The 57671-nt window shown below is 64.8% G+C and carries 51 protein-coding genes and 6 pseudogenes (1 of these 57 only partly in view); 34 read left to right on the forward strand and 23 right to left on the reverse strand.

Annotation, left to right across the window (positions count from 1 at the left end):
* From OG963_RS43410 to OG963_RS43425, 4 genes are all read right to left on the reverse strand, one after another.
* Positions 1 to 575, reverse strand: the 5' portion of a protein-coding gene (locus tag OG963_RS43410; protein WP_331750019.1) for an aminoglycoside phosphotransferase family protein. The gene continues 322 nt to the left of window position 1, outside the view; the window shows 575 of its 897 coding nt (coding positions 1–575); its start codon is at positions 573 to 575; the stop codon falls past the left edge of the window.
* 437 nt (positions 576 to 1012) lie between these two features.
* On the reverse strand, positions 1013 to 1738 hold the full coding sequence (locus tag OG963_RS43415; protein ID WP_331750022.1) for a nucleotidyltransferase domain-containing protein: 726 nt from the start codon (positions 1736 to 1738) through the stop codon (positions 1013 to 1015).
* A 63-nt stretch (positions 1739 to 1801) separates the two neighbouring features.
* On the reverse strand, positions 1802 to 2440 hold the full coding sequence (locus OG963_RS43420; RefSeq protein WP_302004021.1) for an HAD family phosphatase: 639 nt from the start codon (positions 2438 to 2440) through the stop codon (positions 1802 to 1804).
* 225 nt (positions 2441 to 2665) lie between these two features.
* Positions 2666 to 3352: an AAA family ATPase gene (locus OG963_RS43425; RefSeq protein WP_371800390.1), complete on the reverse strand. Its 687-nt coding sequence runs from the start codon at positions 3350 to 3352 to the stop codon at positions 2666 to 2668.
* A 93-nt stretch (positions 3353 to 3445) separates the two neighbouring features.
* Here OG963_RS43425 and OG963_RS43430 point away from each other — a divergent pair, with 93 nt between their 5' ends.
* From OG963_RS43430 to OG963_RS43440, 3 genes are all read left to right on the forward strand, one after another.
* Positions 3446 to 3841: a hypothetical protein gene (locus OG963_RS43430; RefSeq protein ID WP_371800391.1), complete on the forward strand. Its 396-nt coding sequence runs from the start codon at positions 3446 to 3448 to the stop codon at positions 3839 to 3841.
* Between the two features lie 9 nt (positions 3842 to 3850).
* Positions 3851 to 4405: an XRE family transcriptional regulator gene (locus OG963_RS43435; RefSeq protein WP_331750034.1), complete on the forward strand. Its 555-nt coding sequence runs from the start codon at positions 3851 to 3853 to the stop codon at positions 4403 to 4405.
* Between the two features lie 176 nt (positions 4406 to 4581).
* Positions 4582 to 5733, forward strand: a complete 1152-nt coding sequence (locus OG963_RS43440; RefSeq protein WP_331750037.1) for an SMI1/KNR4 family protein — start codon at positions 4582 to 4584, stop codon at positions 5731 to 5733.
* 208 nt (positions 5734 to 5941) lie between these two features.
* On the opposite strand, the gene OG963_RS43445 is transcribed toward OG963_RS43440, so the two are convergent.
* The 7 genes and pseudogenes from OG963_RS43445 to OG963_RS43475 all read right to left on the reverse strand — a co-directional run.
* Complete coding sequence (locus OG963_RS43445; protein ID WP_331750040.1) at positions 5942 to 6355, reverse strand: hypothetical protein; 414 nt, start codon at positions 6353 to 6355, stop codon at positions 5942 to 5944.
* A gap of 303 nt (positions 6356 to 6658) precedes the next feature.
* Positions 6659 to 7993, reverse strand: coding sequence for a sigma-70 family RNA polymerase sigma factor (locus OG963_RS43450; RefSeq protein WP_331750043.1), 1335 nt, complete (start codon positions 7991 to 7993; stop codon positions 6659 to 6661).
* Positions 7966 to 8385 (reverse strand): YciI family protein, encoded by a 420-nt coding sequence (locus tag OG963_RS43455; protein ID WP_331750045.1) that lies wholly within the window; start codon positions 8383 to 8385, stop codon positions 7966 to 7968. The genes OG963_RS43450 and OG963_RS43455 overlap by 28 nt, the downstream gene beginning before the upstream one ends.
* A gap of 444 nt (positions 8386 to 8829) precedes the next feature.
* Positions 8830 to 9795, reverse strand: coding sequence for a hypothetical protein (locus tag OG963_RS43460; protein ID WP_331750048.1), 966 nt, complete (start codon positions 9793 to 9795; stop codon positions 8830 to 8832).
* Positions 9792 to 10199, reverse strand: a complete 408-nt coding sequence (locus OG963_RS43465; RefSeq protein ID WP_371800392.1) for a hypothetical protein — start codon at positions 10197 to 10199, stop codon at positions 9792 to 9794. Before OG963_RS43465 ends, OG963_RS43460 begins: the two co-directional genes overlap by 4 nt.
* A 323-nt stretch (positions 10200 to 10522) precedes the next feature.
* A complete protein-coding gene (locus OG963_RS43470; protein ID WP_331750053.1) occupies positions 10523 to 10996 on the reverse strand; it encodes a hypothetical protein in 474 nt (157 codons plus the stop codon).
* Positions 10997 to 11734: 738 nt separating this feature from the next.
* A pseudogene (locus tag OG963_RS43475) lies at positions 11735 to 11862 on the reverse strand (IS5/IS1182 family transposase); the annotation flags it as partial.
* A 339-nt stretch (positions 11863 to 12201) separates the two neighbouring features.
* Between OG963_RS43475 and OG963_RS43480 the strand changes: the two are divergent.
* Entirely contained in the window at positions 12202 to 13494 is a 1293-nt protein-coding gene (locus tag OG963_RS43480; protein WP_331750054.1) for an MFS transporter, read from the forward strand.
* A 193-nt stretch (positions 13495 to 13687) separates the two neighbouring features.
* Here the strand turns inward: OG963_RS43480 and OG963_RS43485 are convergent.
* Positions 13688 to 14514, reverse strand: a protein-coding gene (locus OG963_RS43485) for an IS5 family transposase (protein WP_371800393.1) whose coding sequence is annotated in 2 segments (ribosomal slippage) — positions 13688 to 14175 and positions 14175 to 14514 — 828 coding nt in all. Because the reading frame shifts where the segments join, the coding sequence is not laid out codon by codon here.
* Between the two features lie 226 nt (positions 14515 to 14740).
* Here OG963_RS43485 and OG963_RS43490 point away from each other — a divergent pair.
* The 10 genes from OG963_RS43490 (at position 14741) to OG963_RS43535 (ending at position 26184) form a co-directional block, all read left to right on the forward strand.
* Complete coding sequence (locus OG963_RS43490; protein ID WP_371800394.1) at positions 14741 to 16036, forward strand: MFS transporter; 1296 nt, start codon at positions 14741 to 14743, stop codon at positions 16034 to 16036.
* Positions 16037 to 16346: 310 nt separating this feature from the next.
* Positions 16347 to 16529, forward strand: a complete 183-nt coding sequence (locus OG963_RS43495; RefSeq protein WP_331750062.1) for a hypothetical protein — start codon at positions 16347 to 16349, stop codon at positions 16527 to 16529.
* A gap of 243 nt (positions 16530 to 16772) precedes the next feature.
* Positions 16773 to 17750 (forward strand): hypothetical protein, encoded by a 978-nt coding sequence (locus OG963_RS43500; protein WP_331750064.1) that lies wholly within the window; start codon positions 16773 to 16775, stop codon positions 17748 to 17750.
* A gap of 547 nt (positions 17751 to 18297) precedes the next feature.
* Positions 18298 to 18612 (forward strand): hypothetical protein, encoded by a 315-nt coding sequence (locus OG963_RS43505; protein ID WP_331750066.1) that lies wholly within the window; start codon positions 18298 to 18300, stop codon positions 18610 to 18612.
* Positions 18609 to 19124, forward strand: a complete 516-nt coding sequence (locus tag OG963_RS43510; RefSeq protein WP_331750068.1) for a flavin reductase family protein — start codon at positions 18609 to 18611, stop codon at positions 19122 to 19124. The genes OG963_RS43505 and OG963_RS43510 overlap by 4 nt, the downstream gene beginning before the upstream one ends.
* Before the next feature lie 726 nt (positions 19125 to 19850).
* Positions 19851 to 20348, forward strand: a complete 498-nt coding sequence (locus OG963_RS43515) for an MEKHLA domain-containing protein (protein WP_371800395.1) — start codon at positions 19851 to 19853, stop codon at positions 20346 to 20348.
* Between the two features lie 110 nt (positions 20349 to 20458).
* Positions 20459 to 21940: a ketol-acid reductoisomerase gene (locus tag OG963_RS43520; protein WP_331750074.1), complete on the forward strand. Its 1482-nt coding sequence runs from the start codon at positions 20459 to 20461 to the stop codon at positions 21938 to 21940.
* Positions 21941 to 22273: 333 nt separating this feature from the next.
* A complete protein-coding gene (locus OG963_RS43525) occupies positions 22274 to 22606 on the forward strand; it encodes an Lsr2 family protein (protein WP_319740663.1) in 333 nt (110 codons plus the stop codon).
* Between the two features lie 843 nt (positions 22607 to 23449).
* Positions 23450 to 25747, forward strand: coding sequence for a SpoIIE family protein phosphatase (locus tag OG963_RS43530; RefSeq protein WP_371800396.1), 2298 nt, complete (start codon positions 23450 to 23452; stop codon positions 25745 to 25747).
* 260 nt (positions 25748 to 26007) lie between these two features.
* Positions 26008 to 26184 carry a DUF6193 family natural product biosynthesis protein gene (locus OG963_RS43535; RefSeq protein ID WP_331750080.1) on the forward strand — a complete coding sequence of 59 codons (177 nt, stop codon included), beginning with the start codon at positions 26008 to 26010 and terminating at the stop codon, positions 26182 to 26184.
* Positions 26185 to 26347: 163 nt separating this feature from the next.
* Here the strand turns inward: OG963_RS43535 and OG963_RS43540 are convergent, their stop codons facing one another.
* From OG963_RS43540 to OG963_RS43550, 3 genes and pseudogenes are all read right to left on the reverse strand, one after another.
* Positions 26348 to 26608, reverse strand: coding sequence for a transposase (locus OG963_RS43540; RefSeq protein ID WP_371800397.1), 261 nt, complete (start codon positions 26606 to 26608; stop codon positions 26348 to 26350).
* A gap of 35 nt (positions 26609 to 26643) precedes the next feature.
* Positions 26644 to 27084: pseudogene (locus OG963_RS43545) on the reverse strand (transposase); the annotation flags it as partial.
* Positions 27085 to 27257: 173 nt separating this feature from the next.
* On the reverse strand, positions 27258 to 27896 hold the full coding sequence (locus tag OG963_RS43550) for an XRE family transcriptional regulator (RefSeq protein WP_331750088.1): 639 nt from the start codon (positions 27894 to 27896) through the stop codon (positions 27258 to 27260).
* Positions 27897 to 28119: 223 nt separating this feature from the next.
* On the opposite strand from OG963_RS43550, the gene OG963_RS43555 reads away from it, so the two are divergent.
* From OG963_RS43555 to OG963_RS43565, 3 genes are all read left to right on the forward strand, one after another.
* Positions 28120 to 28989: a GNAT family N-acetyltransferase gene (locus tag OG963_RS43555; protein WP_331750091.1), complete on the forward strand. Its 870-nt coding sequence runs from the start codon at positions 28120 to 28122 to the stop codon at positions 28987 to 28989.
* A gap of 191 nt (positions 28990 to 29180) precedes the next feature.
* Positions 29181 to 29378: a hypothetical protein gene (locus OG963_RS43560; protein WP_371800398.1), complete on the forward strand. Its 198-nt coding sequence runs from the start codon at positions 29181 to 29183 to the stop codon at positions 29376 to 29378.
* Positions 29379 to 29664: 286 nt separating this feature from the next.
* Positions 29665 to 30081 (forward strand): hypothetical protein, encoded by a 417-nt coding sequence (locus OG963_RS43565; RefSeq protein WP_371800399.1) that lies wholly within the window; start codon positions 29665 to 29667, stop codon positions 30079 to 30081.
* Between the two features lie 615 nt (positions 30082 to 30696).
* Here the strand turns inward: OG963_RS43565 and OG963_RS43570 are convergent.
* From OG963_RS43570 to OG963_RS43580, 3 genes are all read right to left on the reverse strand, one after another.
* Positions 30697 to 31131, reverse strand: a complete 435-nt coding sequence (locus tag OG963_RS43570) for a cupin domain-containing protein (protein ID WP_319740671.1) — start codon at positions 31129 to 31131, stop codon at positions 30697 to 30699.
* 175 nt (positions 31132 to 31306) lie between these two features.
* Positions 31307 to 32935, reverse strand: a complete 1629-nt coding sequence (mctP, locus tag OG963_RS43575) for a monocarboxylate uptake permease MctP (protein WP_319740672.1) — start codon at positions 32933 to 32935, stop codon at positions 31307 to 31309.
* Positions 32932 to 33189, reverse strand: a complete 258-nt coding sequence (locus OG963_RS43580) for a DUF3311 domain-containing protein (protein ID WP_331750317.1) — start codon at positions 33187 to 33189, stop codon at positions 32932 to 32934. The genes mctP and OG963_RS43580 overlap by 4 nt, the downstream gene beginning before the upstream one ends.
* A 675-nt stretch (positions 33190 to 33864) precedes the next feature.
* On the opposite strand from OG963_RS43580, the pseudogene OG963_RS43585 reads away from it, so the two are divergent.
* Positions 33865 to 34453, forward strand: a pseudogene (locus OG963_RS43585) (transposase family protein).
* Positions 34454 to 34492: 39 nt separating this feature from the next.
* Positions 34493 to 34813: a DUF2283 domain-containing protein gene (locus OG963_RS43590; protein WP_331750099.1), complete on the forward strand. Its 321-nt coding sequence runs from the start codon at positions 34493 to 34495 to the stop codon at positions 34811 to 34813.
* Between the two features lie 762 nt (positions 34814 to 35575).
* Here OG963_RS43590 and OG963_RS43595 read toward each other — a convergent pair.
* Positions 35576 to 35731 (reverse strand): hypothetical protein, encoded by a 156-nt coding sequence (locus tag OG963_RS43595; protein WP_331750102.1) that lies wholly within the window; start codon positions 35729 to 35731, stop codon positions 35576 to 35578.
* A 1045-nt stretch (positions 35732 to 36776) separates the two neighbouring features.
* Here OG963_RS43595 and OG963_RS43600 point away from each other — a divergent pair.
* The 7 genes and pseudogenes from OG963_RS43600 to OG963_RS43630 all read left to right on the forward strand — a co-directional run bounded on the left by OG963_RS43600 (position 36777) and on the right by OG963_RS43630 (position 46225).
* On the forward strand, positions 36777 to 38306 hold the full coding sequence (locus tag OG963_RS43600) for a phage/plasmid primase, P4 family (RefSeq protein ID WP_331750107.1): 1530 nt from the start codon (positions 36777 to 36779) through the stop codon (positions 38304 to 38306).
* A gap of 166 nt (positions 38307 to 38472) precedes the next feature.
* Positions 38473 to 38856 (forward strand): DUF6009 family protein, encoded by a 384-nt coding sequence (locus OG963_RS43605; protein ID WP_331750110.1) that lies wholly within the window; start codon positions 38473 to 38475, stop codon positions 38854 to 38856.
* 837 nt (positions 38857 to 39693) lie between these two features.
* A pseudogene (locus OG963_RS43610) lies at positions 39694 to 39819 on the forward strand (IS5/IS1182 family transposase); the annotation flags it as partial.
* 183 nt (positions 39820 to 40002) lie between these two features.
* Complete coding sequence (locus OG963_RS43615; RefSeq protein ID WP_331750113.1) at positions 40003 to 40767, forward strand: TnsA-like heteromeric transposase endonuclease subunit; 765 nt, start codon at positions 40003 to 40005, stop codon at positions 40765 to 40767.
* A complete protein-coding gene (locus tag OG963_RS43620) occupies positions 40767 to 43055 on the forward strand; it encodes a transposase (RefSeq protein WP_331750115.1) in 2289 nt (762 codons plus the stop codon). The genes OG963_RS43615 and OG963_RS43620 overlap by 1 nt, the downstream gene beginning before the upstream one ends.
* Positions 43052 to 44332, forward strand: a complete 1281-nt coding sequence (locus tag OG963_RS43625) for a TniB family NTP-binding protein (RefSeq protein ID WP_331750117.1) — start codon at positions 43052 to 43054, stop codon at positions 44330 to 44332. The genes OG963_RS43620 and OG963_RS43625 overlap by 4 nt, the downstream gene beginning before the upstream one ends.
* A 15-nt stretch (positions 44333 to 44347) precedes the next feature.
* Positions 44348 to 46225, forward strand: coding sequence for a TniQ family protein (locus OG963_RS43630; protein WP_331750120.1), 1878 nt, complete (start codon positions 44348 to 44350; stop codon positions 46223 to 46225).
* Positions 46226 to 46267: 42 nt separating this feature from the next.
* Here OG963_RS43630 and OG963_RS43635 read toward each other — a convergent pair.
* A protein-coding gene (locus OG963_RS43635; protein WP_331750122.1) for an IS5 family transposase occupies positions 46268 to 47082 on the reverse strand; the annotation gives its coding sequence in 2 pieces (ribosomal slippage) (positions 46268 to 46740 and positions 46740 to 47082; 816 coding nt in all).
* Between the two features lie 104 nt (positions 47083 to 47186).
* On the opposite strand from OG963_RS43635, the pseudogene OG963_RS43640 reads away from it, so the two are divergent.
* Positions 47187 to 47348: pseudogene (locus OG963_RS43640) on the forward strand (IS5/IS1182 family transposase); the annotation flags it as partial.
* 32 nt (positions 47349 to 47380) lie between these two features.
* Here the strand turns inward: OG963_RS43640 and OG963_RS43645 are convergent.
* Entirely contained in the window at positions 47381 to 48277 is an 897-nt protein-coding gene (locus OG963_RS43645) for an alpha/beta hydrolase (protein WP_331750124.1), read from the reverse strand.
* A gap of 122 nt (positions 48278 to 48399) precedes the next feature.
* On the opposite strand from OG963_RS43645, the gene OG963_RS43650 reads away from it, so the two are divergent.
* Positions 48400 to 48795: a hypothetical protein gene (locus OG963_RS43650; RefSeq protein WP_331750126.1), complete on the forward strand. Its 396-nt coding sequence runs from the start codon at positions 48400 to 48402 to the stop codon at positions 48793 to 48795.
* Between the two features lie 860 nt (positions 48796 to 49655).
* Here OG963_RS43650 and OG963_RS43655 read toward each other — a convergent pair.
* Positions 49656 to 51134 (reverse strand): catalase, encoded by a 1479-nt coding sequence (locus tag OG963_RS43655; RefSeq protein WP_331750130.1) that lies wholly within the window; start codon positions 51132 to 51134, stop codon positions 49656 to 49658.
* A gap of 592 nt (positions 51135 to 51726) precedes the next feature.
* Here OG963_RS43655 and OG963_RS43660 point away from each other — a divergent pair.
* The 3 genes from OG963_RS43660 to OG963_RS43670 all read left to right on the forward strand — a co-directional run bounded on the left by OG963_RS43660 (position 51727) and on the right by OG963_RS43670 (position 53041).
* Entirely contained in the window at positions 51727 to 52335 is a 609-nt protein-coding gene (locus OG963_RS43660; protein ID WP_331750133.1) for a YceI family protein, read from the forward strand.
* Between the two features lie 272 nt (positions 52336 to 52607).
* Positions 52608 to 52832, forward strand: coding sequence for a recombinase family protein (locus OG963_RS43665; RefSeq protein ID WP_371800400.1), 225 nt, complete (start codon positions 52608 to 52610; stop codon positions 52830 to 52832).
* 23 nt (positions 52833 to 52855) lie between these two features.
* Positions 52856 to 53041: a hypothetical protein gene (locus OG963_RS43670; RefSeq protein WP_371800401.1), complete on the forward strand. Its 186-nt coding sequence runs from the start codon at positions 52856 to 52858 to the stop codon at positions 53039 to 53041.
* A gap of 1127 nt (positions 53042 to 54168) precedes the next feature.
* Here OG963_RS43670 and OG963_RS43675 read toward each other — a convergent pair.
* Positions 54169 to 54579: a RidA family protein gene (locus tag OG963_RS43675; protein WP_331750139.1), complete on the reverse strand. Its 411-nt coding sequence runs from the start codon at positions 54577 to 54579 to the stop codon at positions 54169 to 54171.
* Between the two features lie 328 nt (positions 54580 to 54907).
* Here OG963_RS43675 and OG963_RS43680 point away from each other — a divergent pair, with 328 nt between their 5' ends.
* From OG963_RS43680 to msrA, 3 genes and pseudogenes are all read left to right on the forward strand, one after another.
* Positions 54908 to 55726, forward strand: coding sequence for an alpha/beta hydrolase (locus OG963_RS43680; protein WP_331750143.1), 819 nt, complete (start codon positions 54908 to 54910; stop codon positions 55724 to 55726).
* A gap of 842 nt (positions 55727 to 56568) precedes the next feature.
* Positions 56569 to 56767: pseudogene (locus OG963_RS43685) on the forward strand (peptide-methionine (R)-S-oxide reductase); the annotation flags it as partial.
* A 105-nt stretch (positions 56768 to 56872) separates the two neighbouring features.
* The gene (gene msrA, locus OG963_RS43690) at positions 56873 to 57385 is read left to right on the forward strand and encodes a peptide-methionine (S)-S-oxide reductase MsrA (RefSeq protein WP_331750145.1); all 513 of its coding nucleotides are present in this window, start codon (positions 56873 to 56875) and stop codon (positions 57383 to 57385) included.
* Positions 57386 to 57671 lie beyond the last annotated feature (286 nt).

A 57671-nucleotide genomic window follows, 5' to 3' on the forward strand; every position in this document is an offset into this window, starting at 1 on the left:
CCATGCACCCACACCGGCGGGCCCTCCCACGCCTGGGCCACAACCGCGTCGTCCCAGACGGCCCGGACGTCGGCAGCGATGTCGTCGGGGGCAACGGCCTGGAAGAAGTTCTCGAAGCCGTCCGTGCAGTCCCTGGGATGCGCACCGCGGTCCGTAGCGATCGGCGCCTCGGCGGGCGCCTCCACATGGAGCGCCCGGAGGAAGCCCGCCAGCGTGTCGGCCGCGTGGGCGCCGCGACTGATCGAGCCGTGGTCCAGCGGCTCGCCGGGAACCCACGTCATCACGGTCCAGTGCTTGGGGAAGCGCTCGGACGGTTCGCCGAACCGCACCGGAGTCGGCACCGGGAGCGGCAGGCGCGGGGCCAGCACGGGGAGCCACCGCCGCTCCTTGAGCTGGAGCTCCGGGGTGGGGTCCATGCGCTGCATGCGCACGGCCAGCTCGTCCCCGAGGCGCCACATTTGGTTGCCCCAGCCGCCCGCCACTTCGCGGATGGCCAGCCCTGCAAGGTCTGGATGTTGCTCCTGCAGCAGGTCGCGAACCAGGTCTGTAGTGATCTCGATCTCGGTGTCGGTCATGCGAAGTCACAGTACTGAGGCGGCAGGCGGAACGGCTCTCGCTCTCCGGAACACCTCGCTGTGATGCCTCTGGCATCACCGATTCGGTTTCAGAGAGCTACAGATCAGAGGCTTTGGGACGGACCGGCCCCAAGTTCAGAGAAGTGACCAGCCCGAACGAGATCGCCCCGCTCCAGATCGTCGACGGCATGCCTACCTCCAGGACCCCCCTGGGTCGGTTAGGCGGTGGTCCAGCCGCAGCCGGAAGAGACATCCGGGCCACCACCCGTACACCGATCCTTACGCCGGACCGGGACCCCCGCACCTGGGCCAGTCGGATGCGTCCGACGTCACCCGGCCCACCGACCTCGGCATGCCGACCTTCACGCATGTCGCGGGACAATGCTCAGAGCGCATTTCTTCGGCGTCCGCCCAGTGCGCGAAATGTGGCTCGCGGATCAGGTGCGCCAGGGGAGTGCGTATCCTTCGCGCAGCGGTCCGCCGAGCAGGTCGAGAACTTGCACGGCTGCAGCGGCCAATGGTTCGGGGTCAGCGTGATCGGCGACGGTTTGATGGCCTTCCAGTAGAGCCTTGCCACGTACCGGGTCCGCACTCAGCAGTCGGCGGGGCAGCCACTTGCCAATGCCTGTCCACGCACCGTGGTGGGCTGTGAGCAGGTGTGCCGCCTCGCGCAGGGTGAAGTCGGCGAGGGAAAGCTGTTCATACCGATTGGTTGGCGGGGTGTCGACCAGGTCGTCCATGTAACAGGTGAGGCCGTAGCGACTTCGTTCCCTTTCCGTCGGCGTGAGGGGAGGAGGACCGTCCGCGAGCACCGCGCGGGCCTGTTCGCACGTTTGAGACAGATGACCGTGCGGGTCCAACAAGGGCAGGCCCTGGTCATAGATGAAAAGGAGCGTGCCTCGGCGGCGTGCCCTGTCCCACTCGAAGAATTCCGGCACGTCCGCAAGGGTGGTCAGAAACAGCTCGGCCAGACGGCCCTCATGACGTATCACCTCACGGCGGCTGGTGTCCGAGTCCGGCAGCAGGACCGCCACATCGAGATCACTGCTCGAAGTAGCGCGACCCTGGGCAACCGAGCCCCCCAGCACAGCACCCAGAGCATGCGGGAAGCGCGTAGTGACCAACCGAAGAGCCTGGGCGGCAAAAGTGCCTTGATCATCCATGGGCGCTCATCGTGCCATCCCCAGAGGAAGCCGACCAATAGAAACAGGTCGGCCAGGCCGACATCATCCGAGCGGGACAGGCCCTCCAACCCGGGGACCAGCGTCCAGATGAGCTGCGATGCGCGTAATCGTCCGGGCATTGTCCTGGAACAGATGCGCCTGCATGCCCGCCGCCTGAGCAGCCTCAACATTTACTGCGAGATCGTCGATGAACAGACAGCTCTCCGGCCGCACCTCCAAGCTGGCGCATACGGTCTCGAAGGCACGCGGGTCCGGCTTCTCGATGCCGATCTCGTGCGAGTACACGATTTGCTCGACCAGTTCGTCGAAGTGATACAGCGCGGTCTCCCGTTCCCGGGCACCGACGAAGCTGTTGCTTAGGATGCCCAGCCTGCAGCTTCCTCGCAGCCCACGCACGTAAGCGATGAGCTCCTCGTTAGGCGTTCCCAGGTACTCCGCCCAGAGATCAGCCATGAAGGCTTCAACCTGGGGCGCGTCGAGCCCCAAGCGTGCTGCCACCTGCTCGTGAACCTCTCGTTCACTGATACTCCCGACGCTCCCGGCTTGCCACACGTCGCGCATCCGCTCATGCACAGTGCCGAACGGCAACCCCAGCCGCTCTTCCCACCGCTGCACACACCCCGTTTCCGGCGTGATCTCCAGCACGCCACCGATATCGAGAATGACGCAGGTCGCCGTCACTCGAACTCCCCCTCTTCGTCCAGCCCGGCTGGCGAGCGCACACCGCTCGCTCGTGTGATCTACGGAGACACTGTCGCCCTTCCCTCTGGGGCAAGGTCAAGCGATCTTGAAACCTTGTGGCAGCCCTGTTGCGAGCCGCCGACACGACTCGGCTGCATGGGCAGGTGCCTGCAAAACTCGTGACGAACCGCGGAGTCCTCGGCCGGACGACGACGTCAGAACTCGTCAACAAACGCTGTCGCAAGAAGTGATCGAAACCACCAGGTTGAGCTGAACACCGCCGTCCTTTGCGACGGAAGCGGAGGACAGCCGGAGACCGAGCTTGATCTCATCCCGGGTCAGGAACGGCACACCGAGGCGGCGCGCCGTTGCGCAGGCAACGGTGGTCTTTCCGGCCCCCGGGGGTCCGCATACGGCGACCTCCAACGGCCGTTCCCGCCTCAACATTCGCCGATCTTGCCGAAGCTTGACCGTGCTGTCTACGAGCCGATGATGGTCAGCGGAAGAGCCCTCAGCGACCGCGAAGCGTGCGGCTGCGGCGGTCGGTGCCGGTACGAGCCGTTGAACTCCACCGCGACCGACCGGCCTTGTGCTGCTGGTAAGACCGGCTGGCTGACCACGCGGTCGCAGTCGAGGACCGCGGGGCGGGACGATGAATACCGGGTCGTCCGCTGCCGGGCGGTAGATCTCGGTGCGGTACTCGGGCCGGATCGCTGCCAACAACTTCTCCAGCAGCCCGGCCCGCCCTCGGCCGGGGTTCGGAGCGGTGGCGCTCACAACCGCACCTCCCGTCCGGTGAACCAGCCCGCTTCCTCCAGGGTGCGGCGGTGGCCACCGCCAACGCGCCGTGCGGTACGCGCCGGCCGCCTGGGCAGCGGTTCCCAGGCCCAATGCCTCAAAGAGTGCGGACATCCGCTGGGGCTACGGCAACGACGAGTGTACGCACAATGAGCGGAAAAAGTACGTACAACGTACGTTCCTTGCTATGCTGGCGAGGGAGGTGCCATGTCCGATTTGTTTGATGCGGTCGACGCTCATCTGCGTCCCCGCTGCCCCCTCCTGCTGAACGACCGGACCGCGCCCCCGCGGCACGGAGCCGGTTCGCGGAGGCAGAGCGCCCCGCCCTCGGCCGGGAACCTGACCTTCGGCGAGGACGCACTGATCCCGATCGCACTGCTCTCCGACTGCGCTGTCTACCTGTCCGACGGGCCGAGCCCGTTGGACGTGCTGCCGCGCACCGCGGACGGAAACCCGGCCCCGGGCACGTTCCGGCTCGGTGTCTCACCAGGGATGGTCAAGCACGAGGGCACCCAGGACCTGCTCTGGGCCGTCGCGATGCTCGACGAAGGACACAACCCGGCCCGGCACATCAAGGGCGACATCGAAGACAGCGGGGAGTAGGACCACCTGATGGGCATCCTCGGAGACAGTCTCGACAGGGCCGCGGCGAGCACGGCCACCCGCCCGATCCCCAAGACCGCAGGCGCACAGATGCGGTTCCTGGTCAAGCAGTTCAAAGGCACCAGAGCCGTTGCCGACCTCCTGGGCATCACCCAGCGCACGGTCGAACGCTACGTCAAGGACCAGATCAAGAGACCGCGCCCGGATCTTGCGGCCCGGCTCACAGGTGAGGTCCGCAACCGCTGGCAGCCACGGGTGAAGGAGAAAGCGAAGAAGAACGCCGCCACCTCCACCGGCATCGTCGTGGAAACCAGGGCGCGGTTCGGATTCACCGCCGCACCGGGCACCACGGACGACGGACGTATCCGGCTGATCACCCAGCACCTCCCGCCCCAGTACGCGGCCCGCCTCTTCGACGCACAGACCGCCGGCGCCTCCGAACATCAGCTCCAGGCTGTGATCGCCGAAGGACTCCAGGAGCAGTACTTCAAGGACCGCGGCCGCCGTGCCGACGGACTCGTGGTGGAGTTCACCGACATCGACTACGTCGAACTCGACTTCTGAAAGGGGCCAATGACGTGTGACTGATTGCCAACCTGAGACTGAGCGCTTCGCTTGGCGAGTGAGCACTCGAGTTGGCGGGGCTGCGTGTCAGACCTGGCGGGCGCCGACGGGTGCCCCGCTACCGTGGCCGGTGGGCGGCGATCAAGCTGTCAGTCTCTGTCTCTAGGGTCAGCGCCATGACAAATGACCTGGTCCAGCATTCATGGAACCGCATCGACGAGTGGCTGCGCGAGCACGCGCCTCGCACCTTCGCCACGCTCGGACCGCCCGCGGGACACGAGGAGATAGCGGCAGCGGAGGAGGAACTGGGCGTCACCTTCCCTCCCGACCTGGTTGCGTCACTGCTCCGGCACAACGGAGCGCTGGACGGAGCGGAAGCTTTCCGGTTCAGCACGCACGACCGGCTGCTCGGAGTGAGCGAGATCGTCGCGGAAACCCGGTTCATGCGCAGCATCGCCGAGGACCTGGACGAGGAGGAGGCCCAGTACTACTGGAACCACGCCTACTTGAAGTTCGGTTCCTACGGGGCAACGGCTGACGGTCTCACGATCGACTGCCGCCGTGGGCAGGACTCCTACGGTGCGATCGGACGGTTCTTCGACGAGACCGGCACCGATTTCGGGCGGGTCGACTCACTGGGCGGGTATCTGGCAGAGCTGGCCGACCAGCTCGAGAGCGGCCAGGACGCGGGCGCCGTCACGTTCAACGGCCGACTGTTCTGGGAGTGGGCCCGGTCTCCCCGCCCGGAGTGGGGCAGTGCCGACGAGCCCCTTCCCGGGCCGGATGAGCAGCTGCCGGAACTGAACCTGTCCTGCAGCCCCACCGAACTCCTCCCCGTGGGCCTCCTGGACGGCCTTGAGGAACTCGGTGCGCTGATCGCGGTCCTGCCGCGTGAGCAGGTGGCCAAGGCCGCGCGGAAGCAGCTGCGCAGATTGGCCGTCGAAACGGGCCTGAACAAGTACCCGGAGATCAAGTCAGCCCTGGATGCGTTGGAACGGGGCGAAGTCCCACCACGGCCGGAACAGGCCAGCCCGCTGGCCCTGCGACTGCGCACGGTGCTCGTCCAGGCGAACACCCACCTCGACGACCATCGCAAGTGGGCCGCGGAGAAGATGGCGCACGGGATCTGGGGCTCGCCCTACAGGTCCGTGTGCGAGAGCGCGGGCATCCGCAGCCACCTCACGGTCGACTGGCGTGCAGATCTGCACGCGGACCTGGGCAACCCGCCACTGCCACCGATACCGGACGATCACTTCTGGGGGACCCTACGCAACCCCGCCATCGACTCCAGCCGGTACGCAGTTCGATACACACAAGATCAGGGCTGATCCCAGAGGAGGCTCCGGTTCCGCGTGAGCGCTTCATCTGGTGGGGTCCGCCAGATGAAGCGCTCAGTCACAACTGCAGCACGCCGAGGAGGCCTACGTCGCGTTCACGGCCGCCGTGAGCGCACGCATTGCTCAGAGCGCCGTTGCGTGAGCCTGCACTACGAAGTGGTCTTCGCCGTATCCCCACTCAGGGTGAGTAGCGGTCGGGTCACCGCAGTGGTTCGAGAATCTTGCGGGCTTCACTGCTTACGGCGCTATCCGCATCCGATGCCAGCGCTGAACACAGTGCCGCGAGTCGTTCCCCGTCCTCCTTGGACTGACCGCAGACATTGAGGATTGCAGCATCAAGGTGATCGCCAGTGTCGTCATCCGCGCTGGCGAGCGCGGCCAGCACCATGCGCAGACCAAGCACGTCCCAGCGTCCGAGCAGAGCCTCCGCCGTCTCTTGAGTGACGAAAGTGTCGCGACCATCCAACAACAGCCGGTGCAGGACCTCAGCCACTTCGGGAACCTCCGCGACGGCTGCCAGACGCCGGCCTGAGGCCGCTCTAACGGACCATGACGCCGAAGTAGACCCCTGAACAAATGGGGTCAGCTCGTCATCAAACTCGGCGCGGGTCATGCTTCTCACTCTGGCATACCCCCTTGCACCCGCACTATCGGCCATCACGCAATAGCGGTCAAAGCCGCGAAAATTCCCAGGCATGCTCTTCGCTCCCCAGTTGAGTGCATGTGCATCGGCCGCTCCTCGCGGCCCGAAGGGGGCTGGCGGACGGGCGACTCCGGAGATCTGACTCTCCGTCGCAGCTCAGCGTGGGGCTGTTGAGGCAGCGAGCCCATGGCTGGCTTTGGACCCGCCACCACCACACTGTCGATCGCCCCGGCTGGCCGGCTGGGGCGAGGCGGCCAGCCGGGCAAGTGGGCCTCACTCCAACGCTGCCGCCTTGTGCAGCAGCACCGTCCGCTCGCGGGCGTTGCGGCACAACCGGGCGGCGAGCTCCAGCTCGGCCCGGGCCTCGGTGGTCCGGCCGAGCCGGACCAGCAGTTCGCCGCGCACGCTCGGGAGCAGGTACGACCCCGACAGGCGGCCGGAGGCGACCAGTTCGTCGACCATGGACAGCGCCTGCTGCGGTCCGCTCGCCATCGCGACGGCCACAGCCCGGTTGAGCTCGACGATAGGGGAGGGAGCCAGGCGGCTGAGGGCCTCATACAGGAGCACGACCCGCTCCCAGTCGGTCTCCTGCACCGAGGGCGCCGTCGCATGGCAGGCGGCAATCGCAGCCTGCAGACCGTACGGTCCAAGGCCCGGCCCGGCAGCCGAGGCCCGGCCGAGCGCAGCCAGGCCTCGACGGATCGCCGACCGATCCCACCGGCGCCGGTCCTGATCCTCCAGGAGCACCGCCTCCCCATCGGGCCCGGTGCGTGCCGGAAAGCGCGCGGCGGTGAGCTCGAACAGCGCGAGCAGCCCGCACACCTCCGGCTCACCGGCCAGCAGTGCGACCAGCATCCGGGCCAACCGAAGAGCCTCATAGGCGAGATCGGGACGCAGCAGGCGGTCGCCGGTTGTCGCCGTCGAGCCCTCTGTGAAGATCACGTACAGGACGCTCAGGACCCCGCCGAGCCGCCCTGGCCGCTCCTCGGACGGCGGCAGCTCGAACGGCACTCGCGCCGCGGCGATCGTCTTCTTCGCCCGGGTGATCCGGGCCTGGACGGTCGCAGTGGGCACGAGGAACGCCCGGGCGATCTCCTCGCTGGACAGGCCGCCCACCACACGCAGCGTGAGCGCCACCCGGGCCTCGGGCGAGAGCACCGGATGGCAGGCCGTGAACATCAGCGCGAGGACATCGTCGTCGACCCGGTCTGGATCCCATGGCAGGTCGTCCGACCGGTCCGGCGCGGCGGTCACCGCGCCCGAGCTGAACTCACCTTCAGCCAGCTGGCCCGCAAGTGTGGCGTACCGCTCGTCGAGTGCCGACTTGCGGCGGAAGCCGTCGATGGCCCGCCGCCGGGCAGTCGCCAGCAACCAGCCCACCGGGCTGGTCGGCGCACCGTCGCGGGACCAGGTGACCAGTGCCTCCGCCAGCGCCTCCTGCGCGACATCCTCGGCGAGCGCGAAGTCTCCGGTGTAGCGGGCCAGCGCACCGACGATCCGTGCCGATTCGATCCGCCAGACCGCCTCGACGGCCCGCCGCGCCGAGGCGTCGCTCGGCGGGCCGCCATCGGCCGCGGGCGTCAGATCTGGCCGGTCCGCTCGCGCCACGCCCGCTCCTTGATGATCCACTCGTTGTCCTGCGGGAACTCGTCGATGCCCGGAACACGGCGGACCTCGCACTTCGAGCCAGGGAAGGCCGGGAGCCGCTTGGCCCACTCGACCGCCTCCTCCTTCGAAGCCACGTCGATCACGTAAAAGCCGCCGAACAGCTCCTTCGTCTCACCGTAGGGGCCGTCGGTGACCACCGGGGTCTCCGCGCTGAAGTCGACCACCACACCCTGGGAAGGGTCGTCCAAACCCTCGGCAGCGACCAGCACGCCTGCCCGGATCATCTCCTCGTTGAAGCGACCCACCGTCTCGAGCATCTCCTCAAAGGGAGTCTCCATCATCTTCGCGACGGATTCGTCCGTGCCTCGCATGATCAGCATGTACTTCGCCATCTTCCGTCTCCTTGGTTTGAGGTCGCCTCTCGACCCTCTCTATCTCAGGTCGAACGGCGCAGTCGCCGATCGACATGGCAGACTCACATGGACCATTTTCTTTTCGACGGACGCCTTCGTCTCACGCCGGGGCGAGCACGTCCTCGATCGTGGCCCGAAGCTCCGCGCCCTCGGGGGCCGGCTGCACCCTTGGACCCGGCAGCACGGCAGCAACGGAGGACGAGAGAAAGTGGCGTGCGGAGTGTGGGGAATCGAGGCGAGCAGGCCTGTCCATCTCTGAGCACGGGGTGGGAACTATCAACGAGCGTGATCAACTGTGCGCAAATCACCCGTACTCGAGGTCTTCCAGGCGCAACAAGCTACCGCTGAGCTTCAAGTAGCGGCGGTCGGGCGTGACGTAGCGGCGGACCAAGTCCAGCAGTTGGTCGCCCTCGCCAGCGACCATCAGTGCCCCCGCTTGCGTAGCCGCGCCAGCCGGATCAGGGCCTCCCTGCCTCCGATGTCGGCGGCCCGCTGGGCGACTCGTTCCGCGCCGTCAAGATCCCCGGCTTCCTCAAGCCGCCACGCCAGCCGCACCAGGGCGTTGATGTTTCCGGTATTCGCGGCCCGCTGGGCAACTCGTTCAGCGCCGTCAAGATCCCCAGCCTCCCCGCGCCGCCACGCCAGCTCCACCAGGGGGCCCGTGTCTCCGGCGTCGGCGGCCCGCTGGGCAAGTGGTTCCGCGCCGTCGAGATCCCCGGCCCGCTGGCGCTGCTGCGCCAGCTCCACCAAGGCGCCCATGTCTCCGACCTCGATGGCCCGCTGGTACAGCTGCTCCGCGCCGGCGAGATCCCCAGCCCGCCCACGCCGCCACGCCAGCTCCACCAAGGCGCCCGTGCCTCCGTCGTCGGCGGCCCGCTGGTACAAGGCTGCCGCCATGCGGTAATGGCCCCGCCGATCGGCCGCTTCTGCCAGGGCCTCCAGGTCTGCTGCGCTGGCTGCGTGGTCCCTGGCCGCGGTCCAGAAAGAGTCCGGCGGGAAGGCGTAGCGGCGGATGGTGCGCGCGTGGTGGTCAAGGTAGTCGCTCAGGCGATAGATGTCTGGGAGCGGGCCCATGCCATCCGGGTTAGCGACGGGTTCCAGGGCTGCGACCACGCCCCTGACCCTTTCCCGTGCATAGTCGAGAGCCTGGGCAAACCAGGTGTCAGGGTCCGCGGCGGCGCGCTGTTGCTCAGTCAGGTAGCCAGGGGCAGCGGCCTTGAGAAGTGCGGCCGGCAGGGGAGAGGTGTGGCCGAGGCGGCGGGCGTCCATCGCCGTGGAGATGACGGCGTGGCCGTAGGGGCTGTGACTGGCGGCCTGTTGGTAATGGTCAACCAACTGTGGGCCCGCCGCGAGGGTCTGGGTGATCCTCCCGCCGGTGCTCGTGCTCACGGCCGTGGCCAGCGAGCGGTCGCGGTGGTGAAGGACGCCGGGACGTCGACCGGTTTGACCTGGTTGAGCAGGGCGCGGGCGTTCGGGTGCGCGTCCTTGCCGGGCTCCGGGGTAGCGGTCAGGGTGCGGTGGTACTCCGGCCACAGCGTGCCCAGGATCACGACCGGTCCGGTTTGCTCCAGCCGGCTGTGCAATGCGGCGGTGGCCTCCTCTGCGTCGGTCCCGGTGAGGAAAATCTGGGCTTCGTTGAGCCACAGGACGGTGCGCGGGGCGAGGGCGTTGGCATCGAGCAGGGCGAGAAGCCTCCTGGCGTTCTTCGGGAAGACCAGCTGCCAGTCCTTCAGACAGACGCGGATGGCTTCGAAGGCGGTGCGGGTCTTGCCCGTGCAGGACTCTCCGCGCACGAGCACCAGCGTCCCCTGATCGGCGGAGGCCGCCTTGACCAGCTGGTCGCGCAGCTTCCGATCGTGGTCGCGTTCGATGTAGCCCGGGAGTACGAAAGCGCCGTCGTCATCCGGTCGGGTGGTGCCATGGATGGCGGGGTGGACGCCGAGCTGCTGCGCCGTCCACGACGCGACAGGCCGAGGACGATCGATCTGGGCAACGTTCCGCTTCTCGGAAAGATGCTGGTGGAGCTGCCCGATGCTGTAGGCGACGACCCCGCCATGTGTGGCCTGGATGGAGGCGGACGGACCGGGGCGCTGGGCTGCGGCGGTGCCGGGTCCGCTCAGCCCTGGGGCGGTCCCGGCTGCGTAGGGTTTCCCAGGGTCACGTCACCCATGTTCCAGGCGGCTGCGGACCCGTGGTCGGCACGGATGTCTACGTTCCCGCCGACGGCCTGTCCGCCCTGGCTGGCTGACATCCCGCCGCGGGGGTTGCACTGGTCAAGCAGGGCGCTCAGTTGCTCGGCGGCCTGGGATCGCTCGGTGTCGTCGAGGCTTTCCAGCAGGGTCTCGATACGGGCCTGCCACGCAGCCCCCTGGTGGATGCGCACCCGCCCGAGTTCGGCCGGCGCGGCGGCGTCCAGGTCTCCTACGGTCTGGTCGAGGCGCTCCAGTTCGGCGTTCTCGCGCTGCGGGTTTCCTCGGCCGAGCCAACGGGCCAGCCGCTGGCGGAGCCCTGTCCAGGCGTCGGTGCTTGCTGCCTGCACCACCGCGGTGCCCCCCGCCGCGGCCATCGCGGCCATTGCCTCCGACAGCATCCTTGCCCCTTCCCTTGAGAGATCAGATCCGCCCTGGGCCACGCGCCTACCAGGTGACTTCCCCAGGTCACTCCATCAGACGCATGCCGCCGTTGTCCCTGGTTCCGTCAAGCGAACGCCCTCGGCCGCGGTGCGGGTCCTGGGACGGTGACTGCCGTGGGATTCAGCCGTACGCCCATTTCGAGGTTCACTTCCCCTTACGCGTGTCCAGGACACCGGTGACAACCCGTACCGCCTCGGGGCCGCCGTCCCGTGCGACTGGACGCGATTCCAGCGCCTCGCACTCACCGGCCTGGCCCGCCACGACGCGGACGGCAACCTTGCCCTGCGCCGGGCGCTCGCCCTGGTTCGCTGCCGCCCGTTCACCGGCATCGACCCCCCAGCGCTACGCGTGGGCGGAGCCCGCGATCCAGGAGATGGTCTCGGCGATCGTGGATGTCGCGCACGAACTCTCCAGCCGCCGTTGCGAAGCCGGCGGCTGCACCGGCGCCCTGTGGTGGTCGGCCCGTCAGGGCCTGCTTGGCGCCGAGGAGAGGGAGATGCTGCACCGGCAGGTCTTCCTCGCCCACCATGCTGCCGGCGACATCGACGCCCTGCGTGCAGCCGCCGCCCGGCTCGCGCGCATCAACGAGCAACTGGGCGGCGGCGTCGACATGGAAGCACAGACTGCTGAACTCCTGCGTAACCTGCTCCCTCGCACCGTCACCGGGCCAGGTGAGGGGCGCCGAAACAACGGGCGATGCCTCGCAGCGCAGCTCGGTCTTCTACAGGCGACAGCCCGGATACCGATGCCGCCTAGCCGGACAAGCCGGCAACAGCGGGGCCACCCGTTCCCACAGGTCATCAGGCGTCCGCTCGGCAGACACCCAAAAGATCCTGCCGAGACAACACCCAACTGCCAAGTCCCACAACGAACTTCACTGCAAAAGCCACGAGTCAAGCCTCAGGCGGCGGACATCAAGTCCGGCAAATTGTGCCCGCTGAATCAAAAAGCTGGCACCGTAGTTCAATGCTCTCTTGCTCTCTTCTCGTTCAAATGGTGAACGTCACCGTTCCGGATCGAGAAAGGACAATCGCCATGGCCAAGTCCGACTGGTAGGTGAACTAGCAACGGCACCCGATGCAGCCCCCACCTCAAGGGGGGCACGGGTGGACATTCGGGTGCCGTTGCGCCGCGCAGTGCCAACACGTGGGGCCCGGCCAGGATGTTGTATCTGCGCGTTTCAGAACCCGCCAAATCTCGAGCGGGCGCTAAGCGAAAGAGCAACGTAACCTTCGTGCACAGTAGAGTCACACCGCTATCCCTTTTCTCCTCGACCGAGTTCCGAGCCACCTGGCTGGCCGAACTGGTCTCGTACTTCGGAGACCAGCTCGCCCGGGTCGCGCTGGCGATCCTGGTGTTCGCCCGCACGGACTCGGCGGCCCTGACCGGCCTGACCTACGCGCTCACTTACGTTCCGAGTGTCCTCGGCGCGCTCACGCTCTCCCACACGGCGGACCGCCGACCCCGCCGAAGTGTCATCATCGCCGTGGATGCCTCCCGGGCCGCAGTCGTGGGCTCCATGGCGATTCCAGGCGCTCCACTCTGGACTCTCTGTCTACTTGTATCGGTCATGTCCTATCTGGGTGGACCATACAAAGCGGCACAGCTCGCCCTACTGCGCGAAATATTGACCGCCGAGCAATATCCGATCGGAATGTCTGTCCGTCAAGTGACTACACAGGCAGCTCAGATTTTTGGCTTCGCCTTCGGGGGCATAATATCGTCCCTTATTTCTCCTCAGCTATGTCTCGCTTTCGACGCTGTGACGTTCTTCATGTCCTGTGGGCTCTACTGGACCTTCGTCAAGTCGCGACCAGCCCCCGAGACATCGAAGAGATCCAGATCAGTGGCCGGCGGTATAACCGTCCTTTGGGTTGAACCGCGTCGGCGGGCAATCTTTCTGACTACGGTTCTCGGATTCTTCTACATCGCACCAGAGGCAGTGGCCGCGCCCTACGTCAGTGCGCTCGGCCGCGGACCCGTCTGGGTTGGTGCCTTGCTAGCCAGCACGGGTGTGGGGGCGGTGTCCGGCCTTTGGATGTTCCATCGGTTCGTGCCAGTCCATCGGTATGCGAACTACCTGCCGCTGTTGTGCTTCACGGCAGGTCTTCCACTCATCGCCGTCGTGATTCAAGACGGCGGCATATATGTGGCCATGGTGGCCTTTGCTGTCAGTAACGCACTGTGGTGCATCCAGGTCGTGGTATCGGTCTCCACCCTGATAGAGCTGCTCCCAGAAGACCGCAGAGCTCAAGGTATGGGGACTGCGTCGGCAATGAATCTCACTGCTCAGGGCCTCGGTACAGGAGGCGCCGGACTTCTCGCACAGTGGCAGAGCCCTGTCGTCGCCTTGTCGTTCATGGGGGCAGCATCTGCACTGGTCGGGCTGTGGCCTGGTCTGCTGTGGCTTCGGACCGCACGGGAAACTGAATTGCCTTCGCCCAGCAAAGCGTGAGCGTGCCCAGGTGGGATGTGACGGGCACAGGCTTCCAAGATCATGAAGCTCTGTCCGGGACCTTCGCCGGTGTGGCACCTGCTCACTGATCCCGCGTTCTTCGTCTGGGCCCAGACCATGGCCCAGACAGTCGACAGCACCGTGACTGCTCTGCTCGCCGGGCCCCGTGCCGCACAACCGACATGACGCCACGTCACTCACGAGACCGGCGAACCGGACCAACCCCGATCGTGCAATGACCGTAGTGGCAGATGAGGGCTGCGGTTATGCCGGCGAAGGTGAGGAAGGGTTCTGCCTTGCGTTCGGAGCGGCGGTGGAGGCGACGGCAGCCGACGAGCCAGGACACTGTCCTCTCAACAACCCATCGGTGGCAGCCGGGTTGCTGTGAGGACTCGATCCCTTTGCGGGCGATGCGGTGGCGGATGCCGTGCTCGCGGAGCCATGGACGGAGGTGGTCGTAGTCGTAGCCCGTGTCGGCATGTAGTTCCGCCGGTCGTTGCCGTCGTGGGCCACGGCGTGAGCGGATCAGCGGGATGACCCGCACAAGCGGTGCAAGGCTCTGGCTGTCATGCATGTTCGCACCGAAGATGCCCGACGGCAGAGGAAGGCCGTTCCGGTCTGCGAGCAGATGGATCTTCGATCCCAACTTGCCGCAAGCGGTCGGATTCGGTCCCGTCAGCGTCCCCCTTTTGCAGCCCGCATGCTGACCGAATCGATCGCGCAGCGCGCCCAGTCCAGCTCACCTCCGGCGCTAAGTTCGTCGAGGATGACGCGGTGGAGCCGAGTCCGGACCCGGCTCCACTGGGCGAAGCGTAGGTAGACCGTGTGCCAGCTCTGGCCGAACATTGGTGGCAGCTGCCGCCAGGCGCAGCCCGAGGCCGCCATGAAGATGATCCCCTCGCGATCCCGCGCGACGCCGGGCCCACCCTGCGGGCATATCACCTCCGTCGGCGGGACGACGACCCGCCGGAATAGCATCCACAACTCGTCCGGCACCAGCCGCTCAACCAGACCCGTCATGCACGGTTCAACGAACGATCACGCCATAAGAAACACTGCTTAAAAGGACAAAAGTGGCAGCGCCTTTTAGGCAGAGTGGGGTTCTGCGGTCCTTCCGAGCTGAAGCGACATTCCCAGAATTGGCAACAACTTTTGCAGGCTCCAGTAAGGGGAGTCGAAGATACAAGACCGCATACTGCTTCGAGGTTCCCTCGAGCGGACCTCGCAGCGTGCTCCACTTCGTCGCGTGCTTCACGAGAGAGTGAATCCGGGGCCTCATCCGGCGAGAGAACAGATGACAGTATCAATGAAAAGTGCGTTGCGTCGTGCTCAAGCAGGGACCGTATTGATTGCATTTGGCACTGGTTTTACGGGTCCTTTCCTCTTTGTTTACGTGGCTCACGTTCGGCGATTGGGCGATACGGTAGCTGGCGTGACGTCTGCCTGCTTCGCCGTGGCAGCCCTTTGTCTTCTGCCGCTGATCGGTCGGGCCATTGACCGACGAGGACCAGCACGCGTGCTTGCAGCGGGCGCCTTTACTACTGCCCTGGGTGCGCTGTTGTTCGGCCACATGAATACTGCAATAGGAGTAATTGCAGCATCAGCCATGATGGGCGCAGGCGTTTCGGCGATCCAGCCCTCCAACGCGACGCTGGTCATGCTCGCTTCGACGCCACAAACACGGGCACGCGCATTCGCGACACAAGCTTTCATTATCAACCTAGGTCTAGGTGCCGGCGGTCTGGTCGGAGGTGCCTCAGTGGATTTGGCCCGCCCGGAGACTTTCACGACCCTCTTCACTGCAGAAGCTGTACTCTATTTTGCGCTCAGCCTACTGACCGCGACCATCCGCACTGAAGCAGTTACCTCTGAATCCTCGCTTCGCCGGGAAAACCCTAGTCGGGATGGATTGAAGCTCGTTTTTGCAGATAGGGCCATGCTTTACCTATGCATTCTTGGCGGAGTTATATTCTTTGCCGGTTATGGGCAGATTTCCTCAGGCCTCCCTGCTTACGCAACCGAGTCGGCACAGGTGCGGCCGCTGACCCTTGGCATAGCGGAAGCGGCTAACACGGGCGTAATTGTCATTGCACAGTTCCTCGTACTCCGAAGAGTTAGCCGGATGCGCCGAAGCCGAGCAATTCAATGGACTGGGATCTTCTGGACCATGGCTTGGTTGACTGCTGGCCTGGCGGGTATATTCCACGCCAGCGAAGTAACAGCTACGACTCTAATTGTCGTAGCGTACGGAACTTTTGGATTCGGGGAGACGCTTCTCTCGCCTACCCTTTCTCCTATCATCGCCGATCTCGCACCCGAAGATCGAATAGGAACGTATAATTCAAGTTTCGCATTGGTGAAGCAGATATCTCTAGCCGCTGGCCCTGCGGTCGCCGGCCTAATAGTCAGCACTGGATATTATGGCGCGTATATAGCGTTTCTTTCCAGTTGCTCGATCTGCATCGTCTATATAGCGAAAAAACTAAAGCAACATCTCGCGCCTGCTCACGACAATCCGCAAGAAGAGCCTCAGAATGCGTGACCTCACTTGGACGGGCAGGATCATTGCACGATTGGGGTTGGTCGGGTTCGCCGGTCTCGTGAGTGACGCGGCGTCTTATCCGTTGTACGGCACGGCGCCCGGAGAGCGGAGCAGGCGCGGTGCTGGTGATCATGTGGTTGTCGAGACCCATGCGAACCCCGAGCACGTCAATGCTGCCACCGTCAGCGGAGGCGGCCCGGACCCGTTTCTGCGTCTGCGGCGGAAAGAAGTGGATGCTTCGTCAGTGATGTGATCTTCGTCGTCTGTCGGCGTGTTGGTCCGGGTCGTCGTGCCGCAGAAGGTTTGGGTTATGTCTCGCGACAAGGCAGCGCGACTGCGCATGGATCACACCGGCGAGCCCTATACCGCGGCGTTCCACCTGGAAGCCCAAACTTGGAATCGGCTGGCTTTGGCCCTACAGCAATTGGCGCACCAGGCCTGCTTCCCTCGACTAGAAGCCGACCAGAACCTCCTGTTCTTGTGGGAGACGTGACAATGGAACCGCGCACTGCACCGACGGGCCTTCTTCGTCTGCCGGAAGAATTTTGCACGTGAGTGCCGCGAATAGAACGAGAGCGCCAGATGCATGCGATGCGTGTAGCCAGACCATCCGCAAGATTGCCAGCGAGTGTAGCTAAGCAGCGGAGTTGATCTTGATCGGCACGGTCTTCGATCGCCTACGATGAGTGCACCGTGCCGTCAGACGTGACACAAAATCCTCAGAGAGTTGTGCAGCATGACACAGTTTCCATTGACCGACCTGACCCACCCATTCGAAACTCATGTAAGTCCATACATTGAGGAGACCGAGGATCACCTGAGGTCGTGGCTCCGACGCTACAACCTTCTCGATTCCGAGACAGCCCTGACCCGCTTCACCTCAGCCGGCTTCGCTGACCTGACGGGAAGAACTCACTGGCAGGCGTCTTTCGACGACCTTGCCCTCGTCACTGATTGGCTGGGATGGCTCTTTGTCGTTGATGACTACTTCGACGACACTCCTGCGGGACGTCATCCCGATACTCCGCGCACCCTGCTGCGCGAAGCCCTCGACCATCTCACCATTCCCTATCGCGATGTACAGCCGCGCACAGCGCTACTCCAGGCGCTTGCTGATCTTTGGGAGCGCACGGCGACAAGTAGTAGCGAGAGCTGGCAACGACGGTTCGTCGGCCACATTGCCGAATATTTCGACCTCGTCATCTGGGAATCCAGAAATCGCGCCATGGATCAGATTCCGGATTTTTCTGCATTCTATGATATGCGCCGGAAAGCGGCCGGGATGGTATTCGTTGATCTCGTCGAATATATTCACCACAAAGAGGTCCCGGCGGAGGTTCTCAACGGAACAGCCGTTCAGACATTGCAAAATATCGCCATGGATGTCACGGATTGGGTGAATGATATATCGTCACTCGAAAAAGAAGTGTCGAATGGCGAGGTGAACAATTTTGTTCTGGTTACGGCGAACTGGTTGGGCTTGCAAGTACCGGCCGCCATCGAGGCTGTGGGTAAACTCATCTCGGATCGCAACAATCAGTTCGTGGCACTACGTCGCGAAATTACCGAGTCCGCTCATTCCATGCTTATTCCCACCAGCGCTGTCGACTATTCATGGTACCTCGATGGCCTCGAGAGCTGGATCAGTGGAAACATGCATTGGACTATTACCTCGCAACGCTACAGGAATCCTGACGCCGTATTCACGTATTGATCCGAAACATAGGATGTGCGGGGTGCCGGAGTGGCTGAGGATGCAGAGCTCCGGTGTTCTCACGATTCATGAGTTCGTCCTGCAATTCAAGCTCATTCTCCCTTGATCCCGTAGAGATCTGTGACCCGGCCGTCACCAGCGCCCCAGCCTCGTAACGAGTTCGTGGGCCTCGGCTCGTGAGCATTGCGGCCAGCTGCGGTGGACTCCCGACCGGCAGTCCGGAGCGCACCCTCCACCAAGCCATCCAGAAGTTCCCGAAGAAGGCGTGGGCACCGGCCCATGACGCCGACGGAACCGAGCCTCCCGGTGCCTGGGCCACTGAGATCACCGACATGCGCGGTCTGAGCACCGGACCCATAGACATGCTGCTCAACGTTCCGCCAGGAACGGCCTCACCTAGGCGCCCAGTTGCACTTATTCACCCAGTTCAACCCCGCCGTCCCCGACCACGACGCCGCAATCCGCGCCCTCGAACCCATCGCGACCGAGGTGGCGCCCACCCTGGGCTAGAAGCCCGCCACCGTGCCCGACCCCGCAGGAGTGTGAGATGACCCAGTACACCGGCCACCACGGCCCCGAAAGCCTCCGGACCCGCGGCACGATCGTCGTGGTGCCCGGGCGGGGTGAGTGCCAGGCCGCCTATACGCGGTTCGGCAGGCGGCCCGCCGACGCCTACCGCGTCCGTGTCGTCGACACCCGGTGGATCAACGCCAACGTCCTGCCCCATTCGCAGGCGCGGTTCGTCGCCGAACTCGCCGCGGCCGTCGAGGGTCCCGCGAAAGGGCGTTGCGCGGCCCGGCCTGGCCACCCTGCCGAGCGGACCGGATTCATCACCCTGCCCCGTCAAAAGGAAGCGATATGACCGCCCTTCCGTATAGCGACGCACCACCGCCGTCCGTGGCTCCCGACGGCGCGGACCTGCTTCGCGAAACCATGCGCCGGCACGCGGCCGGGGTCACGGTGATCACCTTCCCCGGCCCTGTCGGCTTCACCGCCACGTCATTCACGTCCGTCTCGCTGCGTCCCGCCCTGGTGTCGTTCTGCGTAGGCGTCGACGCTTCCAGTGCCCCCGCCGCCCGCAGCGCGGATCGGTTCGCCGTCCATATGCTTGGCACGGCCAACGCGGGGCTGGCGAGCCGGTTCGCCCGCAGTGGCGTGGACCGGTTCGCCAGTGTCCCCTGGTGGGCGCAGGATGACGGGCTGCCCGTCCTCTATGGCGTCGCCGCCTGGCTCTCTGCCCGGATCACTCTCCGTCAGACCATCGGCGATCACCTGCTGGTCGTGGGCGAGATCGACTCCGGCGCGACCGCCGGGCAGGCCACGGCACTCGTCCACCACAACGGGTCGTTCGCCTCAGCTCACCCTCTGGGCTGACCGCCGTCGCGGCGGTGTGCCCGCTGGTAGCCGACGGCGTCCCTGCCGCCGGCCCCCGGATCCGCCAGTTGGACACAACCGCGGGATCAGCTCGCGTGACATGCCCGCCGGCCCATTAGGCGAGCTGGTCATACGTCACGTTAGGAGAGTCCTCTGCCGTCGGGTTGAGCCTCAGACTCTATCCGCCTGGCAGGACTGCCGAACGGGCAGCGCTGAGAGCATCCAACTCGGCGTCGATCGGCTTTACGGGACAGCCCTTGGGCTAACAACTCACCAGACGTCAATATTTTGAAGCAAGTTGCAACATTCTGCTAGCGGTTCGCGTGGTCGCTGTGACGTGCCGCGTGCCCAGGTCGGGTGACGCGCGGAAGATCACCGAGGAGGAAGTGGAACGGGTGACCGGAAAATGATGGCACCGATATTCTTTCCCCATTCAACCTAGTCGTGATAATCGAGCAGGAAGCGCCTGAATTTCTCAACCTGATTGGTTAGTCGCGGTGGGGTCTCAACGAGCATTGGCCGAATCTCGGGAGGCTTGCTCCCTCTTCCGATGGTGGGCCGGAGTGCGTCACGATGGCCAGATTGTCGCAGGTGGGAAGGGTGGGAGAGAGCGTAGTGATTCAGTAATCACGCTGCGCGCAGATCGCGCCGCGTCCGTATGCTGGACACACTCCTTTGATTATGGCCCGCTGTACTATTTTCCTTCACGCAATGAGCCTAGGCGTTATGAGGACCGACGTGATAGCCCTATCATCGCCGCTCGACACGGCATTCTTCTCACTGTTGAAAGGCAGCTACGAGCAGCTACTCGGCCGGGCGTTGCTGCCCAAGGTTCCGGACGATGGGGATGAGGCCAACTGGCTCTATCACGACGCACCGTTCGCGGTGCTCGCGCAGAACACCGCCGACGACCCGGCTTTCGTCTACGCCAACATCGCGGCGCAGCGGCTCTTCGCCTATTCCTGGGAGGAGTTCTCCGGCCTCCCCTCCCGGCTCTCCGCACCGGCCGCCGACCGGGCGGCGCGCAACCGCCTAATGGCGGGTGTCCTGAGCCACGGCTACGCCGAGGGCTACCGCGGACTGCGGGTGGCTGGGACCGGCCAGCGCTTCTGGATCGAGAACGTCACCATCTGGAACCTGATGGACGCCGATACCGACGGTCCTGGATCCGGCGACACCGTCCGCGGACAAGCCGCACTCATCCGCGCGTGGTCTAACGCGTGACCGGCCCCGCCCCGTCCCGGCCCCGCAACGCCCGACCATTGGGCCACAACACCCCATCGTCCGTGAGCGGCATCACCCGAAGCACCCCGCCACGAGAGAGAAGTAGATCCATGACCCAGGAAACGCTGGACTTCGCAACGACCGTCTTCGACAAGGAGTACGTGTCCCTCGGCGGACGGCGCGAGGCCATCGTGCGCGGCGGCCGACACCTGTTCGACCGGCTGCCCGCCGCATTCGAGGGCGTGGGGCAGATCGGCGTCATCGGCTGGGGATCCCAAGGCCCGGCCCAGGCACAGAACCTGAGGGATTCACTGGGTGACGCCGTCAAGGTCGTCGTCGGACTCCGTGAGGGCTCCAGTTCTCTGCAGAGTGCCCGTGAAGCGGGCTTCACCGAGGAGGACAACACTCTCGGCGAGATGTCCGAAGTCATTGCAGCCTCCGACATGGTGCTGCTGCTGATCTCCGATGCCGCGCTCGCCGAGCACTACCGGGAGATCTTCACCGCGCTGCGCCCGGGTACCACGCTAGGGCTCTCACACGGCTTCCTGCTGGGCCACCTCCAAGACACAGGTGAGACGTTCCCGCAGGATGTCGACGTCGTCGCGGTGTGCCCCAAGGGCATGGGCCCGTCCGTTCGGGCCCTGTACGTTCAAGGCGCCACCGTCAACGGCGCGGGGATCAACGCCAGCTTCGCCGTCGAGCAAGACGTCACCGGGCGGGCCGTCGACCGCGCCCTGGGCTGGTCGGTGGCGCTGGGGGCGCCCTTCACCTTCCAGACCACGCTGCGGTCAGAGTACCTGTCCGACCTTTCCGGCGAGCGAGCCATGCTGCTGGCCGGCGTGCACGGCATCGTCGAGAGCCTCTACCGGCGCTACCGCGACCATGACGGCCTGAGCGACCACGACGCGTTCCGCCGCTCAGTGGAGTGCGTCACCGGCCCGGTTTCCCGGATCATCTCCAAGGACGGCCTGATCGGCGTCTACCGGAGCCTCGGAGAGGAGGAGAAGGCCGTGTTCGCGGACGCCTACTCTGCGGCGTACCCGATCGGCCTGGAACTGACCGCGGAGATCTACGATGAGGTCAGCTCCGGGAACGAGATCCGCAGCGTCATCTTGGCGGGCAAGCGCCTCGACCGCTTCCCAATGGGGAAGATCGACCAGGCGGACATGTGGCGCGTCGGCCAAGAGGTGCGTGCTCGGCGCGACGCGGACAACGAGGTTCCCCTCGACCCGTTCACCGCCGGTATCTTCTGCGGAATCATGATGGCCCAGGCCGACCTCCTTCTGGAGCAGGGCCACCCCTACTCCGAAATCGCCAACGAGTCAGTCATCGAGGCCGTCGACTCGCTCAACCCGTACATGCACGCACGTGGTGTGGCCTACATGGTCGACAACTGCTCGACCACCGCGCGGCTTGGCGCGCGCAAGTGGGCGCCGCGCTTTGACTATTTGCTCACCCAGACCGCCTATCCTGCGGTGGATGACAAGACGGTAGACCGCACGCCGTTCGCAGCGTTCGAGAGTCACGTCCTGCACCAGGTGCTGGAGCTCTGCTCGCAGATGCGCCCGTCGGTGGATATCTTCGTGGAGTGACGCGTGCGTGCGCCCCGCCCGCGCCAACGCCAAAGCGCTTTCTCCGCCGTCCAGTCCGATGGCCGGGACCGCGCTTTGGCGTGTGGCCGAACCATGCCGCACATTTCGATGCCGGTGTTAAGCGGGTCCGCGATGATCACGATTGAGGTTGTTTCTCCGCCTTGCGACCGTGCAGGTGGTACGGACGGCTATGGAGTACCCCTATGGTGTGGACACTTGCTCCGGTGAGATAGGCGCGCCGACAGTTGCCCATCGCCATGCGGGCTTAAGCGTTTCTCGCGGTTCCGTGAAAAGATCGAAGTGGACACTCCAAAAACCGGGTACCATCCCTCTATGGCTCAGAAGATTGTAACTGTCTACACAGATGACCTCACGGGTGCAGAATCCGAAGAGGTGCAGACGCATACTTTTTCGCTCGACGGCGTCAACTACGAGATCGATCTCGTGTCGGATAACTATGACGAGCTGTTCGAGGCGCTTGCGCCCTTCATCGACAAGGGGCGCAAGATCGGCCGGTCGGTGAGTGCAGGACGATCGCGTAAGGCATCGACCGACGGGCCCAGCGCAGAGAAAATTCGGGCCTGGGCGCGGGAGAACGGCCACCAGGTGAGTGACCGAGGCCGCGTTCCCGCCACTATACGAGAGGCCTACCAGAAGGCGCACTGACATCGTTACACATCCCGCTCCTATGGGATGGCCTCGATGCGCTGTGTTTGTCGCCGGTTCCCAGACGGGCCGGGCGGATTCCTGCATGGTTGCGTCGGGCGTTCCGACAAACGCGGCGAGGTGCCGTAGCTGTCGTCGTGCGCTCGCCAGGTGTTAAGCGGGGCGAGTTACTTGTGGGCGGAGGGTGAAGGTAGGAGCCCTTCATTTGAAGCACGGGCGGGTGCGCGTGGGACGTTGAGTGCTGTGGGCTGCGGTGGCGGCCGGCCCGATCGGCCTGCTTTGCGTCAGGTCGTGCACTGCAGTCCCGCCCTCTGTGCACGCGCGTTGCCTCTGGCGGTGTGCGGAGCCGCGGTATGGGCGGTGTGGCGGCCACACATCGCCGGGCGCGCGGTCGTTCCCGCAGCGGCGGGCTGGCTGAAGCTCCTCTCGGAGCGTTCCGGCCCGGCGGCGCGCGGTGCTCACAGGGGCACAGTCGTTGGACGGCGGATCTTGCCGTCAAGGACCTTGATATGGCACCGGCCGCCCCGGGATCCTGCCGGAAGACACTCGAGCCCCGGTCGTCCGGCGGTCCCGGTCATGCCGTCGGCCCCGCTGCCGCCTCGCACCGTGACGAGTAGTCTGTAAAGGGCTCATGCAGCGCTCCCATTAGCGACGCGGCATCGACACCGGCCTAGAGAAGACCACCACGCTTCACCTGGACACGGCGGGGGCGGTCGCAGTCCTAGCTCTATGTCCATCGTGCTGCGGCAGAAAGGGTGCACCTCGCTGGATGGAAACACTGGGATGGAGTTATCCCGTCCGAGTGTCGACGACTGCCTCAGACGGCAGATTACGAGGCACGCCATGTTCACCTACCTGTTTGAGGCACGTCCAGCGTCAGGCCGGGACGATGTCTACCGTAGCCAAGTCATGGCTTTGCAGGCGGCGCTCGGAGAGTGCGGCGACCTGATTGAACAATGCGAGTACCGCAGCGCTACTCGGGAGGGGTGGCTGCTGTGGATGTCGTCCTGGGCGAATTCTGGATGCTCAGCGCTGCAGTGTGCTAAACAAGTCAGCCGCAGCGCACTGCAGTCGTATAAGGAATCGGGCCTTCTCGAGTTCTGCTCCAGAGCAGGCTGTGAGTTCACGGGCACGGACTATGCCGCGTCGTCTGCTTCCGGCCGCGGCGATGGCAGTCAGCCCGTCGATAGAGCGACGGCAGTGACCGTCCTGAGTGCGCCGCGGGGAGAGCTGCCCGATCTCTGCGTCGGGCCGCGGCAGCGTGCCGAGAGGCTCGGCCTTGACGTATCAGCGCAGGGCTTGGTGATGTGGGACCTCTTTGAAGGGTTGGACGCCCAGGGTGAGACGCTCGTCCTTCTTTCCTGGAGTGACCTAGAGGCAGCCAGGGAGTTCGAGTGCCACCACAACCTGCCAAGCAGGGTACGGATACGTCACATTGACGTATCCAGCGATCGGTCTGGCGAGATTCAAGACTCGCCGCCTCTTGCGCCGTTCAGTGCACAAAAGCACTGGAAAGCACTGGAAATACTTGCAGAATCTGGTGCGACGCTGAGTGTCGATTTGGATTTGGTAGGAACAGCGCAAGCTTTGACTGACCTTCTGGTGCCTCACCTAGCTGTTGCCGCCACAGTCGATATTGCAGACACATCGGTCGGCGAAAGCGCCATAATCGCGTCATCGCCGCACAGATTGATGCGCATGGGTGCGACAAAGGCACCAACACTTGCCATCCCGGCTCGCGATGCCCGATTCGACGTGCCGCAATGCTTCCCCATTCCTGATGCTCACGCCTTGCTTTCCAGTGGCCCACGTGTGTTCAAAGTCAAAGATGCTGGCTTCAGTAACGCAGTTCAAGAAGACCGCCAGGGTTATCGGTATGTGCAAACCTTGGGCTTGGAGTCGGTGGGTCTTATCCCTTTGAGGGTGTGCGCAGGTGAAACTCTGGGGCTGCTAAGTCTGTACCGTCAGGATGGCCAGTTCGGGTGGGAAGACCTTAATTTGCTGGAAGAACTCGCGCGGCGTGCCTGTATAGCGATGAACAATTGTCGTGCGTACCTTCGCGAACGGGACGCCGCTACCTCTCTACGCATCGCAACGCGCCAGAGGGGCATTCCTGCAACACCCGCGCTGAACGTGCGCCATGGCTTCAGCGACGCAAACGATGCTGAAAGGTACTGGTTCGACGTCATCGCTCTTCCCGGTGCGCGAACCGCCTTGGCCGTTGGAAATTCTCTGTTGCAAGGGCCTTCGGTAGCGGCAGCAATAATGCGACTCCGTTCGGCGATCCAAGCTCTGTCCCATCTCGACCTGGCGCCACAGGAGTTGATGACAAGAGTCAACGACCTCACTGTCGATCTCGAACCAAGCCTTGCATCATCCGTGCGCGATTCCCAAAGCGCTGAGAACGGAACATGTTTGTATCTCGTCTACGACCCTATAAAAAGGCAAGTCACCTTCGCTCATGCCGGTGAGATCCAGCTCTTCGCTACTCTGTCAACAGGGGAGACTCAGATCCTGAGCGGTGGGAAGGCGCCGGCGCTCGGCCAACCGGGCCAAAAGTACTCGCAGGATAACGTCTCCGCTGAGCCAGGAACTTGTTTTGCACTGACTCCTCTTCCTCATGGTCTAAGCATCCTGAAGAAGGCCCTTGAGGAAGGGGCCTCGGATATTGATAACAAATTTCAGGATGCGGCGACGGCGTTGTACCCGACGCATCCCGAGGCCGCACCACTCGTCATCCTCCAGACGCATGCCATCGACTCGCAACACAGTGTGGCCTGGAACCTCCCTCAAGACATAGCAGCTGTTGCTTCTGCCAGGACGCTGGCTGAGCGGCAACTCAGCGTATGGGGACTGAAAGACGAAAATAAATTCATGGCAACGCTAGTCATTAGCGAGCTCGTTACCAACGCTATACGTTACGCATCTTCCCCTATTAGTCTCCGTCTGATTCGTCAAGATAAGCTGACATGCGAAGTGTCGGACGGCAGTAGCACCGCGCCATATATTCAGTACGCACTCCCAGACGAGGAGGGAGGGCGCGGCCTCTACATCGTTGCCGAGTGTTCCTCCCGGTGGGGCGTACGTCATGAATCCACAGGCAAAACAATCTGGGCCGAACAGAACCTGAATACAGCCTGACACTGGCCACGCTCGCATTCACTGAGACCGCGTTTGAGATCTGCTCTGTCTTGCGGCTGGGGTGCCGCCGAAGTGGCCGGTGTTGTTGAGGGGAGCTAGCCGACGGAGGCGACAGGTGCGGTGTACCGGTGAAGCAGTTCCTGATCAGCGAGGAAGGCAAACGGCGGCCTACGAAGCAGCCGTTGCAGAGTCAGCTAATGTCCGAGCATGGCAAAGAAGGACATACTCGGGAGAGCGCGAGACGACCCTGTGGCAGCTAAGTGGCAGGTCGTGCGAGACACGGACGCGAACCTCATCGACACAGCCTGGTAGAGGCGGCATACGTACACCCTGCCCTCCGGGCTCTGTTTCCGCTGGTCAGCCATGGATCGCTGCTTCAGCCGGTGCACCCGCTTCCCTTGTCGCAAGACCTGCCCTCGATCTTCCCCCACGGCTAACGGCACTTCCGTGTCCTTGGGCTGCATGAGCCGCGCCGTTCGGGGCGGGAGCAGATCGGTGGCCCTGTTACTGCCGATGAGGCCGTGGAACTCGTAGCCTCGCCGCGCCTCCCCCCGGACTGTGGTCCTGCCCTTGACCGCACGCCCGACGACCTCGAATCGCTCAGCCGAGTCGAATAGCTTGTCCGGCTGCGGCGCGTAGGAGCGCATGCGGGCACGGCTGCGTCGCCGGTCGGCCGCAGGTCAGACGGCAGACCATGACGCCGATCATCGCCCAGCGGATCACGGTCTCGGACAGGGCCGGAATGGTCTCGTAGTCCCGGGCGAGGCGGCGGTGGGCGGTGAGCCAAGAGAAGGCGCGCTCGATCGCCCACCGCTTGGGTTGGACCTGGAAGCCGCGCCGGCCCGGGTCTTTACGGACCATATCCAGCTCGCGGCCGAGGATCTGAGCGGGCCAATCGACCAGGCGGCCCGCGAACCCTGGTCCGCACAGATCTTCTTCACACCCGGGTGGTCGAGGCGGGTCCACAGCAGCGGACGCCTGGCGCCGTCGCGGTCCTGGATGTTCGCGGCGACGACGTGGACGGCCAGGAGCAGGCCGAGGGCATCGGTGACGATGAACAGCTTGCGGCCCTTGACCTTCTTGCCCGCATCGAAGCCTCTGGTAGCAGCCGGGGCGGAGCCGGCAGTGCGCACGGACTGAGAGTCGATCAGTCCGGCACTCGGTTCAGGGTTGCGTCCGTCGGCCTCGCGGACCCGATCACGCAGTGCGTCGTGGACGCGCTCGACGGTGCCGTCATCGTGCCACCAGGTTAAGTACCAGTAGACCGTGGGCCAGGGCGGGAAGCAGCCCACGGCTACGGCAGATCTCAAACGCGGTCTGAAGCCACTGGCTGCCACGACTCGTTCAGTCGTGGCGACGCTATGCGCTACTCCATGGGTGCAACCCCAACCCCGGCATCAAAGCCCGCGGCTTGGGCAACAGTCACCGCCTCGCTGGGGACCTCTCGGAGAGGTCAACTTTCCGCCAGCAGGGAAGTTCCACGATCCCGCATCACGAGACGACGGGCCGGTCATTTCTCGCCGTAGAGGGTGTGCGGGGGAGGGGCTGCCGAGTCTCGACTGTGCCCGGCGGTTGACGGCGTCACAATAGGTCGCACCTGTTCACCTTGACGGCCAAACAGACAGAGCGCTTCGGCAGGCTCTTGGCAGTTGTTGCCGAACCAGTGCGGCACCCGGGTGCCGAACTCGGCCGACTCGCCGACCCTCACCTGCAGATCCTTGTCTCCAAGCACGAGGCGCAGGCTGCCGGACAGGACGTACAACCACATGTGCCCTTCGTGGACCTGTGGGTCGGGATGGGCACGGCCCACCGGCACGACCAGCTTGAACGCCTGGATGGGGCCGATCTGGCGGGCGAGCGGCAGACGCACCATCCCGTTCCAGGGCTGCGGCTTCAGCTGATTGAAGGGACCTTCCTGCGGCACAGCCTGAACCACGTCGTCCAGACTGATCCGCAGCGCCTGAACTATCGGCAGCAGGAGCTCCAGCCCAGGACGCCGCTGGCCCGACTCCAACCGGGACAGAGTGCTCTTGGAAATACCGGTCGCCGCAGCGAGCGTCGTCAGAGTCACACCACGACGCATACGGTGCCGCCGCAGCTGAGGGCCTACTTCCGCTAGTGCCAGGGCGATCGCCTCGTGAGATTCCATGATGGCTCAACACCATTGCCTCGGCTCCGATTCCCGAAAACAGCAACACGACTTGGCGGGCTCTTTCGTCCCGTACACGATGCCTTGTATCGACGTGAGATCGCGGTCGCGTCAGGCGGGCAGTCGGCGAGCCTTCTCCTGCGAACTCCCGTGCCGTGACGAGCGCGTTGCCGCGGTTGCGTCTGACATCGTGTCAATTTCTTGATCCGGAAGGATTTCACTCGTGACAATCGACATCCCCGCCATCATTCTCGAGCGGGCCGAGGCAGAGGAGATGTACGAATTTGAAGGCGGAGTTCCGGAAGCGCTCAGGGAGAAGTGGGGGGTCGCGTCGACCCGACTGGGAGGCGGAGTCGTGTTGGCCATGCGGGACGACGTCAGTGACTACTGGAGCAAGGCTCTCGGATTCGGGTTCGACGAGCCTGTCACGCTGTCGCTGATGGAACAGGTCATCGCCTTCTATCGTGAACGGGGCGTCCGCCAGGCCACCGTCCAGCTCGCGCCGTCCGTAGTTCCCAACGACTGGCCCGCGATCTGTGAGGCTCTTGGCCTTGAACCCAGCGACATCATCCGCAAGCTTGGCTGTGACATTGAGACAGCGGTCAAGGCGAGCGAGAGTGTCACCCTCGACGATGGTCTGACGGTCGGCCCGGTCACCCCGGACGAGGCCGCTGCCTGGGCCGACGTGATGCCGCGCGCGATGGGGATGCCGCACCAGGGAATGCAGGACATGGCCGCCACCTCCGTCGTCCGGGACGGCTGGCACCCCTTCGCCGTCCGGGAGTCCGGCTCCATCGTCGCCACTGCCACCCTGCGAGTGCAGGGCGAGGTGGGCAGTCTCTTCGCGGGATGTACCTTGACCGAGGCACGCGGGCGTGGTGCCCAGTCCGCGCTGATCGCCGCCCGCATCCGAGCGGCCCAAGACGCGGGGTGCCGCTGGCTTGTCGTGGAGACGTTCGACGAACCCGCAGGCACGCACAACTCCTCGTACCACAACCTGATTCGCTCCGGATTCACGCTCCAGTACGGACGCCAGAATTGGATCTGGCGCAACCCGGCGGTGTCCGCCGGTGACGACGCCAGCGCAGGCTGAACCCTGCGGCCATCGGTGACCTCGGGTCCCTGACGGCCAGGGCGCGCCGGGCAGCAGGAAGGCAGGCTGCTGCCCGGCGGAGGTCCGTCACCCCTTCGTTGGGAGAGCAAGTGAGCAAGCGGCCGAGGTTGTCGACGTCCCGGTCCGGTTCGCCAGTCAGCCACTGATGTTCCGGCGGCCAAAGAATGGGCATGCCGGAGGAGCCCGCCATCGCCTCCCTGCGCGTACGGGCGGTGCCGGCCGACGAAGTCAGCCTGTTCGCCCAGACCCTGGCTGGGGGCCGGCGACTACAGCATCCCCGCCCCTGCAAGCGATCCGATGGCCGCAAGGTGATCGAGAAGTGGGGCACGCTGCGTCAGGCCGCGCCATGCGTGGCGTACCAGATGTAACAGGCGTCGACGCGGCTATCACCGCGTCCGCCGAGGTCACCGCGTCCTGAGCCGGACCGACAGCGTGTAGACGGTGGTGCCGCCACCGGCTCTTCCATGTTTCCTCGTTGGGTGCAACATGCCGCACGATGCGGCACCAGGAGACACGATTGTTCTTGAGGCCATCGCGGCCGCTCTTGCGATCGGATGGGGATGAGTTCTCACGGGCCTTGCCCTGCGTCTGCGGAGTATGCGGCGCGTCGGCTCCGAATCACTGCGCAACAGGGAGGCCGGACAATGCGAGTTCTTGGAGGAGTTTCTCCTCCATCGCGATCTGGCGACCTCCATCAGAGCCAGGGTGAGCCGCCGGCGGGTCCAGGTGATGTGGCTCGCATGGGGCTGGTCGGTCTACGTGCGGGTGCTTATCTCGCACATCTCCCTGCGCCATGTGCCCGAGGGATGGCAGGCGCACGGATCGTTGGCCCCCACGGAGGATCCGGACCTGCTCACCGGCATTGCGGCCATGGCCACAGCTGCCGGCGTCCTTATCGGTGGAGTTCTCAAGGGCATCTCGGCGCTTCTCGAGGCACAAGAGGACGCCGAGGCCAACCGCATGCGAGCACAGGCGGAACTGCACTACGCGCAGGCGGACATGGCACGCGCTAAGCGCGGATTCCCTCCGGGGCCTCATGTCCGGAAAACCGCTGCTCCTGAAAAGCCCTGATGCAGGCATCTGCTCCGGCCGTCCCCCGTTCCAGCTTAGCTGGGGCCGCCCGCGCTGCATCAGAGCGGGTGGGTCCAGGCATCACCGACGCGGACCGTCACACCCCGACGCTGCCGCCCACGATCAGTGAGCGTCCTCGGGAAGCCAGGAACATGTGACCAGTGTGCTGTTGGTGCACATCATGGTCAGGACCGCCGGTCGCGGGATTCCAGATCTGCAGGGTCTGGTTCTTGCAAATCGTTCGCTCCGCCGACCGCGTGGTGTGCTGACACGCACCAGATGCTGAACACTGGGCGCATTCGAGATGGAGCCCCAACGCCACTAATCGGCGCCGTCAGCGACTGGCTGTCAGGGATGCGGCACGATGCCCGCGTCGCAGGAGGTTCATCAAACCGCTGATCACGCGGTGGCCGTACCTGTTCCCAGCCGGGCCCACAGCAAGATCGCGAAGTCAGACTGAAGTATGAGCCCCGAGCGCCGCACCGCGGATCCGTGGTGCCCACATCACACGACAACGGCCCGCCGCGTGTCGCTGCTGAGCGGCGGGCGGCGGGCCATTGAGGCGGGTGGTGGGTGCCCGGCCGGGCAACAGCCACGACCGGGCACCGCGAGCCGCTACTGGAAGTCGCAGCCGGGGTTGGGCGCGTCCTCGGAGAAAGGCGCGCCGTGCGGGAGGACGTAGAGGACGTCGAGCACCACGTCCTGCCGGCCGAGGTTCCTGCCGATGTGGACGTGTCCTGCGCCCGACGGCTCCCGCAGGGCGCTGCCCGCGTGGTAGACGCCGTCGGCGGCGCAGGTCGAGTCGAAGTGGCTCAGCGTGCCCTTTTGCACGTAGCCGTACAGGGTGCCGTCGTGGAAGTGCCAGCCGGTGCTCTGGCCGGGCGGGATGGTGATCTCCCGGAGGATGTAGTCCGTGTCTCCGACGGTGCTCTGCGAGATGATCCGGGCCGTGATGCCGGGGCCTGCGGGGGTGGCGTCGGCGGTGCCGGCCACGAGCGAGAGGCCCGCGGCGAGCCCGGCGACCAGCGCGGAGCGAAGGAACGTGCGCATGGAGGCGCGTCTCCGTTCGGTTGTGAGGTGGGTTTCGGATGGTGCGCGAGCAGGGGACGTGGTCCCCTGCTCGCGGGGTCCCAACTGCCCGCCCGGCACGGATGGCAGGGCGGACGGCCGGGAAGGCGGCGTTTCCGGTGTCCTTGTCAGGAGCCGGAACGCCGCCGCGGGACCGTCAGTGGGCGGCCCCGACCGGCTGCGCCGGGATCACGCCGGGGTCACCGGGGTCGCCGGCTTCAGCGGTGTAGTCGGAGGGGCGGGTCTCGTCGGTGCCCTCGGGGGCCTTGAGGGCCTTAAGGACGAAGGTGAGGACGACGGTGACCACCAGGTTCAGCACGAAGGCGGTCAGTCCGAGGTAGCCGATCTCGCCGATGCCGGGGATCTCCTTGGCCGAGCCGCCGAAGTGCTTCTGGGTGGGCGAGGCGACCCCGTAGGCGGCCAGCGTGCCGTAGGCCATGCCGACCGCCCAGCCCGCAAGCAGGGCCCAGCGGTGGAACCAGCGTGTGAACAGGCCGCCGACCAGCGCCGGGAAGGTCTGGAGGATCCAGATGCCGCCCAGGAGCTGGAAGTTGATCGCCACAGTCTTGTCCATGGTGAGGACGAAGACCAGCGCGCCCACCTTCACCAGCAGCGAGACCAGCTTGGAGATCTTGGTCTCCTGCTCGGGCGTCGCGTTGGGCTTGATGAAGTCCTTGTAGATGTTGCGGGTGAACAGGTTCGCGGCCGCGATGGACATGATCGCCGCCGGGACCAGCGCGCCGATGCCGATCGCCGCGAATGCCACGCCCGCGAACCAGTCCGGGAACATGTCCTCGAACAACTGCGGGATGGCGAGCTGCCCGTTGGTGACCTTTACCCCGGCCGCGATCGCCATGAATCCCAGCAGCGCCAGCAACCCCAGCAGGAACGTGTAGAGCGGCAGCACGGTGGTGTTGCGGCGGATCACGTCACGGCTCTTGGCAGACAGAGTCGCGGTGATGGAGTGGGGATACATGAACAGCGCCAGGGCCGAGCCGAGGGCGAGCGTGGCGTACGTCCACTGCCCGGCCTCCGGCGGAACGACCCCACCGCGCGGTTTGCCCGTGGCGGGGTTCACCTGCGAGAACGCCTTGCCGGCGGAGGCGAAGACGTCATCGAAGCCACCGAGCTTGATCGGGATGTAGATGATGGCAACCGCGATGACGATGTAGATCAGCGCGTCCTTCACGAAGGCGATCAGCGCGGGTGCGCGAAGCCCGGAGGAGTAGGTGTAGGCCGCCAGCACGCCGAAGGCGATCAGCAGCGGCAGATCCTTCACGAACCAGTTGGTGTCCTCACCGCCGCCCACGCCCATCACGTCCAGCACCGCCTGGATGCCAACGAGCTGGAGCGCGATGTACGGCATGGTCGCCAGGATGCCGGTGACCGCCACCGCCAGCGACAGTCCCTTGGAGCCGAACCGACCGCGCACGAAGTCAGAGGTGGTGACATACCCGTGGCGGTGCGAGACCGACCACAGCCGGGGCAGGAAGGTGAAGATCAGCGGGTAGACGAGGATCGTGTACGGCACGGCGAAGAACCCCGACGCCCCCGCCGCGTAGATCGCGGCGGGCACCGCGACGAACGTGTACGCCGTGTAGACGTCGCCACCGAGCAGGAACCACGTGATCCAGCCGCCGAAGCTGCGACCGCCGAGGCCCCATTCGTCGAGATGCTCGGGATCGGTCGCCTTGCGCCAGCGGGCGGCGAGGAATCCCATGACCGCGACGGCCAGGAAGAAGAAGACGAAGACGCCGAGCGCCACGCCGTTGACCCCGTTCTTCATCGCGCGACCTCCTTACGGTTCCGCTCCTCGCGACGCACCAGCACATAGGCAAGGCACGTGAGGACGGAGGAAATGACGACCCACAGCATCTGGTACCAGTAGAAGAACGGGATACCGATGAACGTCGGGTCCGTCTGCGCATACGAGTCGACACAGAGCAGGGCGGCGAACGGTATGACGAGGCACAGGCCGACGACGACCCTGCCCGGTGTCACCACCGGTTGCCGCGCGCGGTCTCCGGATTCCTTCTGCAACACTTCGGCGTTCTCAATCTTTCGGTATGGCAGCGGGCGGGCTCAGCGGCCGCCCGATGAAGGCGAGTCGAGTGGAATTCGACGTGCCGGACACCCGGCGCGCGTGGTCCTTCCGACTCGACCGTGAGCCGGGAGGACGCGCCAGGTCCGTGGGGGCGCTTCGGAGGCGTCGCCCGCAGTGGCTGCGAACGCGGAGGAGGGCCGTAACACGCGTGTTCGGCCTTCCTCCGTCAGGCGGGGGGACGATTCCGCGCCGTTCTGCGCTACGGCGAGGTGCGCGGTGGCACGCCTCGCGGTCGAATCCTCAGCCCGACACATGACACGGGGTCATCAACCCCCTCACGCGTCCGACCTTTCCTCCACACCCAGTCGCCCCGTCGACCACTATGGCCCCGCCCGCGGCCAGGACATAGAAGGCCCGTGCCACCTTTTCTTTCACAATCCGAGCGCACGACAGGATTGCTTTCGACGGATAGCTGGCGCCGCCTGGGCAGGGCAGGATCGGTAAGACGCTACCGGCCGCAGTGGGTGCGGTGGAGCCGCTCAGCACACGCCGTCTGCACTCCGCTCCGATTCGCACAGGATCGCCTCTGGGCCCGCGGCGTGACCGTCACATCCGGGGCACTCGGCGTGACTGTACGTACGGAAAAGCGAAATTCCCCACGGTAAAAGGGAATTTACAGTGAGTCTTTTCCAACCTGCTGCTTGGGTTGGCCAGTTGGCTTGATAGAACGTGGGCGCGCTCACGGCAGCCGATGGCTACGCCTGAGCGCGGGCCGACAGGCTCTGCTCAGCCTCGCGCACCTGCGAGGCGGCGATACCTACGGCCGGCTCGCCGCGGCGTTCAACGTCGGCATCGCCACCGTCTACCGCTACATCCGCGAAGCCGTCGACGTCCTAGCCGCCCTCGCCCCCACGCTTGAACAAGCCGTCAGCACCGCGGCGACGAAAGCGTTCGTGATCCTGGACGGCACCCTGCTCCGCATCGCCGCCGCACTGACCCAAGCGGGCATCCGCTGCTGGGCGGACAAGGCGTACCAAGGAACAGGCGGCACCGTCCGCGTCCCCTACCGCGGCCGCTGGGACGAACTCTCCGCAGGCCAACGAGCCGTCAACGCCTCCCACGCCAAAGATCCGCGCGCTCGGCGAGCAGGCCATGGCCACTCTCAAGACGTGGCGCCTCCCGCGCAAACTCCGTTGCAGTACGACCCGCGTCACCACCATCGTCAAGGCCGTCCTCGCCCTGCAACTCGCAGCGCACTGACGAGACCGGAACCAACAACGCAGAAAGGACCCCAGCATCGTGCCTGACGTCAAAGTCACTTACGACAAGACCGTGAACGCGGCGTACGTATACTTCACCGACCCGCAGGTCAGTGTGAGATCAGCACATACCTATCCCTGCGATCCGATCGATGTCGACGGAATGATCAACCTCGACTTCGACGAGCAGGACCGCCTCATCGGTATCGAGGTCCTAGCCGCCACGTCGAAGCTCCCCGAGTACGTGCTCCAGGCCGCCGAGCGGCTGGACTCCGAGGGCATTTCAGCCGGGAGCAGCCCGACGATTGTTAGCCTGCACAGCCACCAGCACAGGTTGGAAAAGGCTCAAGGGCATGAATGACAGGGGAGGGAAGCCGATTCCTGTTTGCCCGAGCAAGATCAAATAGGGGTGGACGTAGACCACCGAGAAGCAGATCTGGTCTCAGGACCCGTTCGCGCTCAAAAGTGACGGGCATGGGTTCTGCGACCTGCGTTGTTTGCAGAAATTCGACCCCATGCCGGCACGGAAGAACCTTCCCGCGAACTTGAGTCCGAAGCCGATCTAGTCGAACGTCATCAGTGCCCGACGTGCAAGGCCGCCCCTGCCTCACCCTGCCGCTCGAGCAGCGGGGCGGTCACGAGCACGTAGGACACCGGCCCCTTCACCGAGGTGCCGAAGTTGGCGAAGGAGCTCCGGGTGCCGTCCCGGCCAAAAGAGGCCGGGCCAGCCCTGGCGGCCCGCTAGTCGGTCCCCGCGGCGGTCGACTCCAACTCTGCCGAGCGCGGAGATCCACATCGGATGTGTCCGTTGCTCGCACCTCAGCCAAGACCTCGACTCGCGGTTAGACGCGCCCGACAAGCACCGCATCGCCAGAGACAGCTCTTCAGATGTGGGACACGAAGTTCCTGCTCCTGGTCGCGTCTCGTCAATGCGGTCCACAAACAGGATCAGAACGACGGCGGCAGCAATGAACCGGAGACGCTCTGGTCACTGTGCCCGGCCCGCGTCAGGGGCACCACCAGTCGGTCGACGACGGACTCAGCATCCTTGGCCTGCAGGGGACACGTCGAGCCGCACCACGCGCGAAAACACGGTCTCCAGCAGCGCGGCAGCTTCCTCGCCTCAGAACTCACCGACCATGACCCGGGGGAGCGCAACGCGGTGCGGGTTACCCGACCGGTACGCGGGGCCCAGAGCCCGCAGCAGCGTCGTCTTCCCGCTCGCCAGGTCCCCGGCGAGGATCATGAAGAGGCCGGCCTTGACCGCCTGCGGTAACACTGCACCAGCTCCGCGAGCCCAGCACGCTCAAGGACCTGCCGACGGAGCGCGAGCACGAGGTCCTCAGTGATTAGCGTCGCCGCCACCCACAACCCCTGCAGCAGGTCGAACTCGACACAGGCCGTGGCATGCGGCAGCTGCCGCCTCCCGTGGTCGTCGGCCGCCGCCATCCGATTCACCCACCGCACAGCCTGCCTGAGCGTGGAGCTAAAGGGGATCGCCCGCCCTCCCGCGGCCCGCTGTAAAGGGACGGAAGGGACTGTGAAGTGCACTTATCAACAAGTCAGACGTGCGTCTTACGCACGGGCGTGACTGCTCGACGGATCCACAAGGGAGGCTGCTCACAATAGAAATTTCCAGTCCCTTCAGCCCCTTAAAGAGGTGCACGATGCTGCTGAGCTGGGCAAATGTTCAGGGACCCAAGCAGTGTGGTCAGCCAAGCTGATGGGAGATGCCCCTGCTCGGGGGCGACCCCCACGACGGCAGCGTGGAAGATCAGCGTCATTTTTGTTGATCCTCCGTGCCATTCGCCTCTGTCTTAGTCACCAGCAGTGACGGCCGATCTAGTTGCCTATTAGGCTGTATTTCGTCCTTATCTTGGACATCATGCCCTCGAACTAGAGGCTGAAGGGACCTAAGGGACGCAAAGAAGAACTCCGGCGTCACGCTGAGGAGCAGGGGCGACCCCGAACGAGGGGCCTACACTCTCTTCCGAAAGCCAGTCCCTACAGTCCCTTTGATCCCTTGTTTCGAGCACGCACTTGGCTCTGGATGTTCAGGGACGGTGCGACAAGACCCCGCTGAAGGACAGACCCGTGGCCGGCCCCGACGTGATGAGAGCACCCACTGCGGCTACGCGGCCTGACACATCCCACTTGGCTGCTGAAGGACTCCCGGCTAGCCGGCTCAACGAACATGCTGCGCTCACTCAGCTCCTAGCGGCTGCCGAGACGGCGCGCCCCCGGCAGGGACCCCGCAACGAACGCGTCATCGACGCCGTCCTTGCTGCCGTGTCAATCCGCCCGCTCCACCTCGAAGGACGTTCATGAGCAGCGCCGAGACGCCGCGCTTCGACGCCGCCGCCGCTGCCCAGCAGATGCTGCAAATCGAAATGACCGGCCGAGAGACTGTCACCCCAGTCCAAGCCGCGACCTCCTCACCTCCTGTACTGTCATGGGCATTGTCGGCACCGCTGCCGGAAACGCTCACGGACCGTGGCAACGCCAAGCTATTCGTCAAGCTCTACAGCGGCCAATTTCGCCATGTCGAAGGCCTTGGCTGGTTCTCATGGGACGGCTACCGCTGGAAACGCACTGGAGGGGAAAAGGCGGCCCTGTGGGCTGCTGGTGAAATGGCAGAAAACATGCCCACCACCGATCCCCGCGGTTTCTTTGGCGACCGAGAGCTACAGCTTCACAAGAAGCGCACTCTCTCCACCACTGGCATGACGGCTCTGCTCACCCAGGCCAAAGCCTCACCAGATCTCTCCGTCGACCCCAACTCCCTCGACGGCGACCCGTACTCCCTGTGTACCCCCGCGGGGGTCGTCGACCTGCACACTGGACTACTGCGCAAGCCCGACCCCGCCCGCGACTTGCACTCCCGCGCCACCAGCGTGGCCCCGCAAGCAGGCGAGACTCCTCGCTGGCACCGCTTTCTCCACGACACCTTTGGCGACGACGCCGAAGGTCAAGAGATGATCGACTTCCTACATCTGCTACTGGGCTACTCCATCACAGGGGATGTGGGCGCCCAGGTTTTGCCGTTCCTCCATGGCCACGGGAAGAACGGGAAAAGCGTCCTACTTGACGTCATGATCCAGATCCTGGGCGATTATGCCGACGCCGCACCACCCGGATTCCTCATGGACCGGGGCGCCTTCTCCGAACACTCCACCGAACTTACTGAGCTCCACGGCCGCCGACTGATCGTATGCAGCGAGCTCAAACCCAACGACAAGTTCGACGAAACCAGGGTCAGGCTGCTAACGGGCGGTGACAAGATCAAAGCCCGCAGGATGCGCCAAGACTACTTCTCCTTCACTCCCACCCACCATTTGTGGCTGCTGGGCAACCACCGCCCCGAAGTTTCCACCGGCGGGTTCGCGTTCTGGCGCCGTATCCGGCTTCTACCCTTCGAGCGGACTGTTCCCGACCACCGCAAGATTGACAACCTAGCCCTCGAGCTGGTCCGTGACGAAGGCCCTGGCATCCTGCAGTGGCTCATCGAAGGAGCCCACCGTTACCTCACCACCCGTGACAACCTCAAAGGACCCGACCGCGTGCGTATCGCCACGAGTGCCTACGCCAACACCGAGGACCACATAGGCCGCTTCCTCACCGAATGCTGCACCCGCGACATCGACGAGCAGCCCGACCTTCGGGTTGAGCAAGGGCTGCTCTACACCGCCTACGCGTCATGGTGCAGCACCGGCGAAGGCATCCGCCCCGCCGGCACGCGCGCCTTCGCCACCCGTGTGAGGCAAGAGGCTGGTCTCACTTCACCGGCTGACATGATCAAATCCAACGGCCGCAAGTACTACCCAGGCATCGCTCTGTTGGATACCCCGGCATGAACAGCATTGCAACACCGGGGGACCCGCAAACGGAACGGTATCGTCTACCCAGGCTCATTTTTCCGCCCTACCATGTAAACGTATGGCCACGTCCAGCAGCGGACGACTCACCACGCTACAAGGTGGGCCTACGTGTGGCCCCGCAGACGAAGGAGGGGCAGCAGCCATGAGCTCGCTACTGACCGAGGGCGATCTCACCCACGAGGAAGATGTCGTGTGGCTGGAAGACCCCACAGACTTCGACTATGTCCGTCAGGCCCTCGACAAGACCCGACGCCGTAATACGAAGCCTCCTTACGAACGCGACGGCCGCATGGTGGGGTATGCCCTCCTGGACAACCAAGCGGAACCCGACCCGGATAGTGGTCTGTACAAGCGCCGCGTCTTCTTCCTGCTACCTCATGACCGAGACAGTCTCCCGGGAGGCCTGTACCGCGAGGGCGCGCCTGGCGAAGCCGTGGACCCGCGCACCATCGAAGTGAGGAGGGTGGGCGAGAAAACCCCACGTTCCCAAAGCGGGCCGTCTTCCCAAGCGGCCTCTTGTCTCTGAGATCCTGCCGTTGCTCCTTGCCCGCAATTGATCTCCCTCAGCTTCGCACCGTTCCGTCGACTCCATGTCTTGATTTGCCGTGCCGAACTCTGTGCGTGGTGTGATGCATCCAACTGCGCGGACTCAACTGCGCAGCTACAACTGGCCACGCCACGGGCTGGGAGCAGGGCTCCTATCAAGAGCGGGAGCGCCTGAGGGGGCTGTCCCGTAACCCCTCGTGGAACGGCGCGCAGCGTCAGATGCGTTGCTTCCGAGGCGGAGACTCGTCCTCATAATGGGCGTATTCGGCTGATCCTCCAATGTGGCGAGGTGTCATAGCTGCGTGGTGTGCTCACCGGGATTACGGGACAACAGAACCCGCTGGCCCGACCGTCCCGAGCGGCACCTTTGCCACGAGACCATCTGCCGTGCCCTCTACCAAGGGGTCAAAGGCGGCTTGAGTAGGGCTCTGACCAGGAAGCTGCGCACCGGCCGGCCGCTGAGTAAGAAGCGCCGCCGCCCTGACCAGCGCGTCCCCCGTTTCGTTGCACCGGCCGTCCTGATCGGCCGACGATCGTCGAGCTGCGCGAGCGGCTCGACGACTGGGAAGGAGGCCCCCGTCGTGGCGCACGCAGTCAATCCGCCGTCGCCACGCCCGTCGACCGACGTGCCCGCTATGTCTGCTTAGCCTCGCTGCCCGAGGGACACTCAGTCGGCCAGGTGGCGATGCCCTCATCACCACCTGCAGCACGCTGCCAGAACAAGCAGGTCGGAGTCCAACCTGGGATCAGGGCTCCGAGATGGCCCGCCATTACGAACTCGCGTCCTGCTTCACCGACGGCATCGTCTTCGTATACCGCGCCGTGGTTCGGGGTCTCGAAGCCTGCGGCCGACCGCATCCTCGACCACCTTGCACCGCTGCTGGTCATCTCGCCTGCGCGCCAGCCGCGCAGGGACACCGTCGATATCGTCGACGGCGCTTTGCGTGACTGACACTTTTGGTTGGCGGACGAGCACCCTAGTTGGCGGATCTTGATCCCGACACGCCGTGTCGCGATCAGTTCAGGAGAATGGTCTCCATCACCGGCCGGGGGGTGCTGCTGTGAGTGAGTGAGAGAGACAGCGAGCGCGAAGATCCCGTCGGATTCAAGTCATCTGGATCAGATTGTGACGGCGTACGACGGGGATGCCGCGTTCCGGGATCTGTTGCAGCTCGGGAACGGCTGGGCTGGTCGGTGGAGTTCGACTTGGCAGGTGGCTGCCGGCAAGGTCTGCTGGCCGATCCGGGATATGGCTCACGTATCGGTGCTGACGTCCCGGCCGATGCGGGGGTTCACGTGGCGAGCGAAGCAGCGGCATCGCCCCGGGCTTGAGGTGATGGCTTCAACGGGCAGGGCACACGGCTTCGAGTCGCTGGAAGAAATGCGGCTGCTGGTCGCGCTGGACTTTCTGGGTGCATCAGAGGTGCTGTCGCAGCCGTTCCGGCTGGACTTCGACCATGCGGGCGGGCAGTCCTGGCACATCCCGGACTTCCTGGCCGTGATCGGCGGCGGGATGTGGCTGCTGGATGTCCGCCCGATGGAGCTGGTCAAGGGCGCGGACGCGCTGAAGTTCGCGGCGGCCAGGGAGGTGGCGGCGGCGTGCGGCTGGCGGTACTCGGTGGTCGCAGGCTGGCGCCCGCATGTCTGGAGCGTCCTTGATCACTTGTCCTCGCGTCGGCGGCCGGTGAGGGACCTGCTGGGCATGCGGCATCAGTTGCTCACTGCTGTCGGCGGCACGGAGGACCGGGTGATGACGTTTTCCGCATTGGCTGATGCGACCAGCGTGCCTTCCGTTGGCCGGGCCAACATTGTGCGGCTGCTATGGCAACGTGAGCTCGGCATCGATCTGGGCAGTCCCTTGCGCGACACCTCGCTGGTCTGGCAGGTGTGATGACGGTGAGGGGGTTCTTGCAGATCGCGCCGGGCAGGCGGGTCGCGCTCAACGGAGTCGAGTGGACGGTCGAAGATGTCCACGGCCAGCTCGGCCGGCTCGTCCTTGTGGATGCCGACGGCCGCGCGGAGGCCCGCTCGTTCCGCTGGCTCATCAACCATGCCGATCTGCGGCTTTTGCCGACGGTCGAAGCATCGGGGTGCCCTTCGCCGGTCTCCCGACAGCCAAGGACGCTGGCTGACCTGACTGAGGACCAATTGGAACGGGCCAGGCTGCGGGCTGCGCATGTGTTGGAAGCCGAGACGGGGTTCCGGGAGGGTCAATCGGCTCGGGCCCTGCCGGGTGAGCCCCGGCTGGCCTACGACCCGGACCGCACGACGCTGACCCAGCGCCGCCACGCGAAGGCGGCGGAGACGAAGGCGATGCCCCGTCCGGAGGCGGTCCGGCTCGGCTTGCAACACCTCAGCTACCGGACCCTGGAGCGTCTGTCGGGACTCTCGGGCGAGAGTCTCTTGGTGGCCTGCGCGGACGGGCGCTGGACACGGCGACGCAGTGGGCATCGCAGCGTCACTGAGGAGGTCCGTGAGGCGATCTTCGCGGTCAAGGGCGAGTGCGGTGAACGCGCCCGCCTGAGTTTGGCCGCCAGGCACCGATTGATGCACCAGTACATTCGCGAGCGGTTCCCGACGTTTCCGGCCGAGAGGATCCCTTCCCGCTGGACGCTCGCGGACGTCTGGGAGGAGTGGTTCGGGCCTGGCGGCGCCCGGCCGCGCTACGAGCGGACGGCCCGGGCCGCTGCAGAGGCCGGTGTCTCCGGCCGGATGGTGGTCCACCGGCCGGGCCAGGTTCTGGCGTTGGACTCGACCCCGATGCCGGTGAAGCTGCGCGAGACCGTGTTCGGCGACGCGGTCACCGCGACACTGACCCTTGCGCTCGATCTCTACACGCACGGACTGCCGGCCTTCCGACTCACGTTGCAGTCCGACACGTCGGTCGACGTCGCGATGCTGCTGCGGGACGTGATGCTGCCGCTTCCGATGCGGGACGGCTGGGGCGAGGATATGGAATGGCCCTACGCCGGGGTCCCGGCCGACGTGATTGCCGAGTTCACCGGGCACCGGGTCGCCGCTCTGCCATTCTTCGCACCGGAGACGGTCACCACCGACCACGGCAGCCCCTACAAGAACCACGACCTGGTGGAAGCCGAACGGGAGATCGGCTGCCGGATCCTGCCTGCTCGCGTCCTGCGGCAGACCGACAAGTTCGCGGTCGAGCGCCAGTTCTTAACCATCCAGACCATGCTCTTCGAGCATCTGTTGGGCTTCACCGGCGGCGATGTCGCCGACCGCGGGGCTGACCCGGAACGCGATGCGAGTCTCACGCTCGCGCAGGTCGAGCACATCATCGCGACGTGGATCGTCCAGATCTGGCAGAACCGCAAACTGGGCGAATACGCCCCAAGCTGGGCTCCAGGTGAGGATCACAGCCCCAACACTTTGTTCGCAGCGGCGATGGAACAGGGCGGCTTCGACCTGGACTTCCCCGAGCCGGGCTTCTATTACAAGGTCTTGCGCAAGCACCACGTGAAGATCCATCCCCGACGTGGAGTGAAGATCCTCGGGCTTTGGTATCACCACCCGATCCTCGACGAGCCGCACTTCCTGCAGCCCTCCGCCCGAGGGGGCAAGCACGCGGGCAAGTGGGTGGTCCGCAGTGACCGAAGGGACCGCCGGCAGGTGTTCTTCCAGGACCCGGCCGACCACGAGACCTGGCACATCCTGCGCTGGCGAGGGTTGCCGTCCGAGGGCGAAGTCCCCGCTTTCTCGGACAGGACCGCCGACGCTCTCCTGGCACACGTGAAGGCGAACAACATCAGGATCCACTCCGAGAGCGAGCTCTTGGAACATCTGCTGGAGATTCTCGGCTCGGTCACTCCGGTCGACCAATGGCTCAGCCAGGCCAAGAAGAAGGCCGGGAAGAAGCAGCGCGTCGCCCAGGCCCGCGATATCACTCGTGCACAGGCTGCGGCAGCTGACCGCCCCACCGCACCGGCCCCTGCAGACGAGCCGGCTCCGGCCGAGATGCCCGCGGTCTGGGCAGAGCATGGTCGCACGATCGACCGCGCGGTCGACACCGACCGTCGCCGGCGACGCGAAGAAGCACTTGCGGGAACCAGACCTGTCGCCCCGCCGACGCTGCGCGAGGGCTTGAGCCGACGGCCCATGTTCCTGCCGCCGCCCCACGATGGGTCGGAAGCCGACACAAGAGTCCAGGAGGACGACGAGTGAACCGAGCCCTCTCGCACGATGATCCGCTGGAGGGCCTGCCCTCACGAGCCGGAATCGCCGAGTTGATCCTGGGCGGCCACCCGCCCCGCGACACCTACGTCGGTTGGCAGCACTACCGCAGCCACTACGGCCTGCTCGCCCCCGCTCCGGTGATCTCCCTTAAGCAGATGCCGATGATCCCCGCGAGCCGCAAGGCCGACTACGACCTCTATCGGCATCTGACGAACGCGAACCTCCCGCTGCAAGACACCCCCATGCATGACAAGGTCGGCAAGCTGATTCGGCGCCGGTTGCGCGGCAACACAATGAAGCAGGACGATCCGACGCGCGCTGGCGTCATGGTCAGCGGCTGGGGCAACTATGGCAAGACCGCGTCCGTCTGCTCAGCCGGGGCTGTATTCGAAGACCAGTGGCTGCAACTGCACAGCTACCTCAACCCTGGGGCTCTGCCGGGTACGCGTGATCTCCACGCGCCGGTCGTCTATGTCTCGACCCCGGTGACAGCGACCCCAAAGAGCCTTTGCGTGTCGATCCTGGGCTTCTTTCGGGCCGCGATCCGCAAGTCGATCACGCTGCCGGAACTGGTACGGCAGGTCGCCGACTCCCTCCACGACCACGGTGTCAAAGCGCTGATCCTGGACGACATCAGTCGGCTGCGGATGCACCGGGCAGACGACCAGGACGTTCTCGACCTGATGCGGGCCTTCATGAACCTGGACGTCACCCTGATTCTTACAGGCGTCAACATCTCGGGCATCGGACTGTTGCGCGAGGCCAAGTGGAACAAGAAGACCCGGCAGTGGGAGATGCCACCGCTGGAGTCGACCCGCATCCACGGCTTGGAGATCACTCAAACCGAGCACCGCTTCGAGCTCATCGAGCTCGACCGCTTCCGCTACACCACCCCGAAGCAGATCCATGCCTTCGTCGACCACCTGGAGGGAATCGAGCGGCACCTCCGGCTACTGAATGCGAAGGAGGGCATGCTCACCGGCAGCACGATGCCGGAGTACTTGATGCGCCGCACCGGCGGTGTCGTCGGCCTGCTGGGACGTCTGATCGAGGACGGCGCACAGGAGGCTATGGAGTCCGGGAAAGAGCTGATCGACGAGACCCTGCTGGACGAGATCGTGCTCCGGCGGGACAAGCCCGAGCAGCCGCCGGACGAGCCCGTGATCCCGGCCGACCCGCCGACCACCAGCGAGAACCCGAGAGCGAAACGGCCCCGGAACACCGTTTTCGATGACCAAGGCCCGGCTGCACGCTCGGGCGCCTGAACAAATGGAGCCCTGATGCATCCACTGCCCCGGAGTCTCGAACCCATGTCAGGAGAATCCCTGGTCAGCTACCTGCTTCGGCTTGGGCACCGTCTCAGCCTCCCACCCCTGCACCTGATCCGTGCGGCAGGCTGGACCGAGCGCGTATACGCTCACCACCTCCCCGGCGGTCTGCTGCTGGATCTCACGGGGCCGCAGGCCGAAGCATTCGCCCGGCTGACGAGGCAAACGGCCGAGGAAGTCTCGGCACTGACGCTGACGCAGTGGCGAGACCGATATCCGCCGATCGCCCGGTCCATGCCCGGGTCGGGACACAAGAGGCCAGACGCATGGCTCTTCGTCGGCTCGCCACGGTTCTGCCCCTCCTGCTTGGCGGGCGACGGCACCCCGGCCCAGCAACTCCATGGCGGACCCTGGCAAAAACTCTGGCACCTTCCCGTTGCCTTCGCCTGTGTCGAGCATCAGACCTATCTGGAATCCGACTGCCCGTACTGCGGCCAGCCGCACGCCACATCAGGACGCCTGATTGAGCGGGCCAACGACCACACCCTGCACCCAGCGCAATGCCGATGGACGATCGACACTCAGACCCAGGAGCGGACCCGTGCCTGCGGCGGCAGACTCGATCAGCGTGCTGCCCCGCCTCCCGGCGGCCGGCCGCAACCGACAGCGGACATCCTTCGCTTCCAGGAATCCCTCCTTGCACGCCTGAAGTCGCCGATTCTGGCCACCGACGCAGCCGAGTACTTCACCGATCTCCGGCTGGCCACCGCGCTGATCAGCAGTACATGGCCGCAAGGGGAGCACCTTCTCAACACTGCCCTGGCCGAGCACGTGACCACTCATCTCCACTCCGACTCAGAGCGTTCGGACACCAGCAACGGTCGTCTTCAGTACTCGCGCCTGCGCGATGCACCGCCCCGTGACCCTGTCGCCTGCGCTGGACTCCTGCACGCAGCTCACTCCATGCTCGAAGCGGGCGATCTATCCGAGTGCCTTTCCCGGTTCATCCACGCCTTCAGCAAGCGGCCAACCCGCACACCCTGGGTCCGCTTCTTCGCCGGCTATGAGCACTCTTGCTCGCGACGATTCCGAAACGCGGCCGAACCCTTGACCCACGCCTTCCGTAAGATCGGCGGCCCCCAGGGAACCCGAGCGCCTCTGCGGAACGACTACCGGCCCGAGCACATTCCGGCATATTTGGAGCCGGACTGGTACGAACGTCATTTCGCACCCATTGTCGGAATTGCGCCGAAGGTATTGCGGCGAACTGCCGCAGTCCGGCTCGTTCAGTGGGCCATTGGCGGCCCCCTCGGTGATGCTGCGGCTTACCTCGGCATCACCCCCGACCGGATGCAATTCAGAGCCAACACCGACTACCAGCGCTGGGAACGCGCGGGACGTGACCCGGCGGAGTTCGAATCGGTCCTCCGCGAGCTCAGCGCCGAACTCCGGACACCATGCCGGCCCCTTGTCGACTACCAGCGCAGACGTGAGGCGCTCCGGGACTGGGCTCTGCCCCCTGACACATGGGATGCCCTGGTCAGCGAGTTGCCGCACATTCCCGGCCCCATCCGACCAGCAGTCGGCGACCGCAAACGTCAGGACGCCTCCGTCTTCATCTGGGTGCAGGTCACACGAGGCGAGCACCTCTTCGCCCCGCGCCCCATTGAGGCCGAGCAGCCTCAGCATATCCAGCGCGAATGGGCCCAGCGCCGGAACATCACCTGGCACCATCTCGTCCGGCCCAATCCGCTAAGACACTACGCCGACCTGCGGAAACTCCTCACTGAATACGCCTACCAGCTCGCCCGGGACATCGACTCGAGTGCCGGGCAGATCTCAACTGTCAACGGCCCGACACTCACGCACAGTGAACACCCATGGTTCTGACCCGCCAACCAGCGCCCTCAAGTTTCCACCAATAACCGTGTCCTATGTGGTGAGGCGAATGAGCCGTTTGTAGCAGCAGAGGGCTGCGGCGAGGCCGAGAAATGCCAGGTAGTTGCGGGGGTGGCGTTCGTAGCGGTGGTTGAGCCGGCGGTGGCCGGTCAGCCAGGACATGGTCCGCTCGATGACCCATCGTCGGCGCCCTAACCGTTCGCTGGACTCGACTCCCTTGCGTGCGATACGAACACCGATGTGCTTGCCCCACAACCATTTTCGCAGGTGGGGGATGTCGTAGGCCTTGTCTGCGTGGAGACGTTCGGGTTTGAAGTACCGGCCGCGGTGAGGGTCGTGTCTCGTTTGGTGACCCTGGATCATGGGCTTGAGGGCGAGTCTGTCGTGGGTGTTGGCTGCCGAGAGGCCGACGACGGGCAGTCCGTTCGCGTCCGACAGGACGTGCATCTTGGAACCCGGCTTACCCCGGTCCACGGGGCTCGGACCTGTGAGTTCGCCCCCTTTTTCGCCCTTACGTGGGCGGAGTCGAGGACAGCTCGGGAGAGATCGAGCAAGCCGGCGTCGTCCAGGCGGTGCAGGATCTCCTCGTGCAGCCGGCCCCACACACCTGCCCGCGACCAGATCAGGAACCGACGATGTACGGTCGACTTCGATATCCCGAAGCACGGCGGCAAAGCCCGCCAGGCACATCCACTGACCAGCCCATAGACGATCGGCGCGAACAGCGTCTCATCAGGCGTGTCCTGCGTCCCGCCGCCCTGCGGCCGCACCCTCGACGGCGGGATCCGCGGTTCCGCGATCTCCCACAGCCCATCCGGAACAATCCAACTCCACGTACCCCGCCCCATAACCAACCCCAACGACCCAACCCCACATAGGACACGGTCTAAGGGCCCACAACACGCCCCTGACCTCCAGAGTCCAGATCGTGTTCCGCCAAACTCTCGGTCACACCCTGGAGCCCATCCGCGACCGCAGCATCGCGACCTCGAGCAAGACCTACCGCTACTCGACCAACCTGAAGGTGGTCATCGATGCGAACAGCCACCTGGGCGTGGCGACCGGCGTGCCGCTGCCCAGCAGCCGCAACGAATGCCGCGCGTCCACGGAGTCACATGCATGGGTGCATAAGCTGTTCTTCGGGCGTCAGGCCGTTGTGGCCGTGTTGTCCGCCCAGCGCGTCTCCGTCACGCCAACAAATCCCGCTACCGCGTCAGTGAACTCGGCGGGCTGCTCAAGGTGTCCGTAGTGACCGCTGTCCAGCAGCTGGACCAAGCTGGCATCGGGGAGTTCCGCGATCATCTCCTCGGCCCAGCGCGGCGAGCAGATGAAGTCGTGCATACCCACGACCACCAGCGTGGGGGTACGCATCTCGCCCAGCCGGCCTCGGTGATCAAACGACAAGCCGTTCACGTTGTGGACGAACACGCTCTCAGCCATAGCCGCGAACTCCTCTTCGCGACCCCAGTAGTCCTTGAAGTACGCAGGGAGCAGCTTACGAAACCGTGCTGTCCGCAGCTCGTCCGTAGGATTTTCGACTACTGGTTCCTCCCAGACCGCACGCACCGTCACGGGGCCGGGGTGGCCCGGGAATCGGGCAGGTAGGTCGTCGAGCCTGGCGGTCGCCTCCTCGCGCAGCTCCAGGGTGTTGTGCGCCATAGAGCTGTGAAGGATGACTCCGGCCAGCCGGTCGGGATGCGTCAGCGCATAACCCTGGGCGAAGAAGCCGCCCGCGGAATGACCGAGTAGGTAGACCCGGGGCACGTCCAGGTGTTCCACGACCGCATGCACGAAGCGGACGTACACCTCCATGGTGTAGCCGTCCGGGTGGCTGGGCAGCCTACTGTCTTCGGTGGTTCCCACTTGGGTGGGGTACACCATCGTCATCCGCTCCTCCAGGGCAGGAAGCCGGAAGTAGCCGCCGTCGATACCTGGCCCGCCCGTGAGCGCCAGACACACCGGCCCGGCCACTCCGCGAACCTCGTACTCCTGGGGTATGCCGTCGACGTCAATCACGTGGTGGCCCTGCGCCAGTGCGTTCATGTCCCGTTCCCTGCTGCTGATGTGAAGCTCTATAAGGCTTTGAACGACGGCGCTACCCGGATACGAACAACACCGCCGGCTCTGCCTGATCGGGGTGACCCCAATCGAGTGAGGGAGCCTGCATGGACCCCGAAGGCGTCGCCAAGTCACGTTGCCGTTTCCGGGAATCTGCACGTTCCTCAAATGAACGTCATCGACCCGGTCAGGAAGCCGCCACCGGTCGGCTGACGGTGCAGGCGGACGGCAAGTTGGCCGCGGTGAATGAGTCCGGGCCGCTGGAGTGGACGCTTGACGCGCTGGCTGCCGAAGCCAGGCGGTTGGCCATCGAGATGGGCCGCAGTCAGGTGTGTCGGATCCTGCTGGCTGAGGGAGTGCGCTGGCGTCACACCAGGTCCTGGGTCCGCTCAAGGGACGCGAACATCGATCATCAGTTTGACCATGGCATCCCACGCCGAGACTGGCCCAATCAGTTTGGCGGGAACCGCGTTTGCGTTGGTGGTCAGACGTCGCCGAGATGATTGGAGATGTGGAGAGCCGCGGTGGCCACGGCGAGGGCAGCGCAGAGACCTCGTACCTCGTAGAGCGTAGGACGGATCAGGTTCGGCCAGTTCACTGGAGCCGCAGGCCAGGAGGCGAGGTGAACCTCGGTGCGGGCAAGTCGGAGGTGGGTGGTGATGTTCCAGCCGGTGAGTGGGGCGGCTTCCCAGTGCAATCTGATGCGCCCCAGGGCGACTGCAGGAGCATCGGCGGGGAGCCAAGAAATTTCGAATGGACCGTCGTGAAGGGGAGAGATGCGGTGGATGAGAGCACCGGTTGCCCCGCTCGGCATAGGCCGCAAGGCGACGTCGGCAAGCGAGCAGACCGGAGCGAGACCGGGGGAAAGATGTACTCCGCTGCGTCGTGTATCCATGATCAAGCCCAGGTGAGGGTGTCGCGGACGGGCGGCGGCAGATATGCCAAACCGGGTTGAGGCGGGTGAAGTTTGCGGTGGCCGACGGCCAGGCATTCAGGCACGAGAACCTCCGAGCAATGATTGTCAGGGGCAGTGGCAGATTCGTAGCTGGGCGCATGGTGAAGGAGGAAAGATCGCGCAGTAGGACACTCGTCAGATTGGCGGATACCTGTGGCGTAGCGATACAAGCCCTGCGTCTCTCGTCACGAAGCTCGTGCAGGGCATTTGCCTTTTTGGCGTCCTGTGTTCGGCCGGTCGGACAGTTCCGACGGGGTCGGTGAGCGGAGCTCTAAACCTGAACGCGAGCCCAGCTCGTCCGAGGTAGTGCTGCTGGACGGGCGCCGCCCGCTGACGGTCACCGAGGGGGGCCGACCCACTCAGTGCGGAAAGGGAGGATCGGGCGACCCCTCGGGCCGTATTCTGGATTTAGCCGCGACGGGCTTGGACCGCGACCTCGAGCCGCTTGCCGAAGTCGCCGTCCGCCTGGCGGAAGTTGTTGATCGCGCGCTCGGCGATGTCGTCGCGCGAGACCTTGGCGATGAACCCGGCGAGGTTGTCGATCAGCCGCACCTTCTCGTCCTCGGAGAGGAGCCGGTACAGGTTCCCGGCCTGCACGAAGTCGTTGTCCTCGGCGTGGCGCGGCGCCTCGTGCGTACCGGTCTCACCGGTGACGGAGGTGGGCTCCCACAGCGGACGGTCGGTCTGGACCGGTCCGCCGAAGCTGTTGGGCTCGTAGTTCTTCGCACCCTTGTGGCGGCCGTCGTACAGGTGGCCGTCCCGGCTGTTCGTCCGCGCCTCGGTGGCGTGCGGACGGTTCACGGGCAGGTGGTCGGCGTTGATCCCGACGCGGTAGCGGTGGGCGTCGCCGTAGGCGAAGAGGCGGCCCTGGAGCATCTTGTCCGGGGACGGGCCGATGCCCGGCACGAAGTGCGCGGGGCTGAAGATCGACTGCTCGGTCTCCGCGAAGATGTTCTCGGGGTTGCGGTTGAGCTCCAGCTTCCCGATCTCGATCGGCGGGTAGTCCTCGTGCGGCCAGACCTTGGTGAGGTCGAACGGGTTGAAGCGGTACGTGGCCGCCTCGGACGCGGGCATGATCTGGACCTGCACCGTCCATGACGGGAAGTCGCCGCGCTCGATCGCCTCGCGCAGATCGCGCTGGTGGCTGTCCGGGTCCTCGCCGGCGAGCTTGTTGGCCTCGGCCTGCGTGAGGTTCTTGATGCCCTGGTCGGTCTTGAAGTGGTACTTGACCCAGAAGACCTCGCCGGCCTCGTTGTTCCACTGGTACGTGTGCGAGCCGTACCCGTTCATGTGGCGCAGCGTGGCCGGGATGCCGCGGTCACCGAAGAGCCAGGTCACCTGGTGGGTGGACTCGGGCGACAGCCCCCAGAAGTCCCAGACGTTGTCCGCCTCCTGCGAGCCGGTGTACGGATCGCGCTTCTGGGTGTGGATGAAGTCCGGGAACTTGATGGCGTCCTTGATGAAGAACACCGGGGTGTTGTTACCGACGAGGTCGTAGTTGCCCTCTTCGGTGTAGAACCTGAGCGCGAAGCCACGCGGGTCGCGCACCGCGTCGGCGGAGCCGAGGCTGCCCGCGACGGTGGAGAAGCGCAGGAACGTCTCGGTCTGCTTGCCGACCTCGGAGAGGAACTTCGCACGCGTCCACCGCGAGACGTCGCGGGTCAGCGTGAAGGTGCCGTACGCACCGGCGCCACGGGCGTGCACGATGCGCTCCGGAATGCGCTCACGGTTGAAGTGCGCGAGCTTCTCCAGCAGCGACTGGTCCTGCACCAGGACCGGACCACCGACGCCTGCGGTCTGACTGTTCTGGTTGTCGGCGACCGGCGCGCCGGCCTCCGTGGTGAGCGGTCCCTGCGTCACGTGCGCCTCCAACGCTTTTTCTCGCATTTTTCTTCCTTCATCGAATTGTTCTGGACTCTGGTAAATCTTGCAAAGGACTTCCGCGAAATGCTGTGAGAGCAGTGCTGAATGACCCGTACTGATTGGAACTACTAGCCAGTCTAAATGAGTGTCAATTTTGCAAGATAGCTACCTTGTGGCAATGGAGTGAACCTTCAACTGCGAAGAGTCCCCATATGGGAGATCTAAGACCCTGCGAGAAAACCTGAATAGGAGATGAGCGCCGTGGGCACTCCTGCGGCACGCATCTTCACTCTGACTGACGTTTGAGCGTGCTAACTTGCGCGATCGGCCCTCAGGTGTGACGGCATTCCTCGCAACACATCTACGGAGTGCTTTCGACCTGCACCCCGTGGTTCTCCGTTGCGGCCGGATATCAAATTTCGGGAAGGATCTGCGACCACTCCTGAGATACCCGGCTCGCACTCGCGATTCTGTAGGCGACAATCTAAATTTCGAAGTACGGAGCGGATGATGTTGAACTTGAATGGATGAGATCCACCTGTAGTCCTATTGAAGATAAAGCAGACCGACGTCACGGCTCCGCTCGGAACCGTGGCCCGTCCCAAGGAGCACAATTATGGGCATCTTCGGCCGCAAGTCCGCCGCCGAGTCGCCGGCGGCCGCCGCGACCCACGTCACCCCTGAGTTGGCCGCGCTGACCGGCGACTACACGATCGACCCGTCGCACTCGACGATCGGCTTCGTCGCGCGCCACGCGATGGTCACGAACGTGAAGGGTTCGTTCCTTGACTTCACGGGTTCGCTGCACCTGGATGGCAGCGACCCGTCCAAGTCCACGGCGAGCCTCGACATCAAGATGGACAGCATCGACACCGGGTCCGCTGACCGCGACGGCCACCTGAAGACCTCCGACTTCTTCAAGACGGACGAGTTCCCGACGATGACCTTCCGCTCCACCAAGGCGGAGGCCCTGGGCGGCGACGACTACCGGATTACGGGCGACCTGGAGATCCTCGGCGCCACCAAGGAGATCTGCATCGACCTGGACTTCTACGGTGCCGCGAAGGACCCGTTCGGCAACGAGCGCGTGGGCTTCGAGGGCAAGTCTGAGCTCCTGCGCTCCGAGTGGGGCCTCACCTGGAACGCGGCGCTGGAGACTGGCGGCGTCCTCGTCTCCGACAAGATAAAGCTGAACTTCGACATCTCCGCCATCAAGAACGCCTGATCCCACTGCCCGTGCTCAACAGGCTCACCAACTTCGTCGTCATGCCTAGTGTTGTGTGCACGCATGGTTCCGGGCATGGAGTTGCTGCGTATGTCCAAGGCTGCGAAGCGTCTCGGGATACACCCGATGACGTTTCGTCAGTGGGCGTTTGGAACGCAAGATCCCCTTTCACGTGGGTCGGTCGTGAGCGCCGGTTATTCTTGGTTGATGTCGAGAACGTGAAGCGCAGCAGTGACTCTTCAATTTCGCGCCCGCGTCTGGAGTTGCTGTACATGAGCGTGTCCGGCTCGTCCGGGCGGGAGTCCTCGTTGGAGGTGCAGGAGGTCGAGCTGCGGGCCGCCTCGACGGGCAAGATCGTCAAGGTCGTCCGGGATCGTGGCTCGGGCCTGAAGGAGAACCGGCCCGGTTTGAACCGGGTGTTGACGATGGTGGCCGACGGATCAGTCACTGTCGTGCGCGTCACGCACGAGGGCCCTGGCTGGCCCGGTTCGGTGTGAGCTGGCTTAGGCGGCTGTTCGCCGTGTACGGGCTCACCGTGGAAGTGTTGCACCCGAAGAAGCTCGGCGGCCGGGATGAGCTGCTGGAGGATTTTGTCTCTCTGGTGACGACATTCGCCGGGCGCTTGTATGGGATGCATAGTGCGGAGAACCGCAAGCGGTTGCTGGCCGAGTCCTGCTCTGGCGGAACGGGTGGGCTGGTGTGCTGACCTCGTGGCCGGTATGACCTGCGCGCTGCCGGTCGCACATTGGAATTCCACCGACGTGGATGAACTGGCTGACGGACAAGAACCGGGCGGCCGGGAGCTGCCGTCGAACGCGTGGATGGCACTGCGCCGCCTGGACTAGACGGTCTTCTGCGAGGTGAAGGTCAACGATCGGATCGTGCGCATGGCCCAGGAGTAGGTGGTCGTGCACTGCGGTCGGTGAAGTGGCGAGCCGATCTGGTGGCCGGTGTGCTGGCCGTGGGGCCCGGAAGTCCCGAAGAAGCGCACCGGCGAGGAATGGGACGCCGTGCGTGCCGCGATGCCCGGCGGCGAGCACCCTCCGTCCAACATCATTCGTACCCGCACTCGGCAGATCACCTCCTTCGAGCGCAACTCGGCCGTGCCTGGTCGACGTGTTCGAGCTGGAGCCCACATCGCGTGTGGCCCGCATGCTGCTCCTCCCCGCCTGCGACGGGCAGCAGGCCACATCGAACGGTCCGTGACCGAGCCGACGAGGGCCCTGCTGCGGCTGCAACTCCCCACTCGGCCAATCCCGCAAACATATCGTGACTGGAGCTGGGTCGAGTGCTCGATCACGCTGCCGCCCACGGTTCTGACGAACGCGGTGATCCACCCTTCCACCCTGCGCATCGCGGGCGGGAAGGTACGCGCCGATCTCGCCTGCACCCACGCCGTGCCCAAGATCCATCGCACCGGCCACACGGTCGCGCTCGGCGTGGGCTGGGGCCTGAACACCCTTCTCAGCGCGGGTGCGGTCCGGCTGCACGACGAGGGACAGACAGATCACCGATCTCGGGGCGGGCACGCAGTTCCGGGCCGCTGGTGTGCTGCCCAAGCACTACCGGCTGCGCCGAATCTCGGAGCGTCTGCACGCCAAGGCCGACCACTACGACCGGCTCGCCGACCCTCCATGGACAGCAGGGTGGCGACCTTAGCGGAGGAGATCCGGCGCGTCTGGGCGCGCCGCTCGAACCTCAATCGCTTGACGCGATATAGCAGCCTCTGGGACGTGAAGTGCCGAGGGCGTTGGTCGGGCCCCCGTGCACGGTGAAATCTTCGGACGCACGCTCGGTGAGCTCCTTCAAGGTCAACCAGTTTGACTCTGAGCGTCACTCATGAAGCGCGGCGGAGAGGTCGATCTCGACGAGCTGCCCGGGATAGCCGAGCTGTGCGACACCCAAGAGGGTGCTTGCTGCGCCGAAGGCGGGTGCGAGGGAGGAGTTCCGCAGCCGTGTCGAGACCTCGCGGAGAATGCCGGGCTCTGTGGTGACGACGTAGATCACCGCCCGTACAACCTGCTCGGGGCGCGCGTTGACGGCGGCAAGTGCGGTCAGTGCGTTGGCAGCCACTTGGTCGGTCTGGGCCAGTATGTCGCCCGGGCCGACCAGGTTACCTGCCAGATCTAGTGGGCACTGTCCGGCGAGGTGTGCGGTGCGGCCGGCTTCCACAATCGTGATGTGGTGGTAGCCGGGGGTGGCATGCAGAGTGGCGGGGTTGATCCGCGTGATGTGGTCAGACATGCGAGTCATGATATTGGGCAGTTTCAACGCGAAGTCGGCTGCCCAGGCACGAGGAGGTCTCGGAGTGCTGGACTAGGGGGTCATAGTCCCGGACATGGCGGGCATTCATGATCCAGGCCAGGCCTCCCGCAAACCGAGGAACACCACCCGCTACGTTGTCACCCTTTGACGCTGGGTCATGCAATCGGCCTCCTCCCTCGGGAGGAAGATGCGTGCCTCGTGTGTGCCTCGAGTCACTCATCTCCTATTCCCATGCTTTCGTACGTCCTTAGATGGCTGGGTCGGTGTTGCTGCCGGCCAGGGTTAACCACGCGAGAGGAATGAGCTCATGCCTACCATCACTACTCCAGACGGTGTAGAGATCTACTACAAGGACTGGGGTACTGGTCAGCCGATCGTCTTCAGTCACGGTTGGCCCCTGTCGGCTGACGACTGGGACGCGCAGATGATGTTCTTCCTGCAGCACGGCTACCGGGTGATCGCTCACGACCGGCGCGGGCATGGCCGGTCGGAGCAGGTCAGCACGGGTAATGACATGGAGCACTGGGTCGAGGACCTTGCGGCGCTGACCGCGCACCTGGGTCTTAAGGACGCAGTCCACATCGGACACTCCACGGGCGGCGGCGAGGTTGCCCGTTACGTGGCCCGTTACCAGGACAGGGTTGCCAAGGCCGTGCTGGTTGCCTCCCTGACGCCGAACATGTATCAGTCTGCGGACAACCCTGCGGGCCAGCCTCCGGAGTGGTTCGAGGCGATCAAGGACGGAACCCTGAACAATCGGACGGACTTTTTCCGTGAGGTGCCGGAAGGGCCGTTCTACGGATTTAACCTTCCGGGAGCCGAGCGGTCCGAAGGGGTCATCGCGAACTGGTGGCGGCAGGCCATGGCTGGCAGCATCCAGGCCCACTACGAGACCCCCAACTCGTGGCTGGAGGACTACACCGAGGACCTCCGGAAGATCACGGTCCCGGTTCTGGTGATGCATGGCGAGGCCGACCAGGTCGTCCCCTTCGCCAGCTCCGTCCCGCGGGCGGTCGACCTGCTCAAGAACGGCACGCAGAAGTCGTACCCGGGCTACCCGCACGGCATGCTGACCACCCACGCGGACGTCCTTAACCCCGACCTCCTCGCCTTCATCCAGTCCTGACTGTCAGTCTGGACCCGGCTGTACCAGGTGACTCTGGATAACATCGTTACCCAGAGTCAGCTGTTGGCCCCGCCGCGCGATTGGCTCGCTGCGTATCGGTACTGCCTCGCTCCCCGCTTAGTCGCATCGATCCCCCTCATCTGTGATCTGCGAAGGCCCTGTCATACGCCGTCATATGACACTTGGGGCTTGCGGCTCTATCTCCGAGATCGAGGTATCAGACCTTGCCTAACCGAGCTTGGAGCGAAGAACTCACCAGTTCTGAAGTTCTGAAGCCAACGTTGGGCGACGGAGGCAAGCCCATCCTGGCCCGCAGACAGCCCGGGCTTCGCCGAATCGGGTTGGTCCCGAACGCGGTCGGGACCAACTCACCGGAGATCCGGGAGTCTATCTCGGTCTGCCGAGAGTGGGTTTATCGACGACTCACGACAGTAGTTGTTCAGGACTGCGGGAGGCACCTGCTGCGTTGGAATGTCGATGTCGATGAGAACGGGAGGCAGTGCGCCGCCACGGCCCGCGTGACGGCGTCGATGCTGCGCCGCCGATCGCCTTGCCCCGTGGCCAGCGCTTTTGTCCTCGGCCACCCGGGCTCCGATGGCGGTTCAGACGGCGGGGCGCTTCCCCGGCGGTGGGCGGTGCCGCCCATCGTCATGAATAACAGCTCCGCGCCGGCCGCCGAAGTGCCTCCCGAACTGTTGTAGAAACGCTCCTACTCGACGTGTACAGAGCCACGAGAGGGATCGGTGTCATCATTTCGCACCGCCCGCCCTGACGTCGGAGGCTCTCCCGCTCCCAACAAGGCGGCTCTCACGCCTTCTTCTATCCCCAAAGGGTTGAGCTTCATGTCGTACGACGTCGAAAAGCCGGACGAAGAGCGGCGCGTGGAGCTGACCCCGGCCGAATACTCGGTGCTACGCATGGCCGGCACGGAGCCGACTTCATCGGTGAGTACACCGACACCAGAACGAAGTGCGTCTCTCCTGTCGGGCCTGCGGCGCCGAGCTGTTCACCTCGACAGAGAAGTTCGAGTCACGCTGCGGCTGACGCCCGATGAGGGCTAAGCTCTTGGACCCGCGCGAGACAGTCCGACAGGGTGCCTAAAAATGTTCAAACGCAGTTACTGGCTGACAGTGAAAGGCTAGCGCTATGAGCGGGCGGGAGAAGAAGGCACTGCTGGCGGGCGGCTGCTTCTGGGGCATGCAGGAGTTGATCCGGACGTTCCCGGGTGTCCTGGACACGCGGGTGGGATACAGCGGAGGCGATGTCCCGAACGCGACGTACCGGAACCACGGTACGCACGCCGAGGCGATCGAGATCACGTTCGATCCCACGAAGACCGACTACCGGACGATCCTGGAGTACTTCTTCCAGATCCACGACCCGTCGACGAGGAACCGGCAGGGCAACGACATCGGTCTCAGCTACCGGTCCGCGATCTACTATTTCGACGATGAGCAGAAGCGCGTCGCCGAGGACACCATCGCCGACCTCGATGCCTCCGGTCTGTGGCCCGGGAAGGTCGTGACTGAGGTCGTGTCGGCTGGCCCGTTTTGGGAGGCGGAGCTCGAGCACCAGGACTACCTCCAGCGCTATCCCGACGGGTACACCTGCCACTTCGTCCGCCCGAACTGGCGGCTTCCGAAGCGCGCGCAGGCCTGACGACGGAGCCACGCAGCCACTGTGCCGTGGCCATCAGCGGTTCCCGGCAAGCGGATTTGAGCCTTCGCAAAGGGCGAGATGCTCCAGCCGATCCTGTCGGATGAGCTGACCGGCACTGCGCAGCTTCCGACTGGCCGCTCGCCTCGATAGCCATCCATGGACCACAACTATCGTGCTCTCTCGCGCTCAAAATTTAGAGCGTAGGCAAGGTAATGGGCACCGAGGACACGCGCATTCGCTCCGCATCAGTGACACGCGGCGGATGATCGCTCACGGCCTGAGCTCA

Origin of the sequence: Streptomyces sp. NBC_01707 (genome assembly GCF_041438805.1) — a bacterium.
In the GTDB taxonomy this organism is placed as follows: Bacteria; Actinomycetota; Actinomycetes; order Streptomycetales; family Streptomycetaceae; genus Streptomyces.

What these genes read in the sequence shown, in the direction of transcription:
- OG963_RS43415 (WP_331750022.1), bottom strand. Translation starts at nt 1,738, where the DNA reads ATGGATGATCAAGGCACTTTTGCCGCCCAGGCTCTTCGGTTGGTCACT.
- OG963_RS43425 (WP_371800390.1), bottom strand. Translation starts at nt 3,352, where the DNA reads ATGTCCGCACTCTTTGAGGCATTGGGCCTGGGAACCGCTGCCCAGGCG.
- OG963_RS43430 (WP_371800391.1), top strand. Translation starts at nt 3,446, where the DNA reads ATGTCCGATTTGTTTGATGCGGTCGACGCTCATCTGCGTCCCCGCTGC.
- OG963_RS43435 (WP_331750034.1), top strand. Translation starts at nt 3,851, where the DNA reads ATGGGCATCCTCGGAGACAGTCTCGACAGGGCCGCGGCGAGCACGGCC.
- OG963_RS43440 (WP_331750037.1), top strand. Translation starts at nt 4,582, where the DNA reads ATGACAAATGACCTGGTCCAGCATTCATGGAACCGCATCGACGAGTGG.
- OG963_RS43445 (WP_331750040.1), bottom strand. Translation starts at nt 6,355, where the DNA reads ATGACCCGCGCCGAGTTTGATGACGAGCTGACCCCATTTGTTCAGGGG.
- OG963_RS43455 (WP_331750045.1), bottom strand. Translation starts at nt 8,385, where the DNA reads ATGGCGAAGTACATGCTGATCATGCGAGGCACGGACGAATCCGTCGCG.
- OG963_RS43470 (WP_331750053.1), bottom strand. Translation starts at nt 10,996, where the DNA reads ATGCTGTCGGAGGCAATGGCCGCGATGGCCGCGGCGGGGGGCACCGCG.
- OG963_RS43480 (WP_331750054.1), top strand. Translation starts at nt 12,202, where the DNA reads ATGTTGTATCTGCGCGTTTCAGAACCCGCCAAATCTCGAGCGGGCGCT.
- OG963_RS43495 (WP_331750062.1), top strand. Translation starts at nt 16,347, where the DNA reads ATGTCTCGCGACAAGGCAGCGCGACTGCGCATGGATCACACCGGCGAG.
- OG963_RS43500 (WP_331750064.1), top strand. Translation starts at nt 16,773, where the DNA reads ATGACACAGTTTCCATTGACCGACCTGACCCACCCATTCGAAACTCAT.
- OG963_RS43505 (WP_331750066.1), top strand. Translation starts at nt 18,298, where the DNA reads ATGACCCAGTACACCGGCCACCACGGCCCCGAAAGCCTCCGGACCCGC.
- OG963_RS43510 (WP_331750068.1), top strand. Translation starts at nt 18,609, where the DNA reads ATGACCGCCCTTCCGTATAGCGACGCACCACCGCCGTCCGTGGCTCCC.
- OG963_RS43515 (WP_371800395.1), top strand. Translation starts at nt 19,851, where the DNA reads ATGAGGACCGACGTGATAGCCCTATCATCGCCGCTCGACACGGCATTC.
- OG963_RS43520 (WP_331750074.1), top strand. Translation starts at nt 20,459, where the DNA reads ATGACCCAGGAAACGCTGGACTTCGCAACGACCGTCTTCGACAAGGAG.
- OG963_RS43525 (WP_319740663.1), top strand. Translation starts at nt 22,274, where the DNA reads ATGGCTCAGAAGATTGTAACTGTCTACACAGATGACCTCACGGGTGCA.
- OG963_RS43530 (WP_371800396.1), top strand. Translation starts at nt 23,450, where the DNA reads ATGTTCACCTACCTGTTTGAGGCACGTCCAGCGTCAGGCCGGGACGAT.
- OG963_RS43540 (WP_371800397.1), bottom strand. Translation starts at nt 26,608, where the DNA reads ATGGTCCGTAAAGACCCGGGCCGGCGCGGCTTCCAGGTCCAACCCAAG.
- OG963_RS43550 (WP_331750088.1), bottom strand. Translation starts at nt 27,896, where the DNA reads ATGGAATCTCACGAGGCGATCGCCCTGGCACTAGCGGAAGTAGGCCCT.
- OG963_RS43560 (WP_371800398.1), top strand. Translation starts at nt 29,181, where the DNA reads ATGCCGGAGGAGCCCGCCATCGCCTCCCTGCGCGTACGGGCGGTGCCG.
- OG963_RS43570 (WP_319740671.1), bottom strand. Translation starts at nt 31,131, where the DNA reads ATGCGCACGTTCCTTCGCTCCGCGCTGGTCGCCGGGCTCGCCGCGGGC.
- mctP (WP_319740672.1), bottom strand. Translation starts at nt 32,935, where the DNA reads ATGAAGAACGGGGTCAACGGCGTGGCGCTCGGCGTCTTCGTCTTCTTC.
- OG963_RS43600 (WP_331750107.1), top strand. Translation starts at nt 36,777, where the DNA reads ATGAGCAGCGCCGAGACGCCGCGCTTCGACGCCGCCGCCGCTGCCCAG.
- OG963_RS43605 (WP_331750110.1), top strand. Translation starts at nt 38,473, where the DNA reads ATGAGCTCGCTACTGACCGAGGGCGATCTCACCCACGAGGAAGATGTC.
- OG963_RS43620 (WP_331750115.1), top strand. Translation starts at nt 40,767, where the DNA reads ATGACGGTGAGGGGGTTCTTGCAGATCGCGCCGGGCAGGCGGGTCGCG.
- OG963_RS43630 (WP_331750120.1), top strand. Translation starts at nt 44,348, where the DNA reads ATGCATCCACTGCCCCGGAGTCTCGAACCCATGTCAGGAGAATCCCTG.
- OG963_RS43645 (WP_331750124.1), bottom strand. Translation starts at nt 48,277, where the DNA reads ATGAACGCACTGGCGCAGGGCCACCACGTGATTGACGTCGACGGCATA.
- OG963_RS43650 (WP_331750126.1), top strand. Translation starts at nt 48,400, where the DNA reads ATGGACCCCGAAGGCGTCGCCAAGTCACGTTGCCGTTTCCGGGAATCT.
- OG963_RS43655 (WP_331750130.1), bottom strand. Translation starts at nt 51,134, where the DNA reads ATGCGAGAAAAAGCGTTGGAGGCGCACGTGACGCAGGGACCGCTCACC.
- OG963_RS43660 (WP_331750133.1), top strand. Translation starts at nt 51,727, where the DNA reads ATGGGCATCTTCGGCCGCAAGTCCGCCGCCGAGTCGCCGGCGGCCGCC.
- OG963_RS43665 (WP_371800400.1), top strand. Translation starts at nt 52,608, where the DNA reads ATGAGCGTGTCCGGCTCGTCCGGGCGGGAGTCCTCGTTGGAGGTGCAG.
- OG963_RS43675 (WP_331750139.1), bottom strand. Translation starts at nt 54,579, where the DNA reads ATGTCTGACCACATCACGCGGATCAACCCCGCCACTCTGCATGCCACC.
- OG963_RS43680 (WP_331750143.1), top strand. Translation starts at nt 54,908, where the DNA reads ATGCCTACCATCACTACTCCAGACGGTGTAGAGATCTACTACAAGGAC.
- msrA (WP_331750145.1), top strand. Translation starts at nt 56,873, where the DNA reads ATGAGCGGGCGGGAGAAGAAGGCACTGCTGGCGGGCGGCTGCTTCTGG.